We start from the raw sequence: 56,394 nt of genomic DNA, 5'->3' as shown, positions 1-56,394 counted from the left end.
AACCCGACCCAGTTCGGGCCGAACGAGGATTTCACCCGCTACCCGCGTACGCCTGAAGCAGATACCAGCGGGCTGGAACAGGCTGGCTGTGACGTGCTTTGGCTGCCTACGGTCGAATCCATGTACCCGTTTGGCGTGGACCTGGCCGCCAAGGTGCATGTGCCGGGTGTGAGCTCGCTGCTGGAGGGGGCGCATCGTCCCGGCCACTTCGATGGCGTGTGCACGGTGGTCAGCCGTCTGTTCAACCAGGTGCAGCCGGACGTGGCCGCATTCGGGCGCAAGGATTACCAGCAGTTGGCGGTCATCCAGCAGATGGTGGTGGATCTGGCATTCCCGATCCAGATCGTCGGTGGCGAGATCGTGCGCGAGGCCGATGGCCTGGCGATGAGCTCGCGCAACCAGTACCTGACTGCCGATGTACGGCCGCAGGCCACGGTGATCCGCAAGGTGCTGTTGGCCGCCCGTGATGCCTACCTGGGCGGCACCGAGCGTGCGGTGGTGGAGCAGCGCGCCGCGGAACAGCTTCAGGCGGCTGGCTACCTGGTGGACTACGCGGTGGTGCGCATGCCCGACCTGAGTGAACCAGGCGCCAGCCATGAAGGTGCCCGGGTGGCACTGGTGGCGGCCAAGCTGGGCACGACCCGCCTGATCGACAACATCGAGTTCTGAAGCCGCGGGTTCTGAACAGGGCAGCCGGCGGACTTCAGCTGTCCCTCGACAGGCTCCCGGATGACAGCCAATGGCGCCCTCGTGGCGCCATTGCTGTATCGGCGCAGGCGCCGCTGGAAAGGTCATGTTGCGGTGCGGGCAAGGGCGCGCGCCGGTGCTAGACTGCGCTCTTTCTCACGCAGTTTCGGCATCGTCATGCAACTCTCCCTGCTCAAGACCAAGATTCACCGCGCCACCGTCACCCATTCGGAGCTGAACTACGAAGGCTCCATCGCGATCGACGACAACCTGTTGCAGGCGACCGGCATCCGCGAATTCGAACAGGTGCACATCTGGGACGTGACCAACGGTGCCCGTTTCACCACCTACGCACTGCGGGCAGAAGCCGGCAGCGGCGTGATCTCGCTCAACGGCGGCGCCGCGCGCCACGTGCAGGTGGGCGACATCATCATCATCGCTGCCTTCGCCGGCATGAGCGAAGAAGAAGCCAGCACGTTCAAGCCCAAGCTGGTCTACGTTGACGGCGACAACCGCATTTCCCACACCAACGACAGCATCCCCACACAGGCCGCATGATCACCAACAACGGATTCGACGTATTGCACGCCCACGCCCAGCGTCTGCAGGGCACCGGCATTCCCTCGCTGATGGCCGCAGAGCCTGACCGGGTGCAGCGCCTGGCGCTGAAAGTCGGTCCGTTGTATGTGAACTTCGCGCGGCAGAAATACGACCGCGCGGCCTTGGATGCCCTGCTGGAACTGGCCGCCGCGCGTGATGTCGCCGGCGGTTTCCAGCGCCTGTTCGCTGGCCAGAAAATCAACCACACCGAAGATCGCGCGGTGCTGCACAGCGCATTGCGCGGCGATGCCAGTGATGCGCCGTTTGCGGTGGCTGCGCGCGCTGAAGCAGTTGCTGTGCAGGCGCAGATGGGTGGCTTGATCAAGGCGCTGGAAGCCAGCAACGTCACCGATATCGTCAGTGTTGGCATCGGTGGTTCGGATCTGGGCCCGCGTCTGGTGGCTGACGCCTTGCGTCCGGTGGCGGGTGCGCGCTTCCGTGTGCATTTCGTTTCCAACGTCGACGGCGCGGCAATGCAGCGCACCCTGGCGACGCTGGACCCGGCGACCACCGCCGGCATCCTGATCTCCAAGACCTTCGGCACCCAGGAAACCCTGCTCAACGGCCGCATCCTCTGCGACTGGCTGGGCGGCAGCGAGCGCCTGTACGCCGTCAGTGCCAACCCCGAACGCGCCGCCAAGGCCTTCGACATCGCCGCCGAGCGCGTGCTGCCGATGTGGGACTGGGTTGGCGGTCGTTATTCGCTGTGGTCGGCAGTCGGCTTCCCGATCGCCTTGGCAATCGGCTTCGAGCGCTTCGACCAGCTGCTGGAAGGCGCTGCGCAGATGGACGCGCATGCGGCCAGTGCACCGTTGGCCAGCAACCTGCCGGTGCTGCATGCGCTGACCGATATCTGGAACCGCAATGTGCTGGGCTACGCCACGCATGCAGTGATGACCTACGACCAGCGCATGGCGCTGTTGCCGGCCTATCTGCAGCAACTGGTGATGGAAAGCCTGGGCAAGCGGGTCAAGCGCGACGGCAGCCCGGTCGATGGCGATACGGTGTCGGTGTGGTGGGGTGGTGCCGGTACCGACGTGCAGCACAGCTTCTTCCAGGCGCTGCACCAGGGCACCAGCATCGTGCCGGCCGATTTCATCGGCTGCGTGCACAATGACGATCCCTATGAAATCAACCACCAGGCCTTGTTGGCCAACCTGCTGGCGCAGACCGAAGCCTTGGCCAACGGCCAGGACAGCGAAGACCCGCATCGCCAGTATCCGGGCGGTCGCCCGAGCACGATGATCCTGCTGGACGCGTTGACTCCGCAGTCGCTGGGTGCGCTGATCGCGATGTATGAGCACGCGGTGTACGTGCAGTCGCTGATCTGGGACATCAACGCCTTTGATCAGTTCGGTGTCGAACTGGGCAAGCAGCTGGCCAGCCAGTTGTTGCCGGCCGTGCAGGGCGAGGCGGTGGAAATTGCTGATCCGATGACCCGCGAGCTGTTGGCGCGCCTGCGCTGATAGCAGATTGTTGCCTGCAAAAAAAAGCCGCGCAGAGATGCGCGGCTTTTTCATGCTCCCTCCCTTTGCCGAAGGCAAGGGGAGGGCTGGGGAGGGGTAAGCCCTTCGCATTGCTGGTGCAGGCCCTTGCCGAGCATGGCTCGGCACTACAGGAAGCAGGGTCAGCGGTTCGGGTCGCGTTCCGGGCTGGGCCGCTTGGTCAGCTTGCGCTGCAGCGAGCGGCGGTGCATGCCCAGCAGGCGCGCGGCTGCGGACACATTGCCGCCGGTTTCATGCAGCGCCTGCTGGATGTGCTCCCACTGCAGGCGGCTGATTGGCGTCATCGCGTCCGGCGGTTCAACATCCTCCGGCTCCTCGCCGCCCTCGTCCTCCTCGCCAAGCGCGCGCAGGATCATCTGCACCGTTGCCGGCTTCGGCAGGTAGTCATCCGCGCCGAGCTTGATCGCTTCCACCGCGGTGGCGATGGAGGCATAGCCGGTGACCAGCAGGATGCGCATGTCCTGGCGCAGTTCGCGCAGCGGCTGGATCAGGTTCAAGCCGGATTCGCTGCCCAGCTTGAGGTCGATCAGCGCAAACGCCGGTGGTGTCTGCGTGGCCAACTGCAGGGCGCTGGAAATGTCGGTAGCGGTGATCGCTTCTATGCCACGGCGGGCCAGGGTGCGCTGCAGGGTGCGCAGATAGAGCGGGTCGTCATCGACCAGCAGGCCGTGGGTGGCAGGAGCATTCATGGGCTTACCTCGATAGTGTTCAACGGCAGGCGAAAGCCGACGCGTGCTCCCTGGCCTTCGGCCGGGCGCATCCACAACTCGCCGTGCAGGCGTTCAATGGTGGCATGCGACAGCGCCAGGCCGACACCCATGCCGCTGCTTTTGCCGCTGTTGAACAAGGTGCCGGGCAAGGCCGCGTCATTGGCGTTGAAGCCCGGGCCGTAATCGCGGACCTCGCCATACAACTGGCCTTCGTGGATGCGGAGATCCAGGTCGATCTGCGCGCGTCCGGCGTGTTCGCCGGCATCGGCGGCATTGTTGAGCAGGACCTGCAGCAGGTGGCCGATTCCGGGGTCCAGCTTGAGCTGCAATGGCGCGTCGGGGTTGCGCCGCAGTTGGATGGTCGGGCGTACCAGCCGCCATTGTTCGAGCACGCTGGCGATGGACACCGGCGCGCGACTGTCGGCGCCTTGGGCCGGCGCGGCCAGGGCAAGTACCTTTTCCCGGCACTGCACCAGCAGTTCGCGCAGGGTTTCCAGGTCATCACGGATTTCCGGGGTGGCGGCGCCCTGCTCGACGATGTCATCGGTGAGCAGGGTCATCGTCGCCAGCGGTGTATTGAGCTCATGGGCAACGGAGGCGGCATGCGTGGCCAGGGCGACGATGCCTTCATTGCGGACGAAGCGTTCGCGCAGCATGGCCAGTTGGTTCTCGCGTTCACGCAGAGCGGCGGCCAGGCGTGTGGAGAAGACCAGCACCACCACACTGGAAAGCAGGAAATTGGCGGCGGCACCCCACAGGTGCAGGCTCATCGTGTCGAAGTAGCCGCCTTTCAGCGGAAGTCCGAACACTGCACTCAGCGCATAGCCGCCAACGCAGGCGGCGGCCACGGCGTGGGTCCAGCGTAGTGGCAGTGCCAGCGCGGCCAGCGCGATCAGGATCAGGAACAGCGAGCCGAAGGGATTGGCGATGCCGCCGCTCCAGCCCACCATCCAGGTCAGCACGGTGACGTCCACCAGGATGTGGCCGAAAGCCGTGACGGGGGCGGGATCGCTGTCGTGGACGCGCAGCTGCACGTACAGGTTGAACAAGGCCAGTACGGCGACGCCGGCCCATAGCGGCTGCTGTGGCAGCTCCAGCCCCAGTAGCCAGGTGGCCACCAGGATGGTGGCGGCCTGGCCGGCGGTGGCCAGCCAGCGCAGGCTGCACAGCGTGCGCAGAAAAGAGGTGTCTCGGGTTTCCATGGCGTAATCGTATGCTGTCGCGGTGGCTACCATGCAAACCAAGGTTCATGCCGTACAGGCGGCAGGCGCGCTAAAATGGGCCATGCATGACGCCGTGACCCGCCCAACCCCGCCCACCGACGCAACCGCGTGGCCCCGTCGCATCACCCAGTCCGTCGCTATCGGCGGCGTCAAGGTGGGCGGTGGGAATCCCGTGGTCGTGCAGTCGATGACCAATACCGATACCGCCGACGTGGCTGCCAGCGTCAAGCAGGTGGCCGAGCTTTGGCGCGCCGGCTCGGAGATGGTGCGACTGACCGTCAATACACCCGAGTCGGCCGCGGCGATCCCGCGCATCGTCGAGAAGCTGGCGATGATGGGTATCGACGTGCCGCTGATCGGCGACTTCCATTACAACGGCCACCAGCTGCTGAGCGGTGAACCGGCCTGTGCCGAGGCGTTGGCCAAGTACCGCATCAACCCGGGCAATGTCGGCTTCGGCAAGAAGAAGGACACCCAGTTCGCGCAGCTGATCGAATTCGCCATCAGGTACAACAAGCCGGTGCGCATTGGCGCCAACTGGGGTTCGCTGGACCAGGCCCTGGCCGCCAGGCTGATGGACGAGAACAGCCAGCGTGCCCAGCCCTGGGATGCGGGACGTGTATTGCGTGAAGCCCTGATCCGTTCGGCGCTGGATTCGGCCGAGACCGCGGTTGAGCTGGGCCTGCCGCGCGATCGCATCGTGTTGTCGGCCAAGGTCAGTGGCGTGCAGGAATTGATTGCGGTGTATCGCGATCTGGCGCAGCGCTCGGACTTCGCCCTGCATCTGGGCCTGACCGAAGCCGGCATCGGCAGCAAGGGTATTGTCGCCTCCTCGGCGGCGTTGGCCGTGTTGCTGCAGGAAGGTATCGGCGACACCATTCGCATCTCGCTGACGCCGGAGCCCGGTCAGTCGCGCACGCAGGAAGTCATCGTCGCCCAGGAGCTGCTGCAGACCACCGGGCAGCGTGCTTTCACGCCGATGGTCACGGCCTGCCCGGGCTGCGGGCGGACCACCTCCGAGTTCTTCCAGGAGCTGGCCAAGGTGGTGCAGAACCACGTACGCGAAAAAATGCCGGTGTGGCGCGTCAGCCACCCCGGCGCAGAGAACATGACGCTTGCGGTGATGGGCTGCATCGTCAACGGCCCGGGCGAGTCGCGACACGCCAATATCGGCATCTCCCTGCCGGGCACCGGTGAAACCCCGGCTGCGCCGGTTTTTGTCGACGGTGAGAAAAAAGTCACCCTGCGTGGCGAGAACATCGCCCACGATTTCGTCGCGCTGATCGATGACTATGTCGAGACCCGGTATGCACGAAGCTCCGGTTGATTCCCGGAGCGAAGCAGCCGGTCTGCGCCGCTGGCTCGCCCACAATGCGTGGCGGCTGGTGGTGCTGTTCATCGGTGTGCTGCTGCCGCTGGCGGGCTTCGTGACGCTGGCCGACGAGATCCACGAGGCCGAGGCGTTCCATTTCGACGCAGCCTTGCTGCTGCGGATGCATGCGATGGCGAGCCCCGCCTTGAACGGCTTTTTCGTGCTGATGTCCAAGCTCGGCTATCAGTGGGGCGTCATCCCCGTGGACATCCTGATCGTCGCAGCGCTGCTGCTGCGTCGGCGCTGGCGCAAGGCTGCATTCGCGGCGACGGCATTCATCGGCTCGGCGCTGTTGAACCTGGGCAGCAAGCAGATTTTCCAGCGTGAGCGCCCCAGCCTGTGGGAGTCGATTGCACCGGAAAGCACGTTCAGCTTTCCCAGCGGGCATGCGATGGGCTCGATGACGCTGGCATTGACTCTGGTGTTCCTGACCTGGCGCACGCGTTGGCGCTGGCCCGTGGTGGCGTTGGTCAGTGGTTTTGTCGTTTCGGTCGGGCTGTCACGGGTGTACCTGGGCGTGCACTATCCCTCGGATATCCTCGGCGGCTGGTGTGCTGCAATGATCTGGGTAACAGGTGTGTATACGGTGATGTTTCGCCGGCGCTGGTCCTTGCCCACGCCGTGAGGCGTACTGCAATCGGGATTGTCGAAAGCGTAAGGGAAGTCCTAAGTCATTGGACGAATTGACCTGATGGATACAGTATTGGCCCCAGCGGCATAGTGAACTCGCCCGCCGCAGGCGCATAAACCGCATCATCCTGATGCTCAAAGCCACAGACACATTTCCTGCGAGCGGGTGTCCGATAGAGCCCAGATGGGCCACTTCTGCTTGATAATACGCATGGCCTTGCCATGAGGGGACGGGGGAGGGCCGTCGCCTCGCATGCTCGGATTTTGCCGCGCCCAAGGCTTCAACTATCACCTCGCCGCGAGGAATCCTTCATGACCATCAGTGTTTTTCTTATCGATGACCACGCCTTAGTGCGTACGGGCATTCGGATGATTCTTTCGGGGCAAACCGGGATTGAAGTCATCGGCGAAGCAGACAGCGGGGATATCGCGCTGCCGCAGATCCGCCGTCTGAAGCCGGACGTCGTGCTTTGCGATCTGCATCTGCCGGGACTGAGTGGGCTGGAAATCACCGAACGCATCGTCAAAGGGGATCACGGTACCCGTGTGATCATCGTCTCGGTACTTGAGGATGGGCCGATGCCCAAGCGCCTGCTCGAGGCCGGTGCATCCGGTTACGTGGGCAAGGGCGGCGATTCGAAGGAGTTGATCCGCGCCATCCATGACGTCGCCATCGGCAAGCGCTATCTGGCCACCAGCATCGCGCAGAACCTGGCGTTGTCCAATCTTGAAGGGGGCGCGTCGCCTTTCGATCTGCTCTCTCCACGTGAATTGGAGGTGGCGCTGCTGCTGATCCAGGGGCATCGCCAGGAAGAGATCGCACGCCGCTTGAGCCTTAGTGCCAAGACCGTGAACAACCACAAGGCACGTCTGTTCCAGAAGCTGGGGGTGCAGGACAATATCGCGCTGGCCCGGCTCGCCGCGCAGTACGGCGTGGGTGATCCGACCAGGGCGATCTGAGTCCAGGGGTTCTGGCAGGCATCGCTCTGCGGAACAGCGCCCTTCAACTGCAGCCCGAGCAAAAGGAGCACAGCGATCACGCTGTGCTCCTTTTGTTTGAGTGCGCGACAGTCGCATGCGACTCGACCTTGCAGGCAATGATTTGGCGACCGTCTGTTTGTGTGAGCGGTGTGAACCGCGAAGCTGGCACCACTGAAGCGGCAGACGCCTGTGCCATCTGATGATCTGCTTGCTTCGCGGCTTACGCTGCTCCTACAACGGGGGGAACCTTCGTCGCTGTGATTGCGTGGCCCAGAAAAGCAGAAAGCGGCCCTAAGGCCGCTTTCTGCTTTCAAGCTGCTTGGTCGGATCAGACGCTGCGTGGCTGATCGTCTTCCTGCTTCTCGGCCTCGGCATTCGCTTCGGCTGCGACGCTTTCCGTGTCTACGGCAGGAGCGACAACGGCAGGCGTCGGTGCGACCACAACGGCTGGCGCTGCAGTCTCGACGACCGGCTTTTCAGCAGTTTCTTCAACAGTCGGGGCCTGGGCGAACAGCTGCCCGTTCTCCGGTGCTGCAGGCTGTGCAACTACCGCCGCGACCGGTTCAGCAGCTGCCGGTGCGCTGGCAACTTCCGGAGCAGCCACGGGCGCTTCCACTGTGGCGACCACCGGTGCTGCGACGACTGCCTCAGCGATGGTTTCCCCCACGGGACTGATCGCCTGCTCGGCCTTGACGACTACCGGCTCGGCGGCAGCTGCCACTTCGACGTGTGCGACTGGGGCCGGTGCGCTTGCTGCGACAACGGCTTGAGCAACCGGTGCCGCCGCAGCTGCTTCGATGGCAGCGGCAGGTGCTGCGGCAACCACAGCTGCGGCAGCCTGCGCGGGCGCCGCAGCAACCGGTTTGGCTGCTGCTACCGGAGCGGAAACGGGTGCGGCCGGGGTCGCTGGCTCGTCATCGAACTCGAACTCGGGCTGGCTGCTGGCGGCCTTGGTCGCTGCGTCACCGATTTCGCCGTCGGCGTCATCAAAAGCGTCCAGCGCGTCCTCGTCACCGCCCTGGTTCTCGGTGCCGGCAGTGCCTTCACCGTTGCCGCGACGACGACGACGACCACCGCGGCGACCGCGACGACGACGACCACCGGCTTCACCGGCAGCTTCTTCACCGGCTGCAGGCACGCCGTTCTCATCGACGACAGCCATTGCGGGCTGCTCCTCGGAGACGACCGCCGGCTTGGCGATCTCGGCGGCCACGCTGTTGTCCTTCAGCACCGGATCGGCACTGGCGACGGCTTCGCTGACAACGATGGTGGCTGCGGCAATGACCGGCGTTGCGACGACCGGGGCAGGTGCTCGAGCGGCTTCCGGCTGGACCTGCTGCTGGCGTGCGGGCTTGTCGCCCTGCACGTTCTGCTGCTGGGCCTGCTTGTCGGCATCCTGCTGCGGCTTGGGCTGCTTCGGCTGCTTGGGCTGCTTGCTCTGCTGCTGCTCGTTGTTGCGCTGCTGCTTGGCCTGCTGCTGGGTCTGATCGCCACGCTGCTGCTCATTGCGCTGCTGCTTGGGCTGCTGCTGGGCGTTGTTCTGCGCCTGCTGCTGGCCCTGCTGCTGCGGCTTGTCAGCGTTCTGGCGGCGATCTTCGCGGCGCTGCTCGTCACGGCGATTGCCGTTGGCGTTGCCGCCCGCATTTGCATTGCCATTGCCGCCGCGACCCTGCTGGCCGTTACGGCCGTCACGACGCTGGTTGCCACGTTCGTTGCGGTTGTTGCGACCGTTGTCCTGGCGCTGCTGCGGCTGGGCCGGCTGTGCTGCCGGTGCCGGCTCGCCGCCGAACACGCGCTTGAGCCAGCCCATCACGCCGCCAGCGGCCGGGGCTGCAGGTGCAGCGACCGGTGCCGGTGCTGGGGGGGCTTCGACCACTTCGCGCACGGGGGCCGGCTGGCTGTGCTTGACGTGGGTCACTGCCGGTGCCGGCGGGATGTTCAGCTGGGCCTTGGTCAGGGCATGCACCGGCAGCTTGCGCGGGGTGCCGCGCTGGTAGCTGGGCTTGTTCGACTCTTCACCCAACTCGTTGTCGCGCAGGCGCGTGACTTCGTAGTGTGGGGTGTGCAACTGCTCGTCGGCGACGATGACGATGGGCGCATCGTGGCGCTGCTCGATTTCCCGCAGGGCGCCGCGCTTCTCGTTGAGCAGGTAGTTGGCGATCTCGACCGGGGCCTGGACCAGCACCTGTCCGGTGTTTTCCTTCATCGCATGCTCTTCGGCAACGCGGATGATGGACAGCGACAGCGACTCGATGCTGCGCATGCGGCCCTGGCCGTCACAACGCGGGCAGACGATCTGGCTGGACTCGCCCAGGCTCGGACGCAGGCGCTGGCGGCTCATTTCCATCAGGCCGAAGCGCGAGATGCGGCCCAGCTGGACGCGGGCACGGTCGTACTTCAGTGCATTCTGCAGGCGGTTTTCGACTTCGCGCTGGTGCTTGCTGGAGGACATGTCGATGAAGTCGATGACCACCAGGCCGCCCAGGTCGCGCAGGCGCAGCTGGCGGGCGACTTCTTCGGCGGCTTCCAGGTTGGTCTGGAAGGCGGTGTCTTCGATGTCGCTGCCCTTGGTGGAGCGGGCCGAGTTGACGTCGACCGCGGTCAGCGCTTCGGTCTGGTCAACCACGATCGAGCCGCCGGACGGCAGGCGCACGTTGCGCTCGTAGATCGCCTCGATCTGCGATTCGATCTGGAAGCGGTTGAACAGCGGGATGTCGTCCTTGTAGTGCTTGAGCTTGCGCAGGGTCTGCGGCATCACCTGCTGCATGAAGTCGCGTGCGGTCTCGTACAGCTCTTCGGTGTCGACCAGGATCTCGCCGACGTCCGAGCGCAGGTAGTCGCGCAGGGCGCGCACGATCAGGCGCGATTCCTGGTAGATCAGGAACGGGGCCGGCTTGGTCAGTGCGGCTTCGGCGATCGAGCGCCAGACCTGCAACAGGTAGTCCAGATCCCACTGCAGCTCTTCGGCATCGCGGCCGACGCCAGCGGTGCGGATGATCACGCCCATGTCGTCGGGGATATTCAGCTTGTCCAGCGCTTCCTTCAGCGCGGCGCGGTCTTCGCCCTCGATGCGACGGGAAACGCCGCCGGCAGAGGGGGAGTTGGGCATCAGCACCATGTAGCGGCCGGCCAGCGAGATGAAGGTGGTCAGGGCGGCGCCCTTGTTGCCACGTTCTTCCTTATCGACCTGGACGACGATTTCCTGGCCTTCGCGCAGGAGTTCCTTGATGCTGGCCTTGTTGTGGTCCACGCCCGCCTGGAAATAGTCGCGGGAGATTTCCTTCAACGGCAGGAAGCCATGGCGGTCACCGCCGTACTCGACAAAGGCAGCCTCGAGCGACGGCTCCAGGCGGGTGATGCGGCCCTTGTAGATGTTGGACTTCTTCTGTTCCTTCGACGGCTGTTCGATGTCGATGTCGTACAGGTTCTGCCCGTCGACGATGGCCACGCGTAGTTCTTCAGCCTGCGTGGCATTGATCAGCATTCGCTTCATTGTGCGTTCCTCGCGCGCTGCTACCGCGCGGAACGCCATGGGGTTTCGCCTCTGGACACGGTTCGCCGCCCATTCGCGCAGGCGCGGGCAGGGCGGCTTGGGTTTCCAGCGCTACGACACCACGGCAGGCCGCGGGAGCGCTTCTTTCTTGTTTTAGGTGTTTCAGGGCCGGCGTCCGCCCGCGGCCGGAGCCGATGGCGTCGCGCGGGACATGGGTTTCGTCCAGCACGGATGCTTTTTGGCATCCGGCGATGGCCGGGAACGCCGACGAGCCGCTAACATGGCCGCCCCGGGGGCGGTGGCCGCGCACTGTGCCGGATCCGTAGGGAGCGGGGCTTCTGGCCCTGACCAACTTCCAACGAAATCAAACCCTTATATCGCCCCCCGAGTGTAGCAGAATAAATAGGCCGATGACTGATTCCGACAAGCCCCAAGCAGCGCCCGCCGCCAAGAGCAGCGTGCGCATGATCAAAGTGCCCGAAGACAGGGCAGGACAGCGATTGGACAACTTTTTGTTGGGTCAGTTGAAGGGCGCGCCACGCAGCCTGGTCTACAAGTTGGTCCGTAGTGGCCAGGTCCGGGTGAATGGGGGTCGGGCCAAGGCTGACCGCAAGCTGGAGGGCGGGGAAGAGGTGCGCATCCCGCCAGTCAATCTCAATGAGCTTGGAGACAAGGCGGCGCCGCCGAGCAGCTTCCTGCAGCGCATGGAAGAGGCCATCGTCTTCGAGGATGCCAAGCTGTTGGTGATCAACAAGCCGACCGGCGTCGCCAGCCATGGTGGCAGCGGTATCAGCCACGGTGCGATCGAGACCATGCGTGCGCTGCGACCGAACATGAACCTGGAGCTGGTGCACCGGCTGGACCGGGACACTTCCGGCTTGCTGATCCTGGCCAAGAAGCGGTCGGCCCTGGTCGAGCTGCAGGCCTTGCTGCGTGAAGACCATGGCGGCATCCAGAAGCGCTACCTGACCCTGCTGGCCGGGCGCATGCCCGACGGCGTGATGAGTGTGGACGCCCCGCTGCACGTCGGTCTGCGCCAGGGCGGTGAGCGCCATGTTCAGGTGAATGCGATCGGCAAGCCGTCGCTGAGCCATTTCAAGGTGTTGGAGCGTCGCGGCGGGCAGTCCTACTGCGAAGTCCGGATTGAAACCGGGCGTACCCACCAGATCCGCGTGCATGCCCAGCACATCGGCCATCCGGTCGCTGGTGACGATAAATACGGCGATCCTGCAGTGAACAAGCGCTTTCGTGAGCAGATCGGGCTGAAGCGCTTGTTCCTGCACGCCGCCTCGCTGGAGTTTGCGCTGGACGGTGGCAAGACACCTTATGTATTGAATGCGCCGCTACCACCGGATCTGGTGGATGCGCTGAACAAGCTTTGAAGGTGTGAAGCCGGGATGGGGGCTATGCGGTGCAGGGATGTGGGAGCGGTGTAAGCCGCGAAGCTGGCCTTGCTTGGGTCCCCTGCATCCCGGTCATCTGGCGATGTGTGGGCTTCGCGGCTTACGCCGCTCCCACAAAGGATCCGATTTCAGGCTTGGCCGGGTTGCCGATCAGCCCCGGCTTCGCTACCACTTGAACAGCACCAGGCTCACCGCAATCGTCGCCATGCCGATCACCAGTCCGTAAACGGTCTCGTGGCCTTGGGCGTAGCGCTTGGCGGCGGGTAGCAGCTCGTCCAATGCCAGAAACACCATGATGCCGGCGATCAGCCCGAACACCGCGCCGAACGTGGCCGGAGACAGGGCATCCGCCAGCAGGAAGTAACCGATGGCCGCACCGACCGGCTCGGCCAGTCCCGATAGCAGGCTGGCACCGAAGGCATAGGCCTTGCGGCCGGTGGCCAGATACACCGGGACAGCGATGGCGATGCCTTCCGGGATGTTGTGGATGGCAATGGCAAAGGCCAGTGGCAGGCCGACCGAGGGACTTTCCAGGGTGGCGAAGAAGGTCGCCAGGCCTTCGGGGAAGTTGTGCGCGGTGATGGCGATCGCGCTGAGCAGACCCACCCGGCGGATCTGGGTGTGGCTGTGGTCGTGGAAGGCCGGGTCCTGCTTGTCGAGGCTGTCGTGCGGGTTCGGCACCAGGTGGTCGATCAACACCACCAGCAGCACGCCGCCCAGGAACCACAAGGTTCCGTAGGTATAGCCGAGGCGGTCGCCATAGGCCTGGGTGAATGCGCCGATCGATTTGTTCAGTATCTCCGACAGCGAGACGTAGACCATCGCGCCGCCGGCGAACGCCAGCCCGAACGCCAGCAGGCGTGGGTTGGGGCGCCTGGAGAACAGGACCAGCAGGCTGCCGACGGCCGTGGCCAGGCCGGCAGCCAGAGTCAGGCTGAACGCAAGCCAGAGGTTGTCACTGGAGAATGCGTGCATGCGCGCCAGCCGTTGCCGGCTCAGCCACCCCGGCGTGCGCGTTCTTCAATAGCGAAGCATTCGTTCGGCTTGGGGTCCGGCGGGTTGAAGCTGACCGGTACCTGGATGGTGGTGGGCACCGGCTGGCCGTTGCGGGTGGCCGGGTTGAACTTCCATTCGCGCACGCGGCGCGCGGCGGAGTCATCCAGCTGGCTGTTGCCGCTGCTGGTGACCAGCGAGACTTCGGTAGGCGTGCCCTGCGGGCCAACCACCACGCGCAGCACGCTCTTGCCGCCAACCCCGGTGCAGGCCAGTTCGGCCGGGTAGTCCGGTGGCGGGGTCTGCACGGCGGCCACTTCGGTCGGGGCGACGGTCGGCGCGGCCGGTTGGTCGGAGGAGTTGCAGGCGCTCAGTGCAGCCACGGTGCCCAATGCAGCGAACAGCAGACGCAGTTTCATGTCATTGCTCCGTTAGTGCGGATGCCTTGGCGGCACAGATGAAGTCGTTCTCGCTCAGGCCACCCACATCATGGGTGGAAAAGCGCACAACGGCGCGGTCGTAGTGCACGCCCAGATCGGGATGGTGGTCTTCGCGGTGGGCAATCCAGGCCAGCGCGTTCACGAACGCCATGGTGCCGTGGTAGTTGTCAAAGCGGAATGTACGGGTCAGGGCCTGGCCGTTCTCGGCCAGCTCCCAGCCCGGGACCTGCGGCAGCAGCTCGGCGATGCGGGCCTGACCGAGGCGGTATTCGCTACCCCGGCGCGGGCTGCAGTGCGCTTGTGCCAGCGGGATGAGATCAGGGGCCATGCAAACCTCCATAACAGGTGACTGAACTGTGCCGCCGTTGGAATCAGTGTCCCATCGGTGGCAACCAAGACACGGCTAGAATACCCGCATGATCCAGATCTCAGATACCGCCCAAACGCATTTCCGCAAGTTGATTGAACGCGAGGCCGTGCCCGGAATGGGCGTGCGCCTGAGCGCGATGGACCCGGGAACCCCGAGCGCCGACGCGCGCCTTGAATTCGCCGAGCCGGCTGACCTGCTGGGTGATGAGTGGGCGGTGGACTGCGATGGCTTCACCTTGTATGTCGCTGCCACCAGTGTGGCGTGGTTGGATGGTGCCGAGATCGACTTCGTCACCCAGGCCACCGGCACCCAGCAGCTGACCATCAAGGCGCCGAAGATCAAGGGGGAGGCTCCCGGTGATGCAGCCTCCATCGTCGAGCGTGTGCGCTGGGTGATTGAAAATGAAATCAACCCGCAGCTTGCCTCGCACGGCGGCCGCGTCGCGGTGCAGGAAGTGTCGGCGGATGGCGTTGTGCTGCTGCGCTTCGGTGGCGGCTGCCACGGTTGCGGAATGGCCGATGTGACCTTGAAGCAGGGGATCGAGAAGACCTTGATGGGCCGGGTGCCGGGGATCACCGCCGTGCGTGACGCTACCGACCACGAAACCGGTCAGGCCCCGTATATTCCGCGCGACGGCGCGGGCTGAGCCGCGCCCCTGCATGCCGGTGGCATCGGTTACCGAGTTGATCGATCTGCTGGCCTCGCGCCGGCAGACCAGCATTCTGCATGATCGTCGCACTGGCATGCCGTACAGCTGGAGCAACTGGCTGCGCACGCGTGTCTCCAAGGGGCTTTCCGCATTTGTCGATGCAGACGCCGCCGGGGTGATGGCGGCCCGACCGCCACGACCACGCGCGGGTGTACCTGCGCCGTTGCCGCTGTGGCAACACATCGTGTTGCTGTTCTGGAATGGAGGCGAACCGCCGCCGCGCGATCAGCGTGGCCTGCGTTGGTTTGCCGGTTTCTTCAGCGCCGGGCTGCATGTGCTGTTCGCGTTGCTGTTGCTGTGGGTGGCCTTGGTGCGCAGCAACGTGCCGGAACAGAACGCCGAACAGGGCGAGCGCGTGCAGGTGGCGTATGTCGGGCGCGGTACGCCGGACGACGAGGGCGGCGGTGCCCCGAAGGATGCCGAGGCGGCGGGCGCACAGGCGGAAGTTGCAGCGCAGTCTGGCGCTGTTGCGGCCGAGTCACCGGCACCCGCGGCGCAGGAATCGTCGGCATCCTCGGCTACGCGCGCAGCGCAAAGCGATGTCCCGCCTGCCGTCGAGCCTGCATTCGCGCCCGAGGCGATGCAGGTAGATGCATCCAAGCCCGTGCCGGAGCCGCCTGCCGTCAGCGAGCAGCCGCTGCAGGTGACCGAAACAAGCCAGCCGACCAGCGATTTCGTGGTGCCGCCGGTCACGGTTGTGGCCCCGGCACTGCGCAGCAGTCAGGCGCAGGTGCGCGAACGCACGATTGAAACTGCGGTTGATCGTCCGCAGCCAATGCAGGCGCTGCGTCAGCCTGCGGAAGTAACGGTGCAGTTGCGTACTCCCCAGATGCAGGTGCGTGAACGCCAGATCGAGGTTGCCACCCAGCAGCCGATAGCGGTGACGCAGCCGCGCGCGCGCGAAACCCAGGTGCAGATTCGCACGCCCGAGTTTGGCGTACGCGAACGTCGGATCGAGACCGCAACGCAGGAATCGGTGGCGATGGCGACCCTGCCAGCGCGCGCAGCCCAGGTGCAACTAAAGACGCCGACAATGGCGGTGCGTGAGCGTGCGGTGCGTGGTGTGCCCGACAAGCCTGCGGCGCAGGCGCCGGCGAGTCCAACTGCCACGACGCAGGCATCAACCGGTACGCCGGCAGCCAGTGCATCGACCAGTCCGTCGCGGGCTGGCGGGCAGGCGGGGGCAGCCAATCCAAGCCCGCGCGGCGGGACCAGCACAGGTGCAGGTCCTAAGCCGGAGGATCGCAGCGGCGGTTGGGCGGCACCCAACCGTGGCGATGATTGGGGCGCGGCGCAGCGCCAGGTTGCCGGTAGCGCTGGCGGTCAGGCTGACAAGGGAACCGGGCTGTTCAATGCCGATGGCAGCGTAAGGCTGGGTGCCAACGAGGGGCAGGCACAGGACGCGGCCAAGCGTGGTGCACCGGGCGGTGATGCAGACACCTGGAGCCGCGAGCGCATCGCCGAGTCCGGCACCTGGCTAAAGCGCCCGCCGTATGACTACACGCCGACGTCCTTCGACAAGTATTGGGCGCCGAATGAATCGCTCCTGGCCGAGTGGGTGCGCAAGGGCATCAAGAGCGTGGAGATTCCGATTCCTGGCTCAAAGAGCAAGATTTCCTGTGTGGTGTCGATGCTGCAGTTCGGTGGCGGCTGTGGCCTGACCAACCCGAACATGCAGGAGCAGCCGGCAGAAGCGCGACCGCCGCCGGATATCCCGTTCAAGAAAGAGCTGCAGGAAGACAACGGCAGTCGTTGATGGCTCGGCGGTGCTTTGTATGCCGCGTTGGTTCTTGTAGGAGCGGCGTAAGCCGCGAAGCCGAGGCCGGATCAGATGCCGCATATGGGTTGGGCTTCGACAGTGCCAGCTTCGCGACTGACGCCGCTCCCACAAGTGGTGCCTGGTGCATCGTGCGTGCAGATCAAGCAACGTAGCTCAGGTAAGCGCAGCGCACTTGGGGCTGTTGACGCACTGCTGAGACAGCCTTTGTCTTCAGGGATTCAGCTGCCCATGGCGAAGAATGTGAAACCAGAGTTCGGCGCGCGCTCGCTGTCGGCGCTGACCTCGGCGATCTCCTCGAAGAAAACCCTGGCGTCCTCGTTGCGTAGCTCAGCACGAATCTTCAGCACATCGTCGTTCCGTAGCAGGTCCAGAACCTGTGCTTCTGCTTCACCCGGGGTTGCTGCCTCTACGAAGCGGGTTGCGTAGAAGCCAATGGGTGAGTGCTTGCCCAGCAGAGCACCCGGGAAGTTTTCGCCGCAGATCAAGCATCGATAGAGTGGCATACGTGATCAAGTCTCCGTTGTGGGAGCGGCGTAAGCCGCGAAGCAGATAGCGCTTCAGATGGCGCGAATGAGTGGTGTTCCAACAATGCCAGCTTCGCGGCTTACGCCGCTCCCACAAACAGCCTCGAGAGCATTGCATATGAACAAAGCCGCCCAAGGGCGGCTTTGTTGTGTCAATGCGGTGCTGCGACGGTTGTCTTCAATCCACGCCGTGCAGGTCGCGCAACTGGCTGGGACGCGAGCCGAAGTAGGCGGCGAGGTCGGCGATGTCCTGATCGCTCAGGTTCTGTGCCTGCGGGGTCATCAGCATGTGGTCGCGGGTGCTGGCACGGTAGGCTTGCAGTGCATGGGCGAGGTAGTCGCCGTACTGGCCACCGAGCTTGGGATAGGTCGGATCGATCGGGTTGTTGCCGTCGGCGCCATGGCAGTCGATGCAACTCTGCCCGGTGGCCTTGCCCTTTACGGCTGCCAGGTGCTCACCGGCGGCGATGCGGCCGGCCGGCAGGCCGGCGGAGGAACTGGATCCGTGTTCACCGCTGGCATGGCCGGGGTCGGCCGCGGATTTGCCGCTGGACTCGACCTCCGACTGCGTACAGGCAGCTAGACCCATGGCGGCGAACAGGGCGATGGACAAACGCAGTGCGTGTGTGGCTTTCGTCATGGTCGGCGCTTATTTGAGGGTGGACAGGTAGGCGGAGAGATCAGCAATGTCCTGCGGGCTGAAACTCATCGATTGCGCCTGCATCGTCGGATGCTTGCGTTTGCCTTCGCGATACTCGGTAAGCGCCTGGGTCAGGTACTGCGATGACTGCCCACCGATCTTCGGCACGCGGTAGCTGGGGTAGGCATTCTTGTAGCCGGTGATGCCGTGGCAGCCCTGGCAGGTATAGGCCAGGGTCCTGCCGGTGGCGGCATTGCCGGTGCTGGCCGCTGCCGGTGTGGCGCTGGAGGCAGCAGGGGCAGGGGCGACGGCGGGTGTAGCAGACTGCGGATCAGCTTGGGCGGCCCCGAAGGTCAGGGCAAAAGCCAGAGCGAAACAAGCGGCGAGCGGCTGCGAGCGCATGGTTTCCTTATCCGATGAGCGGGTCTGGGGTTCCGCCGTGGGATACGGAACGGCCCGAGTATAGCCCGCGTATTTACCCCTCCGGAACAGGGGTCGGATGCTGCAATGCGGTAGCTCATGCCTATAGGGTGGTACCCATGACTTTCGGGGCATGGTGTGGGCGTGGGGTGGTGCAATACTTTGCTACAACACCTGCCTACGCATCCCCAGGGACAAGACGATGTCGCGACTTTTCACTCTGCACGCCCGCACCGGAAGCTGCGCTGCTGCACTCCTGATCACCACCTCCCTGTTGCTCGGCGGTTGCAAGGCCGGTGGCGAGGAAGCCAAGGCCAAGACGCCGGATGAGCAGAAGGCCAGTGACGCCGTACCGGTGGAAGTGGCCAAGGCCGAGCGCCGTGCCATTGCCGCCAGCTATACCGGTACTGCCGCACTGGAGCCGCGCGCCGAATCGCAGGTGGTCGCCAAGACTTCCGGCGTGGCGCTGGCGGTGCTGGTCGAAGAAGGTCAGCTGGTTCGTGCCGGGCAGCCTTTGGTTCGGCTGGACCCGGACCGCGCTCGCCTGAGCGTGGCGCAGAGCGAGGCGCAGATGCGCAAGCTGGAGAACAGCTATCACCGCGCCGAGAAGCTGGTGCAGCAGCAACTGGTCAGCGCCGCCGACGTGGACCAGTTGCGCTATGACCTGGAGAACGCGCGGGCGATGTACCGGATGGCGACGCTGGAGTTGTCCTATACGACGGTGGTCGCGCCGATCAGCGGTGTGGTCGCCTCGCGTGACATCAAGCCGGGCAACTTCGTGCAGATCAACTCGCCGATCATCCGCATCGTCGACAGCGGCCAGTTGGAAGCCACCCTCAATGTGCCGGAGCGCGAGATCGCCAAGCTCAAGCCGGGCCAGGCGGTATCGCTGCAGGTCGATGCGCTGCCGGGCAAGCCGTTTACCGGCACGGTGGACCGCGTTGCACCGGTCGTGGACAACGGCACCGGCACCTTCCGCGTGGTTACCACCTTCACCGGGGAAGATGCGCTGCAGGCGGGCATGTTCGGCCGCCTGAGCATCAACTACGACCAGCGCGCCGATGCATTGGTGGTACCGCGTACCGCACTGCTGGAAGACGGTGGCAAGCCGGCAGTCTATGTGGTGCGTGACGGCAAGGCCGTGCGTACCGAGCTGGCCCTGGGTTACGACGATGCCGGCTTCATCGAGGTGCGCAACGGCCTGCAGCTGGGCGATGAGGTCGTCATCGCCGGCAAGGCCGCACTGCGCGAAGGCAGTGCGGTGCAGGTGATCGGCAAGGAGAAGGCGGTCGCAGCAGCGGCCAAGGCACCGGCCGCTGCACAGGCGACCAAACAATGAGTGACCACGGACCGTCGGCTTCCGGCGGTGGCTTCGATCTGATCGAGTTTGCCACCCGCCGCCGCGTCACCATCGCGATGATGACGCTGACCCTGGTGTTGTTTGGCCTGATCTCGCTGTCCAGCCTGAAGGTCGAACTGCTGCCGGACCTGAGCTATCCCACCCTGACCGTGCGTACCGATTACGAAGGTGCGGCACCGGCCGAGGTGGAAACTCTGATTTCGCAGCCGGCCGAAGAGGCGCTGGGCATCGTCAAGGGCCTGCGCAAGCTCAAGTCGATCTCCCGCACCGGTCAGAGCGACGTGGTGCTGGAGTTCGCCTGGGGCACGGACATGCAGCAGGCCGGGCTGGACGTGCGCGACAAGATGGAGACGCTGCAGTTGCCGCTGGAGGCCAAGCCGCCAGTGCTGCTGCGCTTCAATCCGTCCACCCAGCCGATCATGCGGCTGGCGCTGTCGTCCAAGCAGGAAGCCGGCAACGACGCCGATGCCGTGCGCCGCCTGATGGAACTGCGCCGTTACGCCGATGAAGACCTCAAGCGCAAGCTCGAGCCGGTCAGTGGTGTGGCTGCGGTCAAGGTTGGCGGCGGTCTGGAAGACGAGATCCAGGTTGATATCGACCAGCGCAAGCTGGCCGCGCTGGGTCTGTCGCTGGACACGGTGATCCAGCGTCTGCAGCAGGAGAACGTGAACCTGTCCGGCGGTCGTCTGGAAGAAGGTTCGCAGCGTTACCTGGTGCGTACCGTCAACCAGTTCGCCACGGTCGAACAGATGCGCGAGATGTTGCTGACCACGGCCAGTGGTTCCAGCACCGCCAGCTCGACCGGTGAGAACCGCCAGCTGATGTCGGCCATCCTCGGCAGCAGCGATCCCAACGTGATTGCGGCGATGCGCAGCGATGGCAGCAGCAGTGCGCCCAGCGTGCGCTTGAAGGACGTGGCCGAAGTGCGCCAGGGCTACAAGGAGCGCGAAGCGGTGATCCGCGCTGCCGGCCATGAAGCGGTCGAACTCGCTGTCTACAAAGAAGGCGACGCCAACACCGTTTCCACTGCCGATGCGCTGGAGGCGAAGTTGGAGCAGATCCGCAAGGAAATGCCCAAGGACATTGAGATGACGACGGTCGAGGACCAGTCGGTCTTCATCCGCCACGCCATCAAGGACGTCAAGATCGATGCGGTGATCGGCGGCCTGCTGTCGGTGCTGATCATCTTCCTGTTCCTGCGCGATGGCTGGAGCACCTTCGTGATCTCGCTGTCGCTGCCGATCTCGATCATCGCCACGTTCTTCTTCATGGGCCAGCTTGGCCTGAGCTTGAACGTGATGTCGTTGGGCGGCCTGGCGCTGGCCACCGGCCTGGTGGTGGATGACTCGATCGTGGTGCTGGAATCCATTGCCAAGGCGCGTGAGCGCGGCATGGGCATCCTGGAAGCGGCGATCAAGGGCACCCGCGAAGTGTTCATGGCGGTGGTTGCTTCGACCTTGACCACCATCGCGGTGTTCTTGCCGCTGGTGTTCGTCGAAGGTATCGCCGGCCAGTTGTTCCGTGACCAGGCGTTGACGGTATCGATCGCCATCGCGGTGTCGCTGGTGGTGTCGATGACCCTGATCCCGATGCTGAGCGCGCTGAAGGGCCGTCCGCCGTTGGAGTTCCCGGCCGAGGACCCGCGTGAGCCGTGGCGTCCGCAGAGCCGCTGGAAGAAGCCGGCGGCCTATGCTGGCCGTGGCATCGGCGCGATGTTCCGTTACGGCTTCTATTTCCTGGCCTGGACCGTGGTGCGGATTTTCCGTGGCATTGCCGCGGTGGTCGGCCCGGTGATGCGCAAGGCCAGTGATCTGGCAATGGCGCCGTATGGCCGCGCTGAAGCCGGCTATCTGCGCGCGCTGCCGGCGGCATTGAAGCGTCCGTGGCCTGTGTTGGGTTTTGCGACGCTGGCGTTCGGCTTGACCCTGGCGGCGTTGCCGCTGCTGGGCGTGGATCTGCTGCCGCAGCTGGCCCAGGACCGCTTCGAGATGACTGCCAAGCTGCCGCCGGGCACGCCACTGGCGCAGACCGATGCACTGGTACGCGAAGTGCAGCGCAAGCATGCCGACGAAGAAGGCGTGCGCCTGCTGTACGGCGTCTCCGGCACCGGTACGCGACTGGATGCCAGCCCGACCGAGAGCGGCGAGAACATCGGCAAGCTGTCGGTGGTGATGAATGACACCAAGCTGGAGCCGGCACTGACCGAAAAACTGCGCGAGACCATGAAGGCGTGGCCGTCGGCGCAGGTGGATTTCGCCCGCCCGGAGCTGTTCGCGCTGTCGCCGCCGTTGGAAATCGAAATCGAGGGCAATAATCTCGAGGACATCCGTATCGCCGGCAATCGCCTGGCTGGCATGCTGCGCGAGAACCCGCACTATGCCGACGTCAAGTCGACAGTGGAGCAGGGCTTCCCGGAAATCCAGGTGGTGTTCGACCAGGACCGCGCGGCGGCACTCGGCCTGACCACGCGGCAGATCGCTGATGCGGTGGTCAACAAGGTCAAGGGCAATGTCGCTACCCGCTACAGCTTCCGCGATCGCAAGATCGACGTGCTGGTACGCGTGCAGGAATCGGAGCGTTCCTCGGTCAACGACATCCGTCGCCTGATCGTCAATCCGAGCGGTGCCAAGCCGATCGAGCTGGGTTCGGTGGCCGATGTCATCGCCACCACCGGCCCGAGCGAAATCCACCGTGCCGACCAGCGCCGTGTGGCCATCGTCTCGGCCAACCTGCGCGATATCGACCTGGGCAAGGCCATCACCGAAGTGCAGAGCATGGTCGCGAAGAATCCGCTGGGCACCGATGTCGGCATGCATATCGGTGGCCAGGGCCAGGAGCTGGGCGAATCGATCCGCTCACTGCTGTTCGCCTTCGCATTGGCGGTGTTCCTGGTCTATCTGGTGATGGCATCGCAGTTCGAATCGCTGCTGCATCCCTTCGTGATTCTGTTCACCATTCCGCTGGCACTGGTAGGCGCGGTTGCGGCCTTGCTGCTGGCGCGTTCGCCGGTCTCGGTGGTGGTATTCATCGGTTTGATTCTATTGGTCGGCCTGGTGGTGAAGAACGCCATCATCCTGATCGACAAGGTCAACCAGCTGCGCGAGGAAGGTGTGGCCAAGCGTGAGGCCCTGGTTGAGGGCGCACGTTCGCGTCTGCGGCCGATCATGATGACCACGCTGTGTGCGGTGTTCGGTTTCCTGCCGCTGGCTCTGGCCTTCGGTGAAGGTGCCGAAGTGCGCTCGCCGATGGCGATCACGGTGATCGGTGGCCTGCTGGTCTCGACCCTGCTGACCTTGCTGGTGATCCCGGTGGTGTACGACCTGCTGGACCGCAAACCGGACGAGTACTACGCCGAGCGCGGCCGTCGTGCACGCCAGGCGATGGCCCAGGCCGAGCAGGTGCTGAGCCACGAGCAGGACCCCATTGGCGGCATCAAGGACTGAGCGGATGAATATCACCGAGCTGTCCATCCGCCGCCCCGTCACCACCATCATGTTGTTCGTGTCGATGGTGGTGATCGGCCTGATCGCCGCGTTCAAGCTGCCGCTGGAGTCGGAGCCGGAAGCATCGATCCCGTTCTTCTTCATCGCACTGCCGTATCCGGGGTCGACCCCGGAAGAAGTGGAGCGCAACCTGCTGCGGCCGGTTGAAGAGGCCATCGCCACGATGCCCGGCATCAAGACGATGAACTCGCGCGCCAACGCCGAAGGCGGGCAGATCCAGGTCGAATTCAGCGACTGGAACCGCGATATCGCCATGGCCGCGTCCGAAGCGCGTGAGCGTATCGACGCGGTGCGTGACGAGTTGCCGGACGACTTCCGCCGTTACTACGTGCAGCGCTGGAGCACCAGCGACCAGGAAGCGATCAGCCTGCGCCTGAACAGTGCCGAGGACCTGACCGCGCGCGCTGACATGATCGAGCGTGCCATCAAGCAACGCCTGGAGCGTCTGCCGGGCGTGGCCCGTGTTGAAGTGGAAGGTGTTGCCAAGCAGGAAGTGCTGATCGCGTTGGACAAGGACCGGATCAGCGCGCATGGCGTTGCCCTGAACGATCTGGTGCAGAAGCTGCAGGCGGCCAATTTCGCGGTATCGGCCGGACAGATCACCGAGGACGGCCGCCGCCTTCGCGTGCAGCCCAAGGGTGAGCTGCTGGAGGTGCAGGAGCTGCGCGACCTGCCGGTCAACAACCGCGGTACCCGCCTGTCCGATATCGCCGAGGTCAGCCTGCAGCCGCAGCGCATGAGCTATGTGCGGCGCATGGAAGGCAAGCCCAGCGTCGGCGTGGACATCTACAAGGAGCGCTCGGCGAACCTGGTGGATCTGTCGCGCGCTGTAGGCAAGGAAGTCGAGAGACTGGGCGACGACCCGGCCCTGCGCGGGGTGGATATCGAAGTGGCCTGGGACTCCGGCAAGGCGGTCACCAGCTCGCTGTTGGCCCTGGCCGAGGCCGGTGCAATCGGTCTGCTGCTGTCGGTGATCGTGCTGTACGCCTTCCTGCGCCATTGGCCGTCGACGCTGATGGTGTCGATGGCGATCCCGATCTGTTTCATCATGACCTTGGGCTTCATGTACTTCACCGGCATCAGCCTGAACATCATCTCGATGATGGGCTTGTTGCTGGCGGTAGGCATGCTGGTGGACAACGCCGTGGTGGTGGTGGAGAGCATCTACCAGGAGCGCGAGAAATACCCCGGCAAACCGGAGATGGCCTCGATCATCGGTACCCGCCACGTGGCGATCGCGCTGTCGGCCGGTACCTTGTGCCACTGCGTGGTGTTCCTGCCGATGATGTTCGGCGAGAAGAACATCATCACCATCTACCTGACCCAGTTGGCGCTGACCATTTCGTTCTCGCTGCTGGCCTCGTGGCTGGTGGCGGTGAGTCTGATCCCGATGCTGTCCGCGCGAATGAAGACGCCGCCGGCCCTGAAGTCGCCGTTCATCAGCCGTCTGCAGGCGCGGTATGCACGGATACTGCGTTGGACCTTGCAGAACCGGGGTTGGAGCGTAGCCGGCATCGTGTTGGTGTCGGTGCTCAGCGTCTGGCCGATGACCCACACCAGTGGCGGTGGCGATGACAATGATCCGGATGAGATCAACATCTTCTATCAGTGGAAGGGCTCCTATTCCAAGGAAGAGATGGGCAAAGAAGTGCAGCGTGTCGAGGACTTCGTCAACGCCAACCGCGACGAGTTCAAGATCAAGCGTGTATACAGCCGCTTCGCTGAGCAGGGCTGGGCGCAGACGCGCCTGTACCTGACCGTCGACGACCGCGAGCAGAGCAAGAAGATCGAGGAAGAAGTGCGCAAGGGGCTGCCACAGTCGGCACGTGCCAAGATCGGTATCGGCTGGCCGGGTGGCATGGGCAGCGAAGGGCAGGGCCTGCGTTTCAGTCTGGTCGGTGACTCAAGCCAGACCTTGCGCGAGCTGGCCGACGACATCGTGCCGATCCTGGCGCGCAATCCCAAGCTGCGCGATGTGCGCGTGGACGTAGGCGATGCCAATGCCGAACTGGCCGTGCGGGTCAACCGCGAACGTGCAGCATCGTATGGCTTCAGTGCCCAGCAGGTGGCGCAGTTCGTGGGCATGGCGCTGCGTGGCTCATCGCTGCGTGACTTCCACCGTGATGACGTCGAGATTCCGGTCAATGTGCGTTTCTCGGGCTCGGAGAACTACAGCATCGAGGACTTGTCGTCGTTCATGGTGCGCAGCTCCAGCGGCAAGGAGATCCCGCTGCTGGCGATGGTGGACGTCAACGTCAATCCGGCGGCCAACTCCATCCAGCGCTTGAACCGGCAGACCATGCTGCGTATCGAGGCCGGCCTGGCCAAGGATGTGCCGATGGACCAGGCACGCAAGTCGGTCGAGGAGACCCTGGACCGCGTGCAGTTCCCGCCTGGCTACGGTTATACGTTCAACGGGGCGGGCTTCAACATCAACTTCGACGGCATGGACCAGATGGTGAGCGCGATCTTCATCGCCCTGATCCTGATGGTGGTGATCATGGCGGCGGTGTTCGAGTCGCTGTTGTTCCCTGCGGCGATCATGTCCTGCGTGCTGTTCTCGATCTATGGCGTGTATTGGCTGTTCTGGCTGACCGGCACCGAGATGAACATCATGGCGGTGATCGGCATCCTGGTGCTGATGGGCGTGGTGGTGAACAACGGCATCGTGATGATCGAGCACATCAACAATCTGAGGCGACGTGGCGTATCGCGTACCGAGGCGTTGATTGAAGGCAGCCGTGAGCGTCTGCGACCAATCATGATGACGATGGGCACGGCGATCCTGGCGATGGTGCCGATTGCCCTGAACACGACCACGGCCGATGGCATGCCGCCGTACTACCCGATGGCACGCGCGATTGCCGGTGGTCTGGCGTTCTCTACGGTGGTCAGCCTGCTGTTCCTGCCGACCATCTATGCGTTGTTGGATGATCTGCGTACCGGCACGGCGCGGTTGGTGCGGCGTGCGCGCGGCTTGCCTGCGTTGGAGCGGGGCGCCGTTGCAGAGGGCTGATTGGCTGGTGCTTTGACGACTAGCGGCGAAGGCAATAGCGACAGCTTAAGCAAGAGCGGCCCTCACCCCTCCCCCTCTCCCGCACGCGGGAGAGGGGACAGCCGGAGCAAGAGCCGGAGCCGGAGCCGGAGCCAGAGCCGGAGCAAGAGCCAGAGCCAGAGCCAGAGCAAGAGCCAGAGCCAGAGCCAGAGCTAGAGCAAGAGTCAGAGCCAGAGCAAGAGCCGAAACTGGAGCTTGAGATGCGCTTTTGGTTGCCGTAAGCCAAGGCGGCTGCAGCAGAAGAAGATGTATGAGATCCAATCCCCTCTCCCGTTTACGGGAGAGGGGTCGGGGTGAGGGCGCTTCTACGTTTTTAGCGCTCTACAGCTTCAATGCTTCAAAGCCCCAAAGGCTTCACCCAGCCAGTTTGCCGTAAACACTGAAGCCGGTAAGCCATAGCCCGAGCATGCTGCCCAGGTTGGTCAGCATGAAGGTCAGCACGACGCGGGTAACGCGATTCCGGTACCAGCCCTTCACGTTCTGCGCGTCATCACGCAGCTGCAGGAAGTCCTGATACGTAGGCTTGCGCAGGCGCGTCTCCACCAGCGCCGCAAACGCACCGGTAGGAATGCTCAGGCGGAAGGGCTTGAATGGCGCAACCACGATCGCGGTCAGAATGCTCAACGGATGGCTGGCAGCAAGCAACGCACCCAGGCCAGCCAGGCCGCCGGTAAACATCGCCCAGGTCAGCAACATGTCGGCACCCATGCCCATGCCGCCCTTCCAGAAGCCAAACCCAATGCCGCCCAGCACGATGGCCAGAATGCCCAGGGTGATCCACGGGATGTTGCGCTTCTTCGGTACCAACTCCAACTGCTCGCGCAGCGGTCCGGGTGCTTCGGTATCGGTTTCCAGATAGCGGGCCAACCCTGCAAGGTGACCCGCGCCAACCACCGCCAGTACATTGCGCTGCTCGCTGTTGTGTTCCTCGCGCAGACGCGTAGCCATATAACGGTCGCGCTCACCGATGATGGCTTGATACAGCGCCGGGCTTTCGTTGGCGAATTCGCCGAAGCTCGATTCCAGCATGTCGCCCTGCTTGAGCTTCTCGATCTCGTCTTCGCCCACATCCTCGGATGAGAACAGGCCGGCGCCCAGACCCATCACCAGCTTGATCTTGCCGAAGAAGCCCAGGCTCTGCGATGCGCGGCGGAAAGTCAGGCCGACATCGCGGTCGATCAGGTGGACTGGCAGATCATTGGCCTTGGCCAGTTCCACCGCACGCTTGAGTTCGGCGCCAGGTTCGATGCCGAGCTGCTCGGCCAGACGACGCTGGTAAGCGGCCAGGGCGAGGTTGGCGGCAAACAGCGCCACGCGCCCCTTGCGGATCACCTCGACCAGATCGAGCTGTGCCAAGGCATTCGGATTGGTCAGTGCCTGCAGGCGCTGTGGGTCCAGTTCAACCGCAACCGCGTCGTACTGACCGCTGGCGATCGCCTGTTCAACCGCTTGCACGCTGGCGAGGGAAACGTGGGCCGTACCCAGCAAGGTGTAGCGCACGCCGTCGCGTTCAACCACGCGCACAGGCTGGCCGGCCAGCAGTTCGCCGCCGGTTTCAATAGAGGAGTCAGTCATTGCTTCATTCATTGGTGGGGGCGCTGTCGGCGCCGTCGCCGAGTGCGCGTTGCATCTGCACGGTGTCCAGCCAGCGCCCGTGCTTGCGGCCAAGGCCACGAAACACGCCAATCAGCTCGAAGCCGAAACGCTCGTGCAGCTTGATCGATGCGGTATTGGTCGGCTCGCCGATCACCGCGATCATCTGCCGGTAACCGCGCGCGGTGCATTCGTCGATCAGGGCCTGCATCAAGGCCTTGCCAACGCCTTGGCCGTGGAAGCGTGCATCGACGTAGACCGAGTTCTCCACGGTCCACTGATAGGCGATACGGGCGCGGTAGCTGTTGGCATAGGCGTAGCCGGCTACCTCGCCATCAATGGTGGCGACGAGGTAAGGATAGCCGCGCGTGGTGATGTCCTGCATGCGCTGCGCCATTTCTGCTTCGCTGGGCACCTCGTATTCGTAGGTGTTGACCAGTTCGCGGACTTCCACCGCGTAGATCGCGCTGATGGCGGGGATGTCGGCGGGGGTTGCGGGGCGCAGCTGCAGGCTCATCTCGGGTCCGGTCAGTCGATGTAGCGCTTGAGCAGGTCGCCGTAGGCATCGATGCGGCGATCACGCAGGAACGGCCAGATGCGGCGCACGTGTTCGCTGCGTTGCAGGTCGATCTCGCAGACCAGAAGGGTCGCATCAGTGCCGGCTTCGGCGATGAACTCGCCCTGCGGACCCAGCACGTGGCTGTTGCCCCAGAAGTTGATGCCCGAAGCGCCCAGCGGCGAGGCTTCGTGACCCACGCGGTTGCAGCTCAGCACCGGCACGCCGTTGGCCACGGCGTGGCCACGGTGGCTCAGTACCCAGGCATCGCGCTGGCGGTTTTTCTCGTCCTGCACGTCGTCCGGGTCCCAGCCGATGGCGGTGGGGTAGAGCAGCAGCTCGGCGCCGGCCAGCGCCATCAGGCGCGCCGCTTCCGGGTACCACTGGTCCCAGCAGACCAGCACGCCGAGGCGGCCGACCGAGGTGTCGATGGGGGTGAAGCCGAGGTCGCCCGGGGTGAAGTAGAACTTCTCGTAGAAGCCCGGGTCATCGGGGATGTGCATCTTGCGGTATTTGCCGAGCAGGGTGCCGTCTTTTTCAAAGACCACGGCGGTGTTGTGGTACAGGCCGGCGGCACGGCGCTCGAACAGCGAGCCGACGATGACCACACCGTGCTTTTTGGCCAGCGCGCCAAGGTGTTCCGTGCTGGGCCCGGGGATAGGCTCGGCCAGGTCGAATTCGTCCACCGACTCGTGCTGGCAGAAGTACGGGCCGTTATGCAGTTCCTGCAGCAGCACCAGTTTCGCGCCCTGCGCGGCAGCCTCGGCCACGCGTGCATCAATCACGGCCAGGTTGGCGGCGGCGTCACCGTGGTTGCGCTCCTGGACAAGGGCGACGGTAAGGGGGCTGCGCGAGTTCATGCTGCGATCCTGCGGTGGAAAACGCGCATGTTAACGCGGATGCGCGTCGGCTATGTGGTCAGGGCTGAACGGAAGGGGCTGTGGCGCCCATGCGGTTGCTTGCGCTTCCCAGGTAGCGCCGAGCCATGCTCGGCTCCACGGCTTGAGCCCCTCTCCCGTGTGCGGGAGAGGGTTGGGTTGAGGGTGGCTTTTTGCTGGTAAAGCCCCTGCCGAGCATGGCTCGGCACTACGCTCTGAGCCCCTCTCCCGCTTTGCGGGGTGAGAAGGGCTGCTTGCGAACCAAAGGTTCGCAGCCATTCGAACGACCTTGCGCCAGCGCAAGGGCCGGGGCGCGGAGCGGGGGTTGGGGTGAGGGCGCTTTTCGCTCGTGAAACCCCTGCCGAGCATGGCTCGGCATTACGGCTTTAGCCCCTCTCCCGTTGGCGGGAGAGGGGTTGGGTTGAGGGTGGCTTTTCGCTCGTGAAGCCTCTGCCGAGCATGACTCGCCATTACGGCTTTAGCCCCTCTCCCGCTGGCGGGAGAGGGGTTGGGGTGAGGGTGGCTTTTCGCTCGTGAAGCCCCTGCCGAGCATGGCTCGGCACTACAGGTGCCGCGCTTAGTGCTTCAGTAGGCCGGCCGGCAGCTGCATGGTGATGCAGTGCAGGCTGCCGTTCTGCCAGATCAGCGAGCGGCAGGGCACCTGCACGATCTCGCGGTCCGGGAAGGCCTGTGCCAGCACGTCACGCGCAGCATCATCGGCGGCATCGCCATAGGCCGGCATCAGCACCGCGCCGTTGATGATCAGGAAGTTTGCATACGAGGCAGCCAGGCGGCGGCCTTCGTCGAGAACCGGCTCGGCCCAAGGCAGCGGGAACAGGCGGTACGGCTTGCCCTCGGCGGTGCGCAGTGCGGCCAGTTCAGCGCCCATCGCCTGCAGCTCGACGAAATGCGAGTCCTGCGGGTCATCGCAGTTCTGGTAGACGATGCTGTCGACCGAGGCGAAGCGGGCGAGGGTGTCGATATGGGCGTCGGTATCGTCACCTTCCAGGTAGCCGTGGTCCAGCCACAACACGCGATCCTGCTGCATCCAGCTGGCCATGTCGGCACTGAGCGAAGCTCGGTCGCGCTCCGGATGGCGTTCGTGCAGGCACTTCCAGGTGGTCAGCAAGGTGCCGGCACCGTCGGTGTCGATGGCGCCGCCTTCCAATGCGAATGGAATGCTGCGCACCTGGGCGTTGTCGAAGACCCGGGCCTGGTCGAGCACGCCGACCAGTTGGTCGTCGAGGCTGGCCTCGAATTTGCCACCCCAGCCGGTGAAACGGAAATCCAGCAACTGGAAGCTGCCGTCGGCGCGTTTAAGGGTGATTGGGCCGGAATCGCGCAACCAGGTGTCGTCATAGGGCGCAGTGACAAACTGCACGCGCTCCATCTCCACGCGGTTCGAGCGCAGTCGCATCTCCGCATAGGTCTCGACATCGTCGTCGGCCACGCAGATCAGTACCGGCTGGAAGCGGGTGATGGCGCTGACCAGCGCGATATAGGTTTCCTCGACCTCGGCCAGGCGCTCGGCCCAGTCGGTGTCGGCGTTCGGCCAGGCGATCAGGACGCCGGACTGGGTTTCCCATTCGGCTGGAAAGCGGAGCGTTTCGTTCATTCTTCTCGGAGTGCGATTGGCCCGGACGGGCGTTGAGGCAGCGGGTACAGGCCTGCTGCCTGGAAGGGCTTCAGCGGATCGGTGGCTTCGGGCCGACTTCGTCGGGGCTGGCCTGGCGAGCGACCACATCGATCACGCGCTGCTTTTCAAAGTACACGGTGAAGGCGGGGTAGACCCAGCGATTGATGGTCGGCCACTGGCGCTTCTGGCCGCCGCGTGGATCCATGCGTTCGCTCGGTGCACCGAAACGGGCTTCCACCTGTGCCATGGTCTGGCCGCGGGCCGGGATGGCTTCGGCCGGTTTTTCCTGTGCGCGCTCGATCAACAGCGTATCGGCCATTGCCGCCGGCGCTGCGGCCAGTGCAATGACCAGGCCCAGAATCTTCAGTGTTTGCTTCATTGGTCACATCTCCCCAGAGGACAGGCTGTGATTACAGCAAAAAAGACGGCAAAAGTACCGGTTGACCGCGGTTTTTATGCGCGCGCTCACCCTGTGCGGGCGTGGTGTGGGCGCAGCCAAGCAAAAAGCCGCCCAAGGGCGGCTTTTTGGCGTTGCCTGATGCTTGCGGATCAGGCCCTGGCTTGCGCCAGTTGGCTCAGCGCTGGCGAGCCTTGAAGCGCGGGTTCGACTTGCAGATCACGAAGATCTTGCCGCGACGGCGCACAACCTTGCAATCACGGTGACGGGCCTTCGCCGACTTCAGGGAGGACAGAACTTTCATGGCATACCTCGGCGGATAACTGTAGGAATATCAGGAGCGCGGCCGCGGATATGCAGGATAACGCTCGTTCAAGCCCGCCATTCTACCGGGTATTTCCATGCCGGTTCAAGTGCTTGCGTGCAAATACGTGCAGCGATGGCGGTGCAGGGCGCTAGAATAGCCTGATTCTCGCTCCAAACAGGCATCCAGATGAGTCAATTGCCCCCCGTTCTTACCATTGATGGCCCGTCCGGGGCTGGCAAGGGTACCGTCAGTCGCATCGTCGCCCGTCAGTTGGGTTGGCATTACCTGGACTCGGGTGCGCTGTATCGGGCGGTCGGCGTGGCTGCCAGTTGGGCGGACATCGATACCTCTGACGCGTCGGCGCTGGTGCGTTGCACCTTTGATACCAGGGTGCAGTTCGTGGAGCAGGGGGAAAGCCTGCGGGTGCTGGTCAATGGCACCGATGCCACCGACGAGTTGCGCCTGGAGACCACCGGGGCATTGGCCTCGGCCATTGCGGCCATTCCGGAGGTGCGGGCCGCCCTGAAGGAGCGTCAGCGCGCATTCAGGATTTTGCCGGGGTTGGTGGCCGATGGTCGCGACATGGGTACCGTCATCTTCCCTGACGCCCCATTCAAGGTTTTTCTGACTGCGAGCGCCGAGGAGCGCGCCCAGAGGCGGCATAAACAGTTGAAAGAAAAAGGGGTTTCGGTTAACTTTGAAGACCTCCTGCGTGAGATCATGGCCCGCGACGCCCGTGATGCACAGCGCGCAGTGGCGCCCCTGAGGCCGGCCGAAGACGCCATCCTCATCGACACCAGCGGTATTGGCATCGACGACGTCGTTGCCAAGGTGCTGGATCTGGTTTCCAAGGAAGCCTGATCCTGGCTGCGTTGAGTGCGATCAGTTGACCGATCGCAGTCGCACCAAAGATGTTGCAACAACCCGCTGCGCAATGGTGCGTGGTGGGCTTTTTCATTCACATGCGGCTGCTTTCATGGGGTCGTCCAACAGGCTGGACGGTACGGGTTTTCGCAACAGATCCGCTGTCCATATGTTCAACTGAGTAAATCTAATGACCGAATCATTTGCAGAACTGTTTGAAGCCAGTCAGGCCAACCTGGCCAAGCTGAAGCCCGGTGCCATCGTTATCGGTACCGTCGTTGATGTCCGCGGCGACGTGGTGATCATCAATGCCGGCCTGAAGTCCGAAGGCATCGTGCCGATCGAACAGTTCCGTAACGACGCTGGTGAGATCGACGTGGGCGTGGGCGACCAGGTGAAGGTTGCCCTCGACTCGATCGAGAACGGCTTCGGCGAAACCGTCCTGTCGCGCGAGAAGGCAAAGCGCGCCATGGTGTGGGACGAGCTGGAAGAAGCGTTGGAAAAGAACGAAACCATCACCGGCCGCATCAGCGGCAAGGTCAAGGGTGGTTTCACCGTGGACATCAAGGATGTCCGCGCATTCCTGCCCGGTTCGCTGGTCGATGTGCGCCCGGTGCGCGACCCGGCCTACCTGGAAGGCAAGGAGCTGGAATTCAAGCTCATCAAGCTGGACCGCAAGCGTAACAACGTGGTCGTGTCGCGTCGTGCAGTTGTCGAGAGCGAGCACTCGGAAGAGCGCGAGCAGCTGATGGACAAGCTGCAGGAAGGCGCCATCCTGAAGGGTGTCGTCAAGAACCTGACCGACTACGGCGCATTCGTGGACCTGGGCGGTATCGACGGCCTGCTGCACATCACCGACATGGCATGGAAGCGCGTGCGCCATCCGTCCGAAGTCGTGAACGTCGGCGACGAGCTGGACGTGCGCGTGCTGAAGTTCGACCGCGAGCGCAACCGCGTTTCGCTGGGCCTGAAGCAGCTGGGCGAGGATCCGTGGGACAACATCGCACGTCGTTACCCGGCCAACAGCCGCGTGTTCGGCAAGGTCTCCAACGTGACCGATTACGGCGCGTTCGTTGAGATCGAGCCGGGCGTCGAAGGCCTGGTGCACGTGTCCGAGATGGATTGGACCAACAAGAACGTCAACCCGTCCAAGGTTGTCCAGGTTGGTGATGAAGTCGAAGTGATGGTGCTGGACGTTGATGAAGAGCGTCGTCGTATCTCGCTGGGCATGAAGCAGGTTGCTGCCAACCCGTGGGAAACCTTCGCCGCCATCTTCAAGAAGGGCGACAAGGTTTCCGGCCAGATCAAGTCGATCACCGATTTCGGTATCTTCATCGGTCTGGACGGCGGCATCGACGGTCTGGTTCACCTGTCGGACATCAGCTGGAACACCACCGGCGAAGACGTGGTTCGCAACTTCAAGAAGGGCGACACCCTGGACGCAGTGGTCCTGGCCGTCGATCCGGAGCGCGAGCGCATCTCGCTGGGCGTCAAGCAGCTTGAGCAGGATCCGTTCGGCCAGTACATGGCTGCCAACCCGAAGGGTTCGAAGGTTGAAGGCGTCGTGAAGGAAGTTGATGCCAAGGGCGCAACCATCGAGCTGGCTGACGGCATCGAAGGCTACGTTTCGGCACGTGACGTTGCCAACGAGCGCGTCGACGACGCTACTCAGTTCCTGAAGGTCGGCGACAAGGTCGAAGCCAAGTTCGTGGGCATGGACCGCAAGGGCCGTACCCTGCAGCTGTCGATCAAGGCCAAGGACGATGCCGAAATGCGCGAAGTGCTGGAGGAATACCAGTCCGCTTCCGGCGGCACCACCCAGCTGGGCGCGCTGCTGCGCGCACAGTTGAACGGCAACAAGTCCGAGTAATCGGCCTGCTGTAAGTAGTTGTGACCTGGCGGCCCGGACAGCAGTCCGGGTCGTTTCAGGGTAAGACCCTGCCATTGACGAGTACGCAATGACCAAATCCGAACTGATCGAAATCCTCGCGCGCCATCAGGCGCACCTGAAGGCTGATGATGTCGATCTGGCGGTGAAGTCGTTGCTGGAAATGATGGGCGGGGCGCTGTCTTCCGGTGACCGCATCGAGATCCGCGGTTTCGGCAGTTTTTCCCTGCATTACCGTCCGCCGCGCCTGGGTCGCAACCCGAAGACGGGTGAGTCGGTTGCGTTGCCGGGCAAGCATGTGCCGCATTTCAAGCCGGGCAAGGAGCTGCGCGAGCGCGTCAGCTCGGTGGTGCCGCTGGAAAGCGATCCTGCCTGAGCGCTCCTGCCGGACCCGCTCGCAGTAGATTGAGTGCTGCCATTTGATCCGCTGAACGGTAAGCTACGGGCTCTTGTTACAGGAGTGAGCCGGCGCATGAAGATCGTTCGATTAGTGATCCTGCTGGCGGTATTGATAGGCGGCCTGGTGATCGGCTCGCTCAACTCGCAGCCCATCGAAATCAGCCTTGCGTTCTGGGTGCTCAAGACCACTTCCGGCATCGCGATCATCGCCTCGCTGTTGCTGGGGGCGTTGGTGGGTGGCGGTATGGTCATGGCTGGCCTGGTGGTGCCGATGTACGCCAAGCTGCGCCGCGCCAACAAGGCGGCCGCTGCAACGGCGGTGGAACCGGCAGCGACTGCAGTGCAGACGCCTTCTCCCTTTGACGGACGCTGAGCAACGATGGCTTTCATCAGTGAATGGTTCTGGTTCTTCCTGTGCCTGCCGTTGGCCGCGCTGGCCGGCTGGGTGATAGGTCGGCGGGGAGGGCAGCGCCACAGTGAAAACCAGGTCAGCCGTCTTTCCAGTACGTATTTCCGTGGCTTGAACTATCTGCTCAACGAGCAGCCGGACAAGGCCATCGAGCTGTTCCTGCATATCGCCGAGCTGGACAAGGAAACCTTTGAAACGCAGGTCGCGCTGGGGCATCTGTTCCGTCGCCGGGGCGAAGTCGATCGCGCGATCCGTCTGCACCAAGGGTTGGTCAACCGCAATGACCTGAGCGACGCGCAGCGCGTCCAGGCACTGCTTGCGCTGGGTGAGGACTATATGAAGTCCGGCCTGCTGGACCGGGCCGAGACGGTGTTCACCGAGTTGGCGCAGTTGGACCAGCGTGCGCCGCAGGCCTTGAAGCACCTCATCGGCATCTACCAGGCTGAACGCGACTGGGAAAAGGCGATCGAGAACGCCACCCGCTACGAGGCGGTGACCGACGAGCCAATGGGCAAGCTGATTGGTCAGTTCGAGTGCGAACTGGCTGAGCGTTACCGCGCTGCAGGTCGTCTGGACGACGCGCGGGCCGCCATCAATCGGGCCAACGCGGCCGATGCCATGAGCGTGCGCGCCGGCATCATTGAAGGTCGGCTGGAGAGTGATTTCGGCAACGACGAGGCGGCGGTGCGGGCATTCGAGCGCGCCGCACGCAACGACCCGGATTACCTGCCGGAAATCCTGCCGCAACTGCTGCAGAACTACCGCAATGTCGGCGACATCGCCGGTGCCCGTGCGTTCCTGGCCGAGATGACCGAGCATTATCGCGGCATCGCGCCGGTGTTGGCGCTCACCCGTTTGATGGAGGAACAGGAAGGCACCGCGCCGGCGCGGGCCTATCTGGGGCGCCAGCTCAAGGATCGCCCGTCGGTGCGTGGCGAGTCGGCCTTGATCGACCTGACCTTGGCCGAGGGTGCGGATCCGGTAGCGACCTTGCAGGATCTGAAGCACATCACCGACCAGTTGCTGGTCCGTAATCCGGCCTATCGCTGCACCCGTTGCGGCTTTGGTGCGCGTACCCATCATTGGCAGTGCCCGAGCTGCAAGGAATGGGGCACGGTCAAGCCGCTATTGAACTACGCGGTGCTCTGAGTGCCACAGTCGCAGTATTGGTTGTTGCTGCTGGTGTTGACCACCGCAGCCGTGGTGACGTGGCTTGCAATCCGATATGCGCGGTGGCGGCAGCTCATCGACCAGCCGGGGGAGCGTCGTAGCCATGCGGTATCAACGCCACGTGGCGGCGGCATCGGCATCGTTGTATCGCAGCTGCTTGCCTGTGGGCTGGGCGCGATGTGGATGCCTGCGCATGCGGTGACGTTGCTGGTGTTCGCAGCGGGTCTGCTGCTGGTTGCGGGGATTGGCTGGTGGGATGACCACCGCTCATTGCCGGCGCTGCCGCGCCTGTGCGTGCACCTGTTGGCCGCCTTGTTGCTGGGCGCAATGGTCTGGGTTGGCACGGGCAGCGTTGTGAAGGCGGTGTTCTGCTTCGTACTGGCAGTGTCCTTGATCAACATCTGGAACTTCATGGATGGCATCAATGGGCTGGCCGCGACACAGGCAATTCTTGTCGGTCTTGGTGCGGCCTGGCTGCTGCCTTGGCCGTTCGCCATGGCCGGAGGGGCTCTTGCGGCCGGCTGTGCGGGGTTCTTGCCTTTCAACTTCCCCAGGGCCCGTGTTTTCATGGGGGACGTGGGCAGCGGCGCGCTGGGCTATCTGGTGGCCGGCGTGTTGGCGCTGGGCTTGAGTGTTACCGAGACTGCGCCGGTACTGTGGCTGATGTTGCCGGCGGTGTTCTTGGCTGACGCAGGCTTCACCTTGCTTTCACGCATGCTCAGGGGGGAGCGCTGGATGCAGCCGCATACCCAGCATCTCTACCAACGTTTCGTGAAGCGTGAATGCAGTCACACGGCTGTTACGCTGGGTTATGCGCTCTTCAGCCTTGTGGGGCTTACACTTGCGGCGCAATTTTCAAGACTTCCCCTAGGTTGGGGGTGGGCAGGGGGCATTACCTGGCTGGCTGCTACGGCAGCGGCGTGGATGTTCCTGCGTGCCACGGCACTTAAATAAGGACAAAGTTTTCTATGGCATCTTGGCACGAGCGCTTTGCAGGTGGCGGCCCGCGTTATGCGGTAATGCTGCACGACCTGGTCATGGTGTGGCTGTGTTGGCAGCTGCTGCTGATGGCCCGCTTCGCGCTGTTGGATGGTGGGCCGGTGCATGCGTGGTTCACGCTGGACGCAGTGATCGTGATCGGCATCCAGGCCGTTGCGTTCTGGAAGGTCGGGCTTTACCGCGGCCTATGGCGATTCGCCTCGGTCGCTGATCTGATCAACATCTTCAAGGCCTCGTTCATCGGCCTGTTGGCGATAGTTGTGGTGTTTTCCTATCGCCGTCTCGAGGGAATTCCCATTTCGGTATTGGTGGTTTACCCATTTGCGCTGTCCGCGCTTCTGGGAGGACCACGTCTGCTGTATCGCGCCTGGAAGGACTACCAGGCCATGCATTCGGATGCCAGCGCGCGCCGTGTGCTGGTGCTCGGTGCCGGCCAGGCCGCTGAGTCGTTGATCAAGGACCTGCGCCGCTCCGGCGACTATGAGCCGGTCGGTCTGCTGGATGATTCGCCGCACCTGCAAGGTGCCTGGGTGCACGGTGCCGCGATCCTGGGAACCCTGGATGAGGTTGCCCAGGTGGCGAAGGAGACCAGCGCCAAGCTGCTGGTGATCGCCATACCCACCCTTGATGCTGCCGGCATGCAAAGGGTGGTGGGTTTGTGCGAGAGCACCGGCCTGCCGTTCCGTACGGTACCCCGCCTGACCGATATCCTTGAGGGTAGTTCGCTACCCGGGCAATTGAAGGAAGTCGCGATCGAAGATCTGCTGGGGCGCAAGCCGATCCTGCCGGATTGGGAATTGCTGCGCAGCTGGTTGCGTGGGCGCACGGTGCTGGTGACCGGTGGCGGTGGTTCGATCGGCTCGGAGTTGTGCCGCCAGTGCGCACGGCACGGTATCACGCGCATCGTGGTGCTGGAGATGAGCGAACTGTTGATGCTCAACATCCAGGCTGAACTGCGCAGGAGCTTCCCGGACCTGGAAGTCCATGGTGTACTCGGTGACTGTGGCGACCCGGCGGTGATCCGCCATGCATTGCGCAGCTACAACCCGGATACCGTGTTCCATGCCGCCGCGTACAAGCAGGTGCCGTTGCTGGAAGCGCAGCTGCGTGAGGCGGTCCGCAACAACACCTTGTCGACCGAGTGCGTCGCCACGGCCTGCATCGAGTCGGGCGTGGAGAACTTCGTCTTCATTTCCACCGACAAGGCTGTTGATCCGGCCAATGCCCTGGGCGCGACCAAGCGTTACGCCGAGATGATCTGCCAAAGCCTGAACCGACGCGCGCCGCACACCCGCTTCGTCACCGTCCGCTTTGGCAACGTGCTGGGTTCGGTGGGCAGCGTGGTGCCGATGTTCCGTGAGCAGATCCGCAAGGGTGGGCCCATCACGGTGACCCATCCGGACGTGAGCCGGTATTTCATGACGATTCCGGAGGCCTGCCTGCTGATCCTCCAGGCAGCGGCTTCCTCGTCGCGTGGCGCAATCTACATGCTGGACATGGGTGAGCCGGTGTTCATCCGCCATCTTGCAGAGCAGATGATCCGTTTGGCCGGCAAGCAGCCGGGGATTGATATCCCGATCATCTACACCGGTTTGCGGCCGGGCGAGAAGCTGCACGAGAGCTTGTTCTACGCCGACGAAAACTGCCAACCGACTGCGCACCCGAAGGTGATGGCGGCAGGCGTGCGTGAATTTTCACCTGAGCTGGTGTTGAATAACGTGGCCGCACTGAGGAAGGCGGTAGCTGCCTACGATATCGAAGCGATGCGACATATCCTCGGCACTACCATCCCCGAGTTCATGCCGGCCGACGATGTCGCGGCGCAGACTGGCACTGCCAATATTGTTCCGTTTCCTACCTCCAAAGAAGCTGGAAGAAGCCACTGATGCACGGCCGAATAAAAAAAGCGGTATTCCCCGTCGCAGGACTTGGAACGCGATTCCTGCCTGCCACCAAGACCGTGCCGAAGGAGATGCTGCCGATCATTGATCGGCCGTTGATCCAGTATGCGGTCGATGAGGCCATCGAGGCTGGCTGTGACACCCTGATCTTCATCACCAACCGCTACAAGCACGCGGTGGCCGACTACTTCGACAAGGCCTACGAGCTGGAGCAGAAGCTCGAGCGCGCCGGCAAGCAGGAGCAGCTGGAGCTGATCCGGCATGTGCTGCCCAAGGGCGTGCGCGCGGTGTTCGTGACCCAGACCGAAGCGCTGGGGCTGGGCCATGCGGTGCTGTGTGCCAAGGCGATCGTCGGCAACGAGCCCTTCGCGGTGCTGCTGCCGGATGACCTGATCTGGAACCGCGGCGACGGCGCGCTCAAGCAGATGGCTGACTTGAACGCTACCACTGGCGCCAGTGTCATTGCGGTGGAAGACGTGCCGCACGACAAGACCGGCAGCTATGGCATCGTAGCGACCGACAAGTTCGATGGCCGCAAGGGACATATCAGCCAGATCGTCGAGAAGCCGAAGCCGGAAGATGCGCCGAGCGACTTGGCGGTCGTTGGTCGCTATGTGCTCAGCCCGAAGATCTTCGAGTTGCTGGAGGCTACCGGTACTGGTGCGGGTGGCGAAATCCAGCTGACCGATGCGATTGCGCAGTTGCTCAAGATCGAGCAGGTGGACGCGTACCGTTTCGAGGGCACGCGCTTTGACTGCGGCACCCATCTGGGGTTGATCGAAGCGACCGTGCGCTTTGCGCTGGAAAACGAGAAGCTGGCCGGGCCGGCACGGGCGGCGATGCAGAAGATGCTGGCGGAATAAGCGCTGCGAGCATTCTGGAAGCGGCTGTCGTCTGTCAGTTGTGTTGATTGGAAAAGCAGCCGGAAGGCTGCTTTTCTGTTTCTGGCCCCGGGCTGTTGCCAGCAGGGCGGTGCGGCAAGCTACCCCTCTCCCCAACCCCTCTCCCGCAAGGGGAGAGGGGCTACAGCTGCAGTTGCCGGGAATGCTGGCGCTCGCAGCGATTCAAGCCCCTCTCCCCTTGCGGGAGAGGGGTTGGGGAGAGGAGGTGCTCTTCGCGATGAGCCCAAAAAAGAAGGCGGCCTTCAGGCCGCCTTCTTCAATCAACAACGCAGCTGATCGCTTACAGCGATTCGAAAATACCCGCAGCGCCCATGCCGGTGCCGATGCACATGGTCACCATGCCGAACTTCTGCTGGCGACGGCGCAGGCCGTGCAACAGGGTAGCCGTACGGATCGCGCCGGTAGCACCCAGCGGGTGGCCCAGGGCGATGGCGCCGCCCAGCGGGTTGACCTTGGACGGATCCAGGCCGCAATCGCGGATCACCGCCAGCGACTGCGCGGCGAAGGCTTCGTTGAGCTCGATCCAGTCCAGCTGGTCCTGGCTCAGGCCGGCCTGCTTCAGTGCCTTCGGAATTGCTGCGATCGGGCCAATGCCCATCACTTCCGGGCGCACGCCGGCGACCGAGAAGCTGACAAAGCGGGCCAGCGGGGTCAGGCCGTAGTCCTTGATCGCCTGCTCCGAGGCCAGCAGCACTGCACCGGCACCGTCGCTCATCTGCGAGGAGTTGCCTGCCGTGACGGAGCCGCCGAACTGGCCATTGCGGAACACCGGGCGCAGCTTGGCCAAGCCTTCAGCCGACGAATCCAGGCGCGGGCCTTCGTCGGTGTCGGCGATCTTGTTGCGGGTGATGATGCGCTTGCCATCGGCCAGGTCAGGCAGGTGCGAGACAATGTCGTAAGGGCTGATTTCGTCCTTGAACTCGCCGTTCTGGATCGCGGCGATGGCCTTCTGGTGCGAGGCCAGGGCGAAGGCGTCCTGCTCCTCGCGCGAGACCTTCCATTCCTCGGCGACCTTCTCGGCAGTGATGCCCATGCCGTAGGCAATGGCGACGTGGTCGTTGTCGAACACGCTCGGTGCCATCGCGATCTTGTTGCCCATCATCGGCACCATCGACATCGACTCGGTGCCGCCGGCCAGCATCAGGTCGCTGTTGCCCAGACGGATCTGGTCAGCAGCCATCGCCACGGCCTGCAGGCCGGACGAGCAGAAGCGGTTCACCGTCTGCGCGGCGATGGTGTTCGGCAGGCCGGCCAGCAGCACGCCGATGCGCGCCACGTTCATGCCTTGCTCGGCTTCGGGCATGGCGCAGCCGATGATGGCGTCATCGATGCGGTTGACGTCCACGCCCGGGGCCTGTGCGACCACGGAACGGAGCACGTGGGCGAGCATGTCGTCCGGACGGGTGTTGCGGAACATGCCCTTGGGCGCCTTGCCAACCGGGGTGCGGGTGGCGGCGACGATATAGGCGTCCTGGATTTGCTTGGTCATTGCAGTGATCTCTTCAATAGGTGTGAGCGTGAGGGCGGGCGAGGGCAGCGCTTGCAGCGCCGCCCCGAAGCACGCTCACTCAGTTCCGCAGCGGCTTGCCGGTGGTCAGCATGTGCGCGATGCGGGCCTGGGTCTTTTCCTGCTGGGCCAGTTCGACGAAGTGCTTGCGCTCCAGGGTCAGCAGCCACTCTTCGTCGACCACGCTGTTGCGGTCGACCTTGCCGCCGCACAACACGGTGGCGATGCGCTCGGCGATTTCGTAGTCGTAGGGGCTGATGAAGCGGCCTTCCAGCATGTTGACCAGCATCATCTTGAAGGTGGCAATGCCAACGTCGCCGGCCACGCGGATGCGGCGTGCCGGCATCGGCGGACGGTATCCGCCTTCGGCCAGCGCGGTGACTTCGGCCTTGGCGATGTGCAGCAGCTCGAAGCTGTTGAACACGACCTTGTCGGTGCCGCGCATCAGGCCCAGTTCCTTGGCGTTGACCGCCGAGTTGGAGACCTTGGCCATGGCCACGGTTTCGAAGGTCTTCTTCAGCTCGGCGAACACGTCGCCGTCCGGGCCGGCCGCCTGCGAGGCACGCACGGCGATTTCCTTCAGGCCGCCACCGGCCGGCAGCAGGCCGACACCGGCTTCCACCAGACCGATATAGCTCTCCAGCGCCGCTACCGACTTGGCCGCATGCATCTGGAATTCGCAGCCGCCGCCCAGCGCCAAGCCGCGCACCGCGGTGACAACCGGCACGGTGGCGTACTTGATGCGCTGGCTGGTGCGCTGGAAGTTGGCCACCATCGCCTCGAACTCGGCGAACTTGCCGGCCTTCAGCGCGCCCAATGCGCCGGACAGATCGGCGCCGGCAGAGAAGGGCTCCTTGTTCTGCCAGATCACCACGCCCTTGAACTGCTTCTCGGCCAGGCCGATCGCGTGCTGGATGCCGTCCAGCACCTGGTCGGAGACAGTGTTCATCTTGGTCTTGAAGCTGATGACGCCGATACCGTCACCGTCGGTCCACAGGCGGATGCCGTCGTTCTCGAACACGGTCTCGCCCTGCGCGAACTTCTCGCCCAGCAGTGCATCCGGGAAGCGCTGGCGCTGGTACACCGGCAGCGAGGAGCGCGGTACCAGGGCATTCTGCGTCGGGCTGTAGCTGCCTTCGGCGGCGTGCACGCCATCACGGCCGTCCAGCACCCAGGCCGGCAGCGGGGCATTGCTCATGCTCTTGCCGGCGGCGATGTCGTCGGCGATCCACTGTGCCACCTGCTTCCAGCCAGCGGCCTGCCAGGTTTCGAACGGGCCCAAGGACCAGCCGTAGCCCCAGCGGATGGCCAGGTCGACGTCGCGCGCGGTTTCGGCGATATCGGCCAGGTGGTAGGCGCTGTAATGGAACAGGTCGCGGAAGGTCGCCCACAGGAACTGTGCGTGCGGGTGCTGGCTTTCGCGCAGCTTGGCGAACTTCTCGGCCGGGTTCTTGATCTTCAGGATCTCGACCACTTCCGGCGCGGCGACGCGGTCAGCCGGACGATAGTCCTGCTTCTCAAGGTCGATGACCATGATGTCCTTGCCGACCTTGCGGAAGATGCCGGCGCCGGTCTTCTGGCCCAATGCGCCCTTGCTGATCAGCGCGCCCAGCCATGCCGGTGCATTGAAGTACTTGTGCCACGGGTCGTCAGGCAGGGTGTCGCCCATGGTCTTGATGACGTGAGCCATGGTGTCCAGGCCGACCACGTCGGAGGTGCGGTAGGTGGCCGACTTCGGGCGGCCGACCAGCGGGCCGGTCAGGCCGTCCACTTCGTCAAAGCCCAGTCCGAACTGCTGGGTGTGGTGGATGGTCGACAGGATCGAGAACACGCCGATGCGATTGCCGATGAAGTTCGGGGTGTCCTTGGCGTAGACCACGCCCTTGCCCAGGTTGGTGGTCAGGAAGGTTTCCAGGCCTTCCAGCACCGACTTGTCGGTGGTCTTGGCCGGGATCAGCTCGGCCAGGTGCATGTAGCGCGGCGGATTGAAGAAGTGCACGCCGCTGAAGCGGTGGCGCAGCTCTTCCGGCAGCACGTCGGCCAGCTTGTTGATGCCCAGGCCCGAGGTGTTGGAAGCCAGCACCGCGTGTTCGTTCACGAACGGCGCGATCTTCTTGTACAGGTCCTGCTTCCAGTCCATCCGTTCAGCGATGGCTTCGATGATCAGGTCGCAGTCGCGCAGCTGCTCCACGCCGGAGTCGTAATTGGCCGGGGTGATGGCTTCGGCAAGTGCCTTGCTGGCCAGCGGGGCCGGGCTCAGCTTGCCCAGATTGGCAATGGCCTTGAGCACGATGCCGTCGGCAGGACCTTCCTTGGCGGCCAGGTCGAACAGCACCGTGTCGACGCCGGCATTGGTCAGGTGGGCGGCGATCTGCGCACCCATGACGCCTGCGCCCAGGACGGCGGCGCGGCGGACAAGCAGGGAATTGGACATATCGATAAACCTTTGGTCTGCGATGACGGTTGGATCAGGGAACGGCGGGGGAGGTCGGGGTGCGCACGCTGGCGCGGAACCCGGCTTCGGCGAAATGGATCAATTCCTGCGCGGCCTTGCGGCGGTGCTCGGCCTCGCTGATGTTGTGTGGGCGCTTGATCAGTCCGAAATCGGCCATGGCGTAGGTCAGGGAACCGGCCAGGAAGTCCAGGCGCCAGTACAGCTCTTCCTTGCTCAAGCCCGGCACACAGGCGCCGATGGCCTTGCCGAACTCGCGCAGCACGTGGCCGTAGTGGTCGGACAGGAACTTGCGCAGGTTGTCGTTCTTTTCGGCATAGGCGCGGGCGATGACGCGGACGAAAGCGCCGCCACTCTGGCGGTCCTGGGCCAGCGCCAGCGCCGGCTCGACGAAGGCGGCCAGCACGGCACGCAGATCACCGGGCTGGGTGCTGCGGGCCTGTTCCAGCTGGCCCAAGCGGGCGGCGGTCATCTCGTCCATGCGGCGGCGGAACACTTCATTGACCAGGTTGTCCTTGGATCCGAAGTGATAGTTGACCGCGGCGATGTTTACGTCCGCGTGACTGGTTACCTGGCGCAGCGAGGTGCCGGCAAAGCCGTACTGGGCGAACAGTTCCTCGGCCGCGCCGAGGATGCGGTCCTTGGTGGAGAAGCTGGCGGGTTTGCCCATGGCTGGCTCAATCAATCAAACGATTGTTTGGATCCTACGCCCGTCGTCTCGCTCAGGTCATGCTGCTATGCAGCATCATTCATCTGGCGCTGTGCAAAGCCCGGGGTCACCCGGTAGAATTAGCCACCGCAATTCAGGCTAAGCCCGCGTCCGCACGCGGGTTTTTTTAATGTACCCTCGGGCCAGCCGGCCCTTTACCGGAGAATTCCCATGGCGCTGGAGCGCACTCTTTCCATCATCAAGCCCGACGCCGTTGCCAAGAACGTGATCGGCGAAATCTACGCCCGCTTCGAAAAGGCCGGCCTGAAGGTCGTGGCTGCCAAGTACAAGCAGCTCTCGCGCCGTGAAGCCGAAGGCTTCTACGCCGTGCACCGCGAGCGTCCGTTCTTCAACGCCCTGGTCGAGTTCATGATCTCCGGCCCGGTGATGATCCAGGCCCTGGAAGGCGAGAACGCCGTGCTGGCCCACCGCGACCTGCTGGGCGCCACCAACCCGAAGGACGCTGCTCCGGGCACCATCCGCGCCGATTTCGCTGATTCGATCGACGCCAACGCCGCCCACGGTTCGGATTCGGTCGAGAACGCAGCCATCGAAGTGGCCTACTTCTTCGCCGCCACCGAAGTGGTTTCGCGCTAAGTAGAGGTTGAAGTCGTGAACGAGGTCGTACAGTCACCCGCCACCCAGCCGTTGCCGAAAACGGCAGCCACCGCTGGCAAGCAGAACCTGCTCGACCTTGATCGCGCGGGCCTGGAAAAGTTCTTCGTCGAAACCCTCGGCGAGCAGAAGTTCCGTGCCCATCAGGTGATGAAGTGGATCCACCATCGCTACGTCACCGATTTCGACCAGATGACCGACCTCGGCAAGTCGCTGCGCGCCAAGCTGCAGCAGCATGCCGAGGTCGTCGTCCCGAACATCGTGTTTGACAAGCCCTCCGCCGACGGCACCCACAAGTGGTTGCTGGCGATGGGCGTGGATGGCAAGAACGCCATCGAAACCGTCTACATCCCGGACAAGACCCGCGGCACGCTGTGCGTGTCCTCGCAGGTTGGTTGCGGCTTGAACTGCACCTTCTGTTCGACCGCTACCCAGGGTTTCAACCGCAATCTGACCACCGCCGAGATCATCGGCCAGGTGTGGGTTGCCGCCCGTCATCTGGGCAATGTGCCGCACCAGATGCGCCGCCTCACCAATGTGGTGATGATGGGCATGGGCGAGCCCCTGATGAACTTCGACAACGTCATCCGCGCGATGAGCATCATGCGCGATGACCTGGGTTACGGCCTGGCCAACAAGCGCGTGACCTTGTCGACCTCCGGCCTGGTGCCGCAGATCGATCGCCTGTCGGTCGAGAGCGATGTGTCGCTGGCGGTGTCGCTGCATGCGCCGAACGACGAGCTGCGTGAGACGCTGGTGCCGCTGAACAAGAAATACCCGATTGCCGAGTTGATGGCCTCCTGCGCGCGCTACCTGCGCGGCAACAAGAAGCGCGACTCGGTAACCTTTGAATACACCTTGATGAAGGGCATCAACGACCAGCCCGAGCACGCCCGCCAGTTGGCGCGGCTGATGCGTCAGTTCGACAACGCGGTGCAGGCCAAGGATTCGGGCAAGGTCAACCTGATTCCATTCAATCCGTTCCCGGGCACGCGCTATGAGCGCTCGGACGAGGAGCAGATCCGTGCGTTCCAGAAGATCCTGCTCGACTCGCAGGTGCTGACCATGGTGCGGCGTACCCGTGGCGACGATATCGATGCCGCCTGCGGCCAGCTCAAGGGGCAGGTGATGGATCGCACCCGTCGCCAGGCCGAGTTCAACCGGCTGCTGCAGGAACAGGAAGGCGGGGATGCGGTCGCCTGATCGCTGGCTGATTCTATTGGTTCTGGTCACGCTCACTGCGGCGTGCGGGCGGGACAATCTCAAGATCGGGCGTCCGCAGGTGGTTGCACCCGACTACAGCGTCAAGCAGGACAAGACCGCACACAAGCGGATGCGTTACCAGGAGTTCCTGCGCCTGTCGGCGGATCGCTTTGGGCGCGGCCAGTTGGACGAGGCGATGCAGTTCGCGCGCTCGGCGCAGAAGCTGCAGCCCGACACGCCCGATGCCTACACCCTGCAGGCGGTGATCGAGGGGCATAGGGGGCAGGTCGAGGCGGCTGGTGCGCTTTATCGCAAGGCTGCCGAGCTGGCGCCGCACCAGGGGGATGTTCTCAACAATTACGGCGTCTGGCTGTGTGGCAGCGGTCATCCGGCGGAGGCGCTGGTCTGGTTTGATCGTGCCTTGGCCGATCCGAATTACGGCGGGCGCGCCGATGCGTTGGCCAATGCCGGCGGCTGTGCGCTGGATGCCGGGCAGCGTGAGCGCGCCGAAGAGAATCTTCGCCAGGCCCTGGCGTTGGCGCCGGGCAACGCCTATGCGCTGGAGGCCATGGCCCGCAATGAGGTCCAGCAGGGGCGTTATTTCGAGGCCCGGGCCTTCTACCAGCGACGTTTGGCGGCTGCGCCAGCCACGGTTTCCGTGTTACAACTTGCCATTCAGATTGAAGAGCGACTCGGCGACAGGATGGCTGCCGGTCGGTTCCAACAGCGGTTGCGCGAAGAGTTTCCTTCTGCAGCAACCTCGAATCCCCAAGGCTGACGCATTGTGATCAATGATCCGGGTGTAAATGCTTTAGATGGTGTAATGGGTTGCGGCGAGCAGTTGCGCAAGGCGCGGGAGGCCGTCGGCTTGTCGCTTGACGAGGTCGCCGGCCAGTTGCGCATGCCTGTGCAGGTGGTTGCCGCGCTGGAAGCAGAGCAGTGGTCGCGGCTGGGGGCGCCGGTATTCGTGCGTGGCCAGCTGCGTAGCTATGCGCGACTGCTGAAGGTGGATCTGGGAGGGTTGCTGGAACAGGCGCGTATCGCGCCGGTCGAGCCGCCCAAGCTGGTCAGTCATACCCATACGCCGCGACTGAAGCGGGTTGCCGAGAATATCGGCCGCCGCGCGGTCTATGTGGTGATCACCGCGGTATTGGCGGTGCCCGTCTGGTACGTGATCAGTGGCAATTCCAATAGCGCGCCGCCGAGTACGGCCTCGCTGGATGTGGTGCCGGCCCCGGTCGCCGGCGCACAGCCGGCGGCGCCTGTTCAGGCGCCGGCGCATGCGCCGAGCACGGACAACGGTCCCTATATTGCCTCGATGGCGCCCATGGCACGGCCGGCGGCCGCCCCTGCGCCGTCCACATTGACCCTGAATTTCAAGGGGGACAGCTGGGTGGATATCACCGCGCCAGACGGTGCCACCGTCGAAAAGGCCTTGGTGCGCGCCGGCGAGAGCCGCAGTTTCGCGGCCGGCCAGGTGGGGCGGATGGTGCTGGGCAATGCGGCCGAGGTCGAGGTTCAGCAGGCGGCAGGTAACGTCGACCTGGGCCCGTACAAGCGCGGCAATGTGGCCCGCTTTACGGTATCCTCTGACGGCTCCGTGGCGCCGGTTTCACACTGAAACCAGGCGTCGAACAAAACAACAAGGCTCCCCGCCAGGGTGAGCGAGAGTACGCATGGCGATTGACGACCTGCTCGACGAGCACGAACAAAGCGAACGTGTCCGCACGTGGCTGCGCAAGAATGGCGCCGGGATTATCGGCGGAGTAGTTCTCGGTATTGGCGCTATTGCCGGTTGGCAGTGGTGGCAGAAGGAGCAGGTTGGCAAGCTGGCCGACGCCAACGCCCGTTACGAAGCGGTGTCGCGCAGTCTGCAGTCCAAGAACCTTGAGGAAGCAGCCAAGGAGGTTGCGGCCCTGGGTGGCGGCAAGGCAGGCATCTATGCCGACCTGGCCGCGCTGGAGCTGGCCAAGGCACAGGTCGAGGCCGGTAAGAGCGATGACGCGATCAAGACATTGCGCGCGCTCAAGGCCGAAGGCGAGTTCAAGACGCTGATCGACCAGCGCATCGCGCGCCTGATGATTGAAACCGGCAAGCCGCAGGAGGCGTTGACGCTGCTGGCCAACGCCGACGACAGCGCGGGGCTTGAGATCCGTGCCGACGCTCTGGTCGCACAGAACAAGCGCGATGAAGCGCGTGAACTGTACAACCAGGCGCTGGCCAAGCTGGACGTGGCTGCGCCGCAGCGCCGCTTGCTGGAAACCAAATTGATGGACGCCGGCGGTACCGTGGCTGATCCTGCAGCGGAGAAGAATTGATGAATTTCAAGCATGTTGCAGGGATTGCCTTGATCGCGGTGTCCCTGACCGGTTGTTCGACGGTCAAGGGCTGGTTCGCAGGCAAGGATGCAGCGGCAAAGAAGGCGCTGGAGCCGGCTGAGCTGACCAAGTTCGAACCTAGCGTCCAGGTCAGCAAGATCTGGTCGGCTAACGTCGGCAAGGGTGAGGGCCGTATTGGCCTGCGCCAGGCGCCGGTGGTGGCCGATGGCCGCGTTTACGCGGCGGCAGTGCAGGGAGGCGTGCACGCGCTGGACCTGCAGACTGGCAAGCAGGTCTGGGAATACAGCCCGGCCAAGGAAAAGAAGAAGCCCAAGCTGCGTCTTTCCGGTGGTCCGGGCGTTGGCGATGGCCTGGTGGTGATCGGCACGCTGGATGGGCAGGTGATCGCGCTGGACGCCGCCAATGGCAGCGAGAAGTGGAAGTCCAAGGTGACCGGCGAGGTAATCGCCGCGCCGGCGGTGGCCCAGGGCCTGGTGTTCGTGCGCAGCAATGATGGCCGCACGACGGCGCTGGATGCGGCTACCGGCGAGCAGCGCTGGTTCAATGCGCAGGAGCTGCCGTCGCTGACCGTGCGCGGCAATGCGCCGGTCGTGACCGGCCCTGGCGTGCTGTTCATCGGCAACGATGACGGTACCGTTGCCGCCTTGGCGATGCAGGATGGGCGTCCGCTGTGGGAGCAGATGGTAGGCACCCCGGAAGGACGTACCGAGCTGGAGCGCATGGCCGATATCGATGGCGCGCCGGTGTTGGAAGGCAATACGCTGTTTGTCACCAGCTTCAAGAACGAAACGATGGCCATTGAAGGCCCGACCGGTCGTCCGATGTGGTCGCGTGACCATGGCGGCGGCGGTGGTGTTGCGGTGTCCTCGGGTAATGTCGTGGTCACCGATGGCAAGGGTACGGTGTACGGCTTGGACAAGAGCTCAGGCTCTGCCATGTGGTCGCAGCAGGCGCTGGCGCGCCGCTCGTTGACCGGTGCTGCCATCCAGGGCGACTACGCCGTGGTTGGTGATTACAAGGGATATCTGCATTGGCTGCGGTTGAGCGATGGTGAATTGGCAGCGCGTGAGAAGAGCGGTGGTGATGCTCTGCTGGCGCAGCCGCTCGTCGCCGACGGCATCCTGCTGGTGCAGAACGTAGATGGGAAGCTGACCGCATTCCGGTTGGCCCAATAAGGAGTTAACGCGATGCTGCCTTTGGTCGCCCTGGTTGGACGGCCGAACGTCGGCAAGTCCACGATTTTCAATGCGTTGACGCGTACGCGCGATGCGCTGGTCCATGACCAGCCCGGGGTAACCCGTGATCGCAACTACGGCGTTTGCCGCACGGACGAGGACAATCCCTTCCTGCTCGTGGATACCGGCGGTATTGCCGGTGAAGAGGAAGGGCTGGCCGGCGCCACTGCGCGCCAGGCCCGAGCCGCCGCCGGTGAGGCGGATCTGATCGTATTTGTTGTTGACGCGCGTGATGGCACGTCGGCCCTGGATGACGAGATCCTGTCTTGGCTGCGCAAGCTTGCGCGGCCCACGTTGCTGTTGATCAACAAGATCGACGGTACGGACGAACATGCCGTTCGTTCGGAATTTGCCCGTTATGGGTTCAGCGAGATGTTGATGATCTCTGCCGCGCACCGGCAGGGCATCGATGACCTGGTTGATGAGATCGTCGAGCGTTTGCCGGAAGAAGGCACGGCCGAGACGCTGGACAACGACCCGGACCGCATCCGTATCGCCTTCGTTGGCCGCCCGAACGTGGGCAAGTCGACGCTGGTCAACCGCATCCTCGGCGAGGAGCGGATGATCGCCTCCGAAGTGCCCGGCACCACCCGCGATTCGATCGCGGTGGATCTGGAGCGCGACGGGCAGTTGTACCGCCTGATCGATACCGCCGGCCTGCGCCGCAAGTCACGCGTGGACGAGGTGGTGGAGAAGTTCAGCGTGGTCAAGACGCTGCGCTCGATCGAGCAGTGCCAGGTGGCGGTGTTGATGCTGGACGCCCACGAAGGTGTGACCGATCAGGATGCCAGCGTGTTGGGCGCGTTGCTCGATGCCGGTCGCGCGTTGGTCATTGCGATCAACAAGTGGGACGGTTTGAGCGAGTATGACAAGCAGCAGGCCGAGACCCTGTTGTCGTTGAAGCTGGGCTTCGTGCCATGGGCCGAGAATGTGCGGATTTCCGCACTGCATGGCTCGGGCCTGCGTGAGCTGTTCAAGGCAGTGCATCGCGCGCATGCCTCGGCGACGCACGAATTCAGCACGGCCGAAGTCAACAAGGCGCTGGAAGTGGCCTATGAAGCCAATCCGCCGCCGAGCATCCGTGGCCACGTCTCCAAGCTGCGTTACGTGCACCCGGGTGGCAGCAATCCGCCGACCTTCATCGTGCACGGCACGCGCCTGAAGGAGCTTCCGGATTCGTACAAGCGCTATCTGGAGAACTTCTTCCGCAAGCGTTTCAAGCTGGTGGGTACGCCAGTGACCTTCCTGTTCCGTGAGGGTGCCAACCCGTACGAGGGCAAGAAGAACGTGCTGACGGATCGCCAGGTCAAGGCCAAGCGACGCCTGATGAAGCACGTCAAGGGCAGGAAGTGACTCCGGCCCGGGCCGCGGTTCAGGCGTACTGGGTGATGTAGACAAAAGCGGCCGAAAGGCCGCTTTTGTTTTTGGTGTGTTGAGTGGGGTAGGGCGTTCGATCTGGCCGACGTTCCCACTAAATGATTTCGTCATTCCCGCGCAGGCGGGAATCGCTCTTGCTCTTGCTTGTAGAGAGGGCGTGGGTGCAATTGGAAGGGCGAAGGCGGAGATCAAAGCAAAAGCAGGAGCAGGAGCAGGAGCAAGAGCAAGAGCAGGAGCAAGAGCAGGAGCAAGAGCGATTCCCGCCTGCGCGGGAATGACGAGCTTAAAAAAGCCCCAAAGCCCAAAGCCCAAAGCTCAAAGCCCAAAGGCGTTCCTCCTTTGGCTCCCGTTTGGTCGATAATCCAGCCATGAGCATTCGCGAACTGACCCCGGAACTGGCACGTGCCCGCCAAGCAGATGGCGCATTGCTGATCGACGTGCGCGAGGCGCACGAGCGGGCAGGGGGCATGGCCGAAGGTGCCATCGGCATTGCAAAGGCGGAGCTGCTTGCCAGCCCTGCGTTGCACCTGCCGGCACCCGAGCGCGAGATCCTGCTGATCTGCCAGAGCGGCAAGCGTTCTGCGGACGCCGCACAAGCGCTGCAGGATGCCGGCTTCACCAATCTGTCTTCGGTAAGTGGTGGCACAGTTGCCTGGCGGACCGCAGGCCTGCCCCTGGTTCAGCCCATGCTGGATGCGGGTGAGCGCGATTTCTATGACCGCTACTCGCGGCATCTGCTGCTGCCGCAGGTGGGCGAAGCGGGCCAGCGCCGCTTGCAGCAATCGCGGGTGTTGCTGCTGGGCGCTGGTGGCCTGGGGGCGCCGGCGGCGTTCTACCTGGCTGCAGCCGGGGTAGGGCGGCTGCGCATCGTCGATGACGACGTGGTCGAGCGCAGCAACCTGCAACGGCAGATCGTCCATACCGACGCGAGCTTGGGGAGGGCGAAGGTGGACTCCGCGCGACAGCGCCTGACGGCGCTGAACCCGCACATCGAGGTGGAGGCGATCGCTGAGCGCGTGACCTCGGCCAATGTCGATGTCCTGTTGCAGGGGGTGGACGTGGTGCTGGACGGCTCGGACAACTTCCCGCTGCGCTACCTGCTCAATGACGCCTGCATCAAGCACGCCAAGCCGCTGGTGTATGCGGCCATCGAGCGTTTTGATGGGCAGGTGAGTGTGTTCGATGCGGGCCGCCAACGCGGTGTCGCACCGTGCTACCGCTGTCTGTTCCCGGAGCCACCGCCGCCTGAATTCGCGCCCAACTGTTCCGAGGCCGGGGTGCTGGGTGTACTGCCGGGGCTGGCCGGGGTCATGCAGGCAACCGAGGTGCTGAAGCTGCTGCTGGATATCGGCGAACCGTTGACGGGGCGTCTGCTGCGTTTCGATGCCCTGCAGATGCGATTCCGCGAGACCCGCGTGCACGCCGATCCTGCCTGCACGTTGTGCGCGCCTGGCGTGCCGTTTCCGGGGTATATCGACTACGCGGCATTCTGTTCGCATTCGCCATGAGTGGAATGACGCAGATGCAGACCGGTTCTGCACGCATTTTGCTTTATCGTGCGCCTAGACGATTACAAGGCGGTGCGGCATGGCAGCGGAGTCCTCACAGGAACTGGTAAAGGTAGTTGCGCTGCTTGGCGCTGCAGTGGTCGCTGTTCCCTTGTTCAGGCGGCTCGGTCTGGGTTCGGTGTTGGGCTACTTCGTCGCCGGCTTGGCCATTGGGCCGTTTGGCTTCGGTTGGTTCTCCGATCCGCAGGCGATCTTGCATGTGGCTGAGTTGGGCGTGGTGATGTTCCTGTTCGTGATCGGCCTGGAAATGCGCCCGTCGCATCTTTGGAGCCTGCGCGGCGAGATCTTCGGGCTGGGCACGGCCCAGATTGTTACCTGTGCGGTAGTGCTGACCGGCGTCGCAATGCTGTTCGGCTACCGCCCGCAGATCGCCTTCATCGCTGCCGCTGGTTTTGTACTGACCTCTACCGCAGTGGTGATGCAGTTGCTCGGGGAGCGCGGCGACCTGACGCTGCCGTCCGGACAGAAGATCGTCTCCATCCTGCTGTTTGAAGACTTGCTGATCGTGCCGTTGCTGGCCGTGGTGGCTTGGATGGCGCCGGCGCAGGTTGGTGCGCACGAAGGCTCGCGTTGGGCGAGCATCGCCATCGGTGCGGGAGCCATCGTTGGACTGGTGCTGGTGGGCCGCTATCTGCTCAACCCCCTGTTCCGCATCCTTGCTGCCGCCAAGGCGCGCGAGGTGATGACGGCGGCCGCCTTGCTGGTGGTGTTGGGGGCGGCATTGCTGATGCAGCTGGGTGGGCTGTCGATGGCGATGGGGGCGTTCCTGGCCGGTGTACTGCTGTCCGAATCCACCTTCCGCCATCAGATCGAGGCGGATATCGAGCCCTTCCGCGGCATCCTGCTCGGCCTGTTCTTCCTCAGCGTCGGCATGGCCTTGGATCTGTCGGTGGTTGCGGCCAACTGGAAGGTGATCGCGCTGCTGGTGCCTGCAATGATGCTGGCCAAGGCGATCTGCATTTACGGTGTGGCGCGGGTGATGGGCAGTGACCACCGGCAGGCGCTGGATCGCGGCGTACTGATGGCGCAGGGCGGCGAGTTCGCCTTCGTGTTGTTTGCCGCCGCTGCCACCACCGGCGTGATCGATGCCAAGGTCAACGCCAACCTCACCGCGGTGGTGGTGCTGTCGATGGCGCTGACGCCGTTGTGCATGCTGGTGTATCGGCTGCTGGTGAAGGAAGGTGAGGTCTCGACCGATGGCGTGGATGCGGCCGACGGACTCAGTGGTAGCGTCCTGGTGATTGGTTTCGGTCGCTTCGGCCAGGTCTCCAGCCAATCACTGCTGGCGCGCGACGTGGACGTGACCATCATCGACAACGATATCGAGATGATCCGCAGCGCCAGCCGTTTCGGCTTCAAGATTTATTACGGTGATGGCACGCGATTGGACGTGCTGCGCGCCTCCGGTGCCGAAACCGCACGCGCGATTGCGGTCTGCATCGATGATCGTGCTGCCGCGGATCGCATCGTCGAGCTGGTGCGTCACGAGTTCCCGCTGGCCAAGCTGCTGGTGCGCTCGTTCGACCGTGAGCATTCGTTGTCGTTGATACATGCCGGGGTGGATTTCCAGATCCGCGAAACATTCGAATCGGCGGTGGAATTCGGGCGTGCGGCACTGATGCAGCTGGGTGTGGATGAGGACGAGGCCGATGTGGTCGCGCGCGAGATCCGCCGCCGTGACGCTGAGCGCTTCGAGCTGGAAATGGCCGGCGGCGGGCTGCAGGCGGACACCGGGCTGATGTACCGCAATACGCCCGGTGCGCCGACGCCGACGCCGTTCACGACCCCGCGGCGTGAAGCGCGTCCGCTCAATCCTGACGCCATTGCCGGCGCCGGGGAGCCGGCCGCTGCCGATCCAGGCGGGGCGCCGGGGTCATGACAAGGTGTGGCGATGGCCGGAATCAGGGACAATAGCCGCCCCCGTGTTCACCGCCATGCCCCATGACTGTCCTCGCCGACGCCTCCACGCAGACCTCCCGCATCCTTGATGGCCGCCGCATCGCCGAGGAACTGCTCGACGATTTGAAGGTGCGCGTCGATGCCCGCCTGGCCGCTGGCGGCGCCCGGCCCGGTCTGGCCGTGGTGCTGGTAGGCGGCGACCCGGCGTCCTCGGTATACGTGCGCAACAAGCGCCGTGCCGCCGAGAAAGTCGGCATCGAGGCCTTTGACTACGACCTGCCGGAAGGTACCAGCGAGGCCCAGTTGCTGGAGCTGATCGACCAGCTCAACGCGGATCCCAAGATCCACGGCATCCTGATCCAGCTGCCATTGCCGGGCATTCCCGATGCCAACCGCCTGATCCAGCGCATCGATCCGCGCAAGGACGTGGACGGCTTCCACCCGCAGAACGTGGGTCACCTGGTTCTCCGCGAATTCGGCCTGCGGCCGTGCACCCCGCGTGGCATCACCACGCTGCTCGGCCATACCGACCAGCCGGTACGCGGCCGCAATGCCACCATCGTCGGTGTCAGCAACCATGTCGGCCGGCCGATGGGCTTGGAACTGTTGATCGCCGGTTGCACGGTGACCAGCTGCCACAAGTTCACCCCCAAGGACGTGCTGGAACAGGCCGTACGCAACGCCGACATCCTGGTCGTCGCGGTTGGTATTCCGCAGCTGATTCCGGGTGAATGGGTGAAGCCGGGTGCCGTGGTGATCGATGTCGGCATCAACCGCCTGGATGATGGCCGCCTGGTCGGCGATGTCGGCTTCGATGCAGCAGCGCAGCGGGCCAGCTGGATTACCCCGGTGCCGGGTGGCGTTGGCCCGATGACGGTTGCCACGCTGATGCAGAATACGATCGAAGCGGCCGAGGCCAGCGCCGAAGGTATGAAGTTCTAAGGCCCTGTAGTGCCGAGCCATGCTCGGCAGGGGCTTTCCCGGCACAGCATGAATGTAGTGCCGAGCCATGCTCGGCAGGGGCTTTCCCGGTACAGCATGAATGTAGCGCCGAGCCATGCTCGGTAAGGGGCTTTCCCGGCGCAGCATCAGCGTAGTGGGGGGCCCGGGGTAGCCGGGGGCGCGGGCGCGGGGGCCCAGGCGCGGGCGCCGGGGGGGCGGCCCGGCGCCGGCGGCGGGGCCCGCCCCGCCCC

At 64.0% G+C, this 56,394-nt stretch carries 48 protein-coding genes (1 of these 48 only partly in view); 30 read left to right on the top strand and 18 right to left on the bottom strand.

Translation table 11 applies throughout. From position 1 onward, the window contains the following. The 3 genes from panC to pgi all read left to right on the top strand — a co-directional run. Positions 1-669, top strand: the 3' portion of a protein-coding gene (gene panC / locus AC1VXC_RS08585) for a pantoate--beta-alanine ligase (protein ID WP_481539711.1). 174 nt of this gene lie to the left of the window's left edge; only the last 669 of its 843 coding nucleotides appear in the window; the start codon falls outside the window, past its left edge; it ends in the stop codon at positions 667-669. 195 nt (positions 670-864) lie between these two features. Continuing rightward, the gene (panD, locus tag AC1VXC_RS08580; protein WP_282268181.1) at positions 865-1,245 is read left to right on the top strand and encodes an aspartate 1-decarboxylase; all 381 of its coding nucleotides are present in this window, start codon (positions 865-867) and stop codon (positions 1,243-1,245) included. Beyond that, a complete protein-coding gene (gene pgi / locus AC1VXC_RS08575; protein ID WP_481527459.1) occupies positions 1,242-2,753 on the top strand; it encodes a glucose-6-phosphate isomerase in 1,512 nt (503 codons plus the stop codon). Before panD ends, pgi begins: the two co-directional genes overlap by 4 nt. A 161-nt stretch (positions 2,754-2,914) precedes the next feature. Here pgi and AC1VXC_RS08570 read toward each other — a convergent pair whose 3' ends face one another. Both AC1VXC_RS08570 and AC1VXC_RS08565 read right to left on the bottom strand, forming a co-directional pair. Further along, a complete protein-coding gene (locus tag AC1VXC_RS08570; protein WP_313171592.1) occupies positions 2,915-3,481 on the bottom strand; it encodes a response regulator transcription factor in 567 nt (188 codons plus the stop codon). Continuing rightward, positions 3,478-4,704 (bottom strand): ATP-binding protein, encoded by a 1,227-nt coding sequence (locus tag AC1VXC_RS08565; RefSeq protein ID WP_481527458.1) that lies wholly within the window; start codon positions 4,702-4,704, stop codon positions 3,478-3,480. The genes AC1VXC_RS08570 and AC1VXC_RS08565 overlap by 4 nt, the downstream gene beginning before the upstream one ends. Positions 4,705-4,786: 82 nt before the next feature. Between AC1VXC_RS08565 and ispG the strand changes: the two genes are divergently transcribed. From ispG to AC1VXC_RS08550, 3 genes are all read left to right on the top strand, one after another. After that, positions 4,787-6,052 carry a flavodoxin-dependent (E)-4-hydroxy-3-methylbut-2-enyl-diphosphate synthase gene (gene ispG, locus AC1VXC_RS08560; RefSeq protein WP_313171596.1) on the top strand — a complete coding sequence of 422 codons (1,266 nt, stop codon included), beginning with the start codon at positions 4,787-4,789 and terminating at the stop codon, positions 6,050-6,052. Next, entirely contained in the window at positions 6,033-6,722 is a 690-nt protein-coding gene (locus tag AC1VXC_RS08555) for a phosphatase PAP2 family protein (RefSeq protein ID WP_313171598.1), read from the top strand. Before ispG ends, AC1VXC_RS08555 begins: the two co-directional genes overlap by 20 nt. 317 nt (positions 6,723-7,039) lie before the next feature. Next, positions 7,040-7,687 (top strand): response regulator, encoded by a 648-nt coding sequence (locus AC1VXC_RS08550; protein ID WP_481539712.1) that lies wholly within the window; start codon positions 7,040-7,042, stop codon positions 7,685-7,687. Between the two features lie 349 nt (positions 7,688-8,036). Here AC1VXC_RS08550 and rne read toward each other — a convergent pair whose 3' ends face one another. Then, entirely contained in the window at positions 8,037-11,201 is a 3,165-nt protein-coding gene (gene rne / locus AC1VXC_RS08545) for a ribonuclease E (RefSeq protein ID WP_482995026.1), read from the bottom strand. A 410-nt stretch (positions 11,202-11,611) separates the two neighbouring features. Between rne and AC1VXC_RS08540 the strand changes: the two genes are divergently transcribed. Further along, the gene (locus tag AC1VXC_RS08540) at positions 11,612-12,583 is read left to right on the top strand and encodes an RluA family pseudouridine synthase (RefSeq protein WP_313492612.1); all 972 of its coding nucleotides are present in this window, start codon (positions 11,612-11,614) and stop codon (positions 12,581-12,583) included. A gap of 186 nt (positions 12,584-12,769) precedes the next feature. Here the strand turns inward: AC1VXC_RS08540 and zupT are convergent, their stop codons facing one another. The 3 genes from zupT to AC1VXC_RS08525 are packed head-to-tail and all read right to left on the bottom strand — an operon-like array spanning position 12,770 to position 14,365. Next, positions 12,770-13,579, bottom strand: coding sequence for a zinc transporter ZupT (zupT, locus tag AC1VXC_RS08535; protein WP_313492613.1), 810 nt, complete (start codon positions 13,577-13,579; stop codon positions 12,770-12,772). A 20-nt stretch (positions 13,580-13,599) separates the two neighbouring features. Beyond that, entirely contained in the window at positions 13,600-14,016 is a 417-nt protein-coding gene (locus AC1VXC_RS08530) for an energy transducer TonB (protein WP_296252265.1), read from the bottom strand. A 1-nt stretch (position 14,017) separates the two neighbouring features. Continuing rightward, complete coding sequence (locus tag AC1VXC_RS08525) at positions 14,018-14,365, bottom strand: 4a-hydroxytetrahydrobiopterin dehydratase (protein ID WP_481538760.1); 348 nt, start codon at positions 14,363-14,365, stop codon at positions 14,018-14,020. A gap of 88 nt (positions 14,366-14,453) precedes the next feature. On the opposite strand from AC1VXC_RS08525, the gene AC1VXC_RS08520 reads away from it, so the two are divergent. Both AC1VXC_RS08520 and AC1VXC_RS08515 read left to right on the top strand, forming a co-directional pair. Further along, the gene (locus AC1VXC_RS08520) at positions 14,454-15,053 is read left to right on the top strand and encodes an NfuA family Fe-S biogenesis protein (protein WP_313171609.1); all 600 of its coding nucleotides are present in this window, start codon (positions 14,454-14,456) and stop codon (positions 15,051-15,053) included. Between the two features lie 13 nt (positions 15,054-15,066). Next, positions 15,067-16,872 carry a hypothetical protein gene (locus AC1VXC_RS08515; protein WP_481538761.1) on the top strand — a complete coding sequence of 602 codons (1,806 nt, stop codon included), beginning with the start codon at positions 15,067-15,069 and terminating at the stop codon, positions 16,870-16,872. A gap of 242 nt (positions 16,873-17,114) precedes the next feature. Here the strand turns inward: AC1VXC_RS08515 and AC1VXC_RS08510 are convergent, their stop codons facing one another. The 3 genes from AC1VXC_RS08510 to AC1VXC_RS08500 all read right to left on the bottom strand — a co-directional run bounded on the left by AC1VXC_RS08510 (position 17,115) and on the right by AC1VXC_RS08500 (position 18,462). Further along, positions 17,115-17,381 (bottom strand): hypothetical protein, encoded by a 267-nt coding sequence (locus tag AC1VXC_RS08510; protein ID WP_313171613.1) that lies wholly within the window; start codon positions 17,379-17,381, stop codon positions 17,115-17,117. Positions 17,382-17,598: 217 nt separating this feature from the next. Continuing rightward, a complete protein-coding gene (locus tag AC1VXC_RS08505) occupies positions 17,599-18,060 on the bottom strand; it encodes a c-type cytochrome (protein WP_313171615.1) in 462 nt (153 codons plus the stop codon). Positions 18,061-18,069: 9 nt separating this feature from the next. Beyond that, a complete protein-coding gene (locus AC1VXC_RS08500; protein WP_313171617.1) occupies positions 18,070-18,462 on the bottom strand; it encodes a c-type cytochrome in 393 nt (130 codons plus the stop codon). 220 nt (positions 18,463-18,682) lie between these two features. Between AC1VXC_RS08500 and AC1VXC_RS08495 the strand changes: the two genes are divergently transcribed. From AC1VXC_RS08495 to AC1VXC_RS08485, 3 genes are read left to right on the top strand one after another with little or no spacing between them, the layout of a single operon-like run. Next, positions 18,683-19,819, top strand: coding sequence for an efflux RND transporter periplasmic adaptor subunit (locus tag AC1VXC_RS08495; RefSeq protein WP_481538763.1), 1,137 nt, complete (start codon positions 18,683-18,685; stop codon positions 19,817-19,819). Beyond that, complete coding sequence (locus AC1VXC_RS08490; protein ID WP_313171621.1) at positions 19,816-23,283, top strand: efflux RND transporter permease subunit; 3,468 nt, start codon at positions 19,816-19,818, stop codon at positions 23,281-23,283. The genes AC1VXC_RS08495 and AC1VXC_RS08490 overlap by 4 nt, the downstream gene beginning before the upstream one ends. A 4-nt stretch (positions 23,284-23,287) precedes the next feature. After that, positions 23,288-26,359 (top strand): efflux RND transporter permease subunit, encoded by a 3,072-nt coding sequence (locus AC1VXC_RS08485; RefSeq protein WP_313492616.1) that lies wholly within the window; start codon positions 23,288-23,290, stop codon positions 26,357-26,359. A 393-nt stretch (positions 26,360-26,752) separates the two neighbouring features. Here AC1VXC_RS08485 and AC1VXC_RS08480 read toward each other — a convergent pair whose 3' ends face one another. The 6 genes from AC1VXC_RS08480 to ykgO all read right to left on the bottom strand — a co-directional run bounded on the left by AC1VXC_RS08480 (position 26,753) and on the right by ykgO (position 31,762). Beyond that, complete coding sequence (locus AC1VXC_RS08480; protein WP_481538764.1) at positions 26,753-27,985, bottom strand: TraB/GumN family protein; 1,233 nt, start codon at positions 27,983-27,985, stop codon at positions 26,753-26,755. After that, on the bottom strand, positions 27,978-28,508 hold the full coding sequence (locus tag AC1VXC_RS08475) for a GNAT family N-acetyltransferase (RefSeq protein WP_313171627.1): 531 nt from the start codon (positions 28,506-28,508) through the stop codon (positions 27,978-27,980). Before AC1VXC_RS08475 ends, AC1VXC_RS08480 begins: the two co-directional genes overlap by 8 nt. Positions 28,509-28,519: 11 nt before the next feature. Continuing rightward, on the bottom strand, positions 28,520-29,407 hold the full coding sequence (locus AC1VXC_RS08470) for a carbon-nitrogen hydrolase (RefSeq protein ID WP_481527448.1): 888 nt from the start codon (positions 29,405-29,407) through the stop codon (positions 28,520-28,522). A gap of 595 nt (positions 29,408-30,002) precedes the next feature. Next, entirely contained in the window at positions 30,003-31,040 is a 1,038-nt protein-coding gene (locus tag AC1VXC_RS08465; RefSeq protein ID WP_313171631.1) for an agmatine deiminase family protein, read from the bottom strand. A 70-nt stretch (positions 31,041-31,110) separates the two neighbouring features. Further along, entirely contained in the window at positions 31,111-31,440 is a 330-nt protein-coding gene (locus tag AC1VXC_RS08460; protein ID WP_313171633.1) for a hypothetical protein, read from the bottom strand. A gap of 196 nt (positions 31,441-31,636) precedes the next feature. Further along, positions 31,637-31,762: a type B 50S ribosomal protein L36 gene (gene ykgO, locus AC1VXC_RS08455; protein WP_005409283.1), complete on the bottom strand. Its 126-nt coding sequence runs from the start codon at positions 31,760-31,762 to the stop codon at positions 31,637-31,639. A gap of 189 nt (positions 31,763-31,951) precedes the next feature. Between ykgO and cmk the strand changes: the two genes are divergently transcribed. The 8 genes from cmk (at position 31,952) to galU (ending at position 40,258) form a co-directional block, all read left to right on the top strand. After that, positions 31,952-32,626 (top strand): (d)CMP kinase, encoded by a 675-nt coding sequence (cmk, locus tag AC1VXC_RS08450; protein WP_313492624.1) that lies wholly within the window; start codon positions 31,952-31,954, stop codon positions 32,624-32,626. Between the two features lie 193 nt (positions 32,627-32,819). Next, positions 32,820-34,499, top strand: coding sequence for a 30S ribosomal protein S1 (gene rpsA / locus AC1VXC_RS08445; protein WP_313171637.1), 1,680 nt, complete (start codon positions 32,820-32,822; stop codon positions 34,497-34,499). 88 nt (positions 34,500-34,587) lie between these two features. Next, positions 34,588-34,893: an integration host factor subunit beta gene (locus AC1VXC_RS08440; RefSeq protein ID WP_057628209.1), complete on the top strand. Its 306-nt coding sequence runs from the start codon at positions 34,588-34,590 to the stop codon at positions 34,891-34,893. A 96-nt stretch (positions 34,894-34,989) separates the two neighbouring features. Continuing rightward, a complete protein-coding gene (locus AC1VXC_RS08435) occupies positions 34,990-35,289 on the top strand; it encodes a lipopolysaccharide assembly protein LapA domain-containing protein (RefSeq protein WP_481538765.1) in 300 nt (99 codons plus the stop codon). A 6-nt stretch (positions 35,290-35,295) separates the two neighbouring features. After that, positions 35,296-36,474, top strand: coding sequence for a lipopolysaccharide assembly protein LapB (lapB, locus tag AC1VXC_RS08430; RefSeq protein ID WP_313171640.1), 1,179 nt, complete (start codon positions 35,296-35,298; stop codon positions 36,472-36,474). Continuing rightward, positions 36,475-37,449, top strand: a complete 975-nt coding sequence (locus AC1VXC_RS08425; protein WP_313171642.1) for an MraY family glycosyltransferase — start codon at positions 36,475-36,477, stop codon at positions 37,447-37,449. Positions 37,450-37,463: 14 nt separating this feature from the next. Next, complete coding sequence (locus AC1VXC_RS08420; RefSeq protein WP_313171644.1) at positions 37,464-39,380, top strand: polysaccharide biosynthesis protein; 1,917 nt, start codon at positions 37,464-37,466, stop codon at positions 39,378-39,380. Beyond that, positions 39,380-40,258, top strand: a complete 879-nt coding sequence (gene galU / locus AC1VXC_RS08415; RefSeq protein WP_313171646.1) for a UTP--glucose-1-phosphate uridylyltransferase GalU — start codon at positions 39,380-39,382, stop codon at positions 40,256-40,258. The genes AC1VXC_RS08420 and galU overlap by 1 nt, the downstream gene beginning before the upstream one ends. A gap of 319 nt (positions 40,259-40,577) precedes the next feature. Here the strand turns inward: galU and AC1VXC_RS08410 are convergent, their stop codons facing one another. The 3 genes from AC1VXC_RS08410 to AC1VXC_RS08400 all read right to left on the bottom strand — a co-directional run bounded on the left by AC1VXC_RS08410 (position 40,578) and on the right by AC1VXC_RS08400 (position 44,926). Then, on the bottom strand, positions 40,578-41,786 hold the full coding sequence (locus tag AC1VXC_RS08410) for an acetyl-CoA C-acyltransferase (protein ID WP_481527443.1): 1,209 nt from the start codon (positions 41,784-41,786) through the stop codon (positions 40,578-40,580). 79 nt (positions 41,787-41,865) lie between these two features. Further along, positions 41,866-44,238, bottom strand: coding sequence for a 3-hydroxyacyl-CoA dehydrogenase/enoyl-CoA hydratase family protein (locus AC1VXC_RS08405; protein WP_481538766.1), 2,373 nt, complete (start codon positions 44,236-44,238; stop codon positions 41,866-41,868). 34 nt (positions 44,239-44,272) lie between these two features. Continuing rightward, the gene (locus tag AC1VXC_RS08400; protein ID WP_313171652.1) at positions 44,273-44,926 is read right to left on the bottom strand and encodes a TetR/AcrR family transcriptional regulator; all 654 of its coding nucleotides are present in this window, start codon (positions 44,924-44,926) and stop codon (positions 44,273-44,275) included. A gap of 210 nt (positions 44,927-45,136) precedes the next feature. Between AC1VXC_RS08400 and ndk the strand changes: the two genes are divergently transcribed. The 10 genes from ndk (at position 45,137) to folD (ending at position 56,143) form a co-directional block, all read left to right on the top strand. Next, entirely contained in the window at positions 45,137-45,562 is a 426-nt protein-coding gene (gene ndk, locus AC1VXC_RS08395; RefSeq protein WP_108749396.1) for a nucleoside-diphosphate kinase, read from the top strand. A 15-nt stretch (positions 45,563-45,577) separates the two neighbouring features. Continuing rightward, a complete protein-coding gene (gene rlmN, locus AC1VXC_RS08390) occupies positions 45,578-46,783 on the top strand; it encodes a dual-specificity RNA methyltransferase RlmN (protein WP_481538767.1) in 1,206 nt (401 codons plus the stop codon). Next, complete coding sequence (pilW, locus tag AC1VXC_RS08385; RefSeq protein WP_482995025.1) at positions 46,770-47,561, top strand: type IV pilus biogenesis/stability protein PilW; 792 nt, start codon at positions 46,770-46,772, stop codon at positions 47,559-47,561. Before rlmN ends, pilW begins: the two co-directional genes overlap by 14 nt. 6 nt (positions 47,562-47,567) lie before the next feature. Beyond that, entirely contained in the window at positions 47,568-48,404 is an 837-nt protein-coding gene (locus tag AC1VXC_RS08380; RefSeq protein ID WP_313171658.1) for a RodZ domain-containing protein, read from the top strand. Between the two features lie 55 nt (positions 48,405-48,459). After that, positions 48,460-49,101: a YfgM family protein gene (locus AC1VXC_RS08375; protein ID WP_481538769.1), complete on the top strand. Its 642-nt coding sequence runs from the start codon at positions 48,460-48,462 to the stop codon at positions 49,099-49,101. After that, entirely contained in the window at positions 49,101-50,297 is a 1,197-nt protein-coding gene (gene bamB / locus AC1VXC_RS08370; protein WP_481538770.1) for an outer membrane protein assembly factor BamB, read from the top strand. Before AC1VXC_RS08375 ends, bamB begins: the two co-directional genes overlap by 1 nt. 12 nt (positions 50,298-50,309) lie before the next feature. Further along, positions 50,310-51,710, top strand: a complete 1,401-nt coding sequence (gene der, locus AC1VXC_RS08365) for a ribosome biogenesis GTPase Der (protein WP_481538771.1) — start codon at positions 50,310-50,312, stop codon at positions 51,708-51,710. Positions 51,711-52,084: 374 nt separating this feature from the next. After that, on the top strand, positions 52,085-53,242 hold the full coding sequence (gene moeB, locus AC1VXC_RS08360; RefSeq protein WP_481538772.1) for a molybdopterin-synthase adenylyltransferase MoeB: 1,158 nt from the start codon (positions 52,085-52,087) through the stop codon (positions 53,240-53,242). Between the two features lie 79 nt (positions 53,243-53,321). Then, the gene (locus AC1VXC_RS08355) at positions 53,322-55,181 is read left to right on the top strand and encodes a monovalent cation:proton antiporter-2 (CPA2) family protein (protein ID WP_313171668.1); all 1,860 of its coding nucleotides are present in this window, start codon (positions 53,322-53,324) and stop codon (positions 55,179-55,181) included. A 62-nt stretch (positions 55,182-55,243) separates the two neighbouring features. After that, positions 55,244-56,143 carry a bifunctional methylenetetrahydrofolate dehydrogenase/methenyltetrahydrofolate cyclohydrolase FolD gene (gene folD / locus AC1VXC_RS08350; RefSeq protein ID WP_313171670.1) on the top strand — a complete coding sequence of 300 codons (900 nt, stop codon included), beginning with the start codon at positions 55,244-55,246 and terminating at the stop codon, positions 56,141-56,143. Positions 56,144-56,394: the final 251 nt, after the last annotated feature.

The organism is Stenotrophomonas sp. STEN033 (assembly GCF_056856655.1).
This window is presented reverse-complemented; position numbering and strand designations above follow the sequence as displayed.

What these genes read in the sequence shown, in the direction of transcription:
- AC1VXC_RS08555 (WP_313171598.1), top strand. Translation starts at nt 6,033, where the DNA reads ATGCACGAAGCTCCGGTTGATTCCCGGAGCGAAGCAGCCGGTCTGCGC.
- ykgO (WP_005409283.1), bottom strand. Translation starts at nt 31,762, where the DNA reads ATGAAAGTTCTGTCCTCCCTGAAGTCGGCGAAGGCCCGTCACCGTGAT.
- AC1VXC_RS08565 (WP_481527458.1), bottom strand. Translation starts at nt 4,704, where the DNA reads ATGGAAACCCGAGACACCTCTTTTCTGCGCACGCTGTGCAGCCTGCGC.
- AC1VXC_RS08480 (WP_481538764.1), bottom strand. Translation starts at nt 27,985, where the DNA reads ATGAATGAAGCAATGACTGACTCCTCTATTGAAACCGGCGGCGAACTG.
- AC1VXC_RS08550 (WP_481539712.1), top strand. Translation starts at nt 7,040, where the DNA reads ATGACCATCAGTGTTTTTCTTATCGATGACCACGCCTTAGTGCGTACG.
- AC1VXC_RS08405 (WP_481538766.1), bottom strand. Translation starts at nt 44,238, where the DNA reads ATGTCCAATTCCCTGCTTGTCCGCCGCGCCGCCGTCCTGGGCGCAGGC.
- pgi (WP_481527459.1), top strand. Translation starts at nt 1,242, where the DNA reads ATGATCACCAACAACGGATTCGACGTATTGCACGCCCACGCCCAGCGT.
- AC1VXC_RS08355 (WP_313171668.1), top strand. Translation starts at nt 53,322, where the DNA reads ATGGCAGCGGAGTCCTCACAGGAACTGGTAAAGGTAGTTGCGCTGCTT.
- AC1VXC_RS08375 (WP_481538769.1), top strand. Translation starts at nt 48,460, where the DNA reads ATGGCGATTGACGACCTGCTCGACGAGCACGAACAAAGCGAACGTGTC.
- AC1VXC_RS08460 (WP_313171633.1), bottom strand. Translation starts at nt 31,440, where the DNA reads ATGAAGCAAACACTGAAGATTCTGGGCCTGGTCATTGCACTGGCCGCA.
- zupT (WP_313492613.1), bottom strand. Translation starts at nt 13,579, where the DNA reads ATGCACGCATTCTCCAGTGACAACCTCTGGCTTGCGTTCAGCCTGACT.
- der (WP_481538771.1), top strand. Translation starts at nt 50,310, where the DNA reads ATGCTGCCTTTGGTCGCCCTGGTTGGACGGCCGAACGTCGGCAAGTCC.
- AC1VXC_RS08410 (WP_481527443.1), bottom strand. Translation starts at nt 41,786, where the DNA reads ATGACCAAGCAAATCCAGGACGCCTATATCGTCGCCGCCACCCGCACC.
- panD (WP_282268181.1), top strand. Translation starts at nt 865, where the DNA reads ATGCAACTCTCCCTGCTCAAGACCAAGATTCACCGCGCCACCGTCACC.
- AC1VXC_RS08570 (WP_313171592.1), bottom strand. Translation starts at nt 3,481, where the DNA reads ATGAATGCTCCTGCCACCCACGGCCTGCTGGTCGATGACGACCCGCTC.
- AC1VXC_RS08530 (WP_296252265.1), bottom strand. Translation starts at nt 14,016, where the DNA reads ATGAAACTGCGTCTGCTGTTCGCTGCATTGGGCACCGTGGCTGCACTG.
- pilW (WP_482995025.1), top strand. Translation starts at nt 46,770, where the DNA reads ATGCGGTCGCCTGATCGCTGGCTGATTCTATTGGTTCTGGTCACGCTC.
- lapB (WP_313171640.1), top strand. Translation starts at nt 35,296, where the DNA reads ATGGCTTTCATCAGTGAATGGTTCTGGTTCTTCCTGTGCCTGCCGTTG.
- AC1VXC_RS08435 (WP_481538765.1), top strand. Translation starts at nt 34,990, where the DNA reads ATGAAGATCGTTCGATTAGTGATCCTGCTGGCGGTATTGATAGGCGGC.
- ispG (WP_313171596.1), top strand. Translation starts at nt 4,787, where the DNA reads ATGCATGACGCCGTGACCCGCCCAACCCCGCCCACCGACGCAACCGCG.
- AC1VXC_RS08500 (WP_313171617.1), bottom strand. Translation starts at nt 18,462, where the DNA reads ATGCGCTCGCAGCCGCTCGCCGCTTGTTTCGCTCTGGCTTTTGCCCTG.
- AC1VXC_RS08490 (WP_313171621.1), top strand. Translation starts at nt 19,816, where the DNA reads ATGAGTGACCACGGACCGTCGGCTTCCGGCGGTGGCTTCGATCTGATC.
- ndk (WP_108749396.1), top strand. Translation starts at nt 45,137, where the DNA reads ATGGCGCTGGAGCGCACTCTTTCCATCATCAAGCCCGACGCCGTTGCC.
- AC1VXC_RS08505 (WP_313171615.1), bottom strand. Translation starts at nt 18,060, where the DNA reads ATGACGAAAGCCACACACGCACTGCGTTTGTCCATCGCCCTGTTCGCC.
- AC1VXC_RS08400 (WP_313171652.1), bottom strand. Translation starts at nt 44,926, where the DNA reads ATGGGCAAACCCGCCAGCTTCTCCACCAAGGACCGCATCCTCGGCGCG.
- AC1VXC_RS08495 (WP_481538763.1), top strand. Translation starts at nt 18,683, where the DNA reads ATGTCGCGACTTTTCACTCTGCACGCCCGCACCGGAAGCTGCGCTGCT.
- galU (WP_313171646.1), top strand. Translation starts at nt 39,380, where the DNA reads ATGCACGGCCGAATAAAAAAAGCGGTATTCCCCGTCGCAGGACTTGGA.
- AC1VXC_RS08470 (WP_481527448.1), bottom strand. Translation starts at nt 29,407, where the DNA reads ATGAACTCGCGCAGCCCCCTTACCGTCGCCCTTGTCCAGGAGCGCAAC.
- bamB (WP_481538770.1), top strand. Translation starts at nt 49,101, where the DNA reads ATGAATTTCAAGCATGTTGCAGGGATTGCCTTGATCGCGGTGTCCCTG.
- AC1VXC_RS08525 (WP_481538760.1), bottom strand. Translation starts at nt 14,365, where the DNA reads ATGGCCCCTGATCTCATCCCGCTGGCACAAGCGCACTGCAGCCCGCGC.
- rpsA (WP_313171637.1), top strand. Translation starts at nt 32,820, where the DNA reads ATGACCGAATCATTTGCAGAACTGTTTGAAGCCAGTCAGGCCAACCTG.
- AC1VXC_RS08420 (WP_313171644.1), top strand. Translation starts at nt 37,464, where the DNA reads ATGGCATCTTGGCACGAGCGCTTTGCAGGTGGCGGCCCGCGTTATGCG.
- AC1VXC_RS08485 (WP_313492616.1), top strand. Translation starts at nt 23,288, where the DNA reads ATGAATATCACCGAGCTGTCCATCCGCCGCCCCGTCACCACCATCATG.
- AC1VXC_RS08520 (WP_313171609.1), top strand. Translation starts at nt 14,454, where the DNA reads ATGATCCAGATCTCAGATACCGCCCAAACGCATTTCCGCAAGTTGATT.
- AC1VXC_RS08465 (WP_313171631.1), bottom strand. Translation starts at nt 31,040, where the DNA reads ATGAACGAAACGCTCCGCTTTCCAGCCGAATGGGAAACCCAGTCCGGC.
- AC1VXC_RS08440 (WP_057628209.1), top strand. Translation starts at nt 34,588, where the DNA reads ATGACCAAATCCGAACTGATCGAAATCCTCGCGCGCCATCAGGCGCAC.
- folD (WP_313171670.1), top strand. Translation starts at nt 55,244, where the DNA reads ATGACTGTCCTCGCCGACGCCTCCACGCAGACCTCCCGCATCCTTGAT.
- AC1VXC_RS08515 (WP_481538761.1), top strand. Translation starts at nt 15,067, where the DNA reads ATGCCGGTGGCATCGGTTACCGAGTTGATCGATCTGCTGGCCTCGCGC.
- AC1VXC_RS08540 (WP_313492612.1), top strand. Translation starts at nt 11,612, where the DNA reads ATGACTGATTCCGACAAGCCCCAAGCAGCGCCCGCCGCCAAGAGCAGC.
- AC1VXC_RS08475 (WP_313171627.1), bottom strand. Translation starts at nt 28,508, where the DNA reads ATGAGCCTGCAGCTGCGCCCCGCAACCCCCGCCGACATCCCCGCCATC.
- cmk (WP_313492624.1), top strand. Translation starts at nt 31,952, where the DNA reads ATGAGTCAATTGCCCCCCGTTCTTACCATTGATGGCCCGTCCGGGGCT.
- rne (WP_482995026.1), bottom strand. Translation starts at nt 11,201, where the DNA reads ATGAAGCGAATGCTGATCAATGCCACGCAGGCTGAAGAACTACGCGTG.